The sequence below is a fragment of the Aeromonas media genome (assembly GCF_000819985.1).
GTDB lineage: Bacteria > Pseudomonadota > Gammaproteobacteria > Enterobacterales > Aeromonadaceae > Aeromonas > Aeromonas media.
This window is the reverse complement of record NZ_CDBZ01000162.1, coordinates 1-52,405: the sequence shown is the minus strand read 5'-3', so window position 1 is coordinate 52,405 and position 52,405 is coordinate 1. Positions and strand designations below refer to the sequence as shown.

38 protein-coding genes and 1 tRNA gene are annotated in these 52,405 nt (G+C 61.2%); 16 read left to right on the top strand and 23 right to left on the bottom strand.

From position 1 onward, the window contains the following. Positions 1 to 1,668 (top strand): type I secretion C-terminal target domain-containing protein (locus BN1127_RS14205; RefSeq protein WP_042649910.1); only part of this gene is annotated, 1,668 nt, incomplete at its 5' end. Positions 1,669 to 1,785: 117 nt separating this feature from the next. On the opposite strand, the gene glpC is transcribed toward BN1127_RS14205, so the two are convergent. The 4 genes from glpC to BN1127_RS14185 all read right to left on the bottom strand — a co-directional run bounded on the left by glpC (position 1,786) and on the right by BN1127_RS14185 (position 6,690). After that, a complete protein-coding gene (gene glpC, locus BN1127_RS14200) occupies positions 1,786 to 2,988 on the bottom strand; it encodes an anaerobic glycerol-3-phosphate dehydrogenase subunit GlpC (RefSeq protein WP_042649907.1) in 1,203 nt (400 codons plus the stop codon). Between the two features lie 103 nt (positions 2,989 to 3,091). Continuing rightward, entirely contained in the window at positions 3,092 to 4,369 is a 1,278-nt protein-coding gene (glpB, locus tag BN1127_RS14195) for a glycerol-3-phosphate dehydrogenase subunit GlpB (protein ID WP_042649906.1), read from the bottom strand. Beyond that, the gene (gene glpA / locus BN1127_RS14190; RefSeq protein WP_042649905.1) at positions 4,359 to 6,041 is read right to left on the bottom strand and encodes an anaerobic glycerol-3-phosphate dehydrogenase subunit A; all 1,683 of its coding nucleotides are present in this window, start codon (positions 6,039 to 6,041) and stop codon (positions 4,359 to 4,361) included. The genes glpB and glpA overlap by 11 nt, the downstream gene beginning before the upstream one ends. 193 nt (positions 6,042 to 6,234) lie before the next feature. Continuing rightward, positions 6,235 to 6,690, bottom strand: coding sequence for a YchJ family protein (locus BN1127_RS14185; RefSeq protein ID WP_082030109.1), 456 nt, complete (start codon positions 6,688 to 6,690; stop codon positions 6,235 to 6,237). Positions 6,691 to 6,819: 129 nt separating this feature from the next. On the opposite strand from BN1127_RS14185, the gene BN1127_RS14180 reads away from it, so the two are divergent. The 4 genes from BN1127_RS14180 (at position 6,820) to BN1127_RS14165 (ending at position 12,049) form a co-directional block, all read left to right on the top strand. Next, complete coding sequence (locus tag BN1127_RS14180; RefSeq protein ID WP_042649904.1) at positions 6,820 to 8,487, top strand: methyl-accepting chemotaxis protein; 1,668 nt, start codon at positions 6,820 to 6,822, stop codon at positions 8,485 to 8,487. Positions 8,488 to 8,591: 104 nt separating this feature from the next. After that, positions 8,592 to 9,803: an ROK family protein gene (locus tag BN1127_RS14175; protein ID WP_042649903.1), complete on the top strand. Its 1,212-nt coding sequence runs from the start codon at positions 8,592 to 8,594 to the stop codon at positions 9,801 to 9,803. Next, entirely contained in the window at positions 9,800 to 11,383 is a 1,584-nt protein-coding gene (locus tag BN1127_RS14170; protein ID WP_042649902.1) for an ATP-binding protein, read from the top strand. The genes BN1127_RS14175 and BN1127_RS14170 overlap by 4 nt, the downstream gene beginning before the upstream one ends. After that, positions 11,384 to 12,049: a response regulator gene (locus BN1127_RS14165; protein ID WP_042649901.1), complete on the top strand. Its 666-nt coding sequence runs from the start codon at positions 11,384 to 11,386 to the stop codon at positions 12,047 to 12,049. Between the two features lie 60 nt (positions 12,050 to 12,109). Here the strand turns inward: BN1127_RS14165 and BN1127_RS14160 are convergent, their stop codons facing one another. From BN1127_RS14160 to BN1127_RS14130, 6 genes are all read right to left on the bottom strand, one after another. Next, positions 12,110 to 13,642 carry a tripartite tricarboxylate transporter permease gene (locus BN1127_RS14160; protein WP_042649900.1) on the bottom strand — a complete coding sequence of 511 codons (1,533 nt, stop codon included), beginning with the start codon at positions 13,640 to 13,642 and terminating at the stop codon, positions 12,110 to 12,112. Between the two features lie 9 nt (positions 13,643 to 13,651). After that, positions 13,652 to 14,113 (bottom strand): tripartite tricarboxylate transporter TctB family protein, encoded by a 462-nt coding sequence (locus BN1127_RS14155; protein WP_042649899.1) that lies wholly within the window; start codon positions 14,111 to 14,113, stop codon positions 13,652 to 13,654. A 42-nt stretch (positions 14,114 to 14,155) separates the two neighbouring features. Beyond that, the gene (locus BN1127_RS14150; protein ID WP_042649898.1) at positions 14,156 to 15,121 is read right to left on the bottom strand and encodes a tripartite tricarboxylate transporter substrate binding protein; all 966 of its coding nucleotides are present in this window, start codon (positions 15,119 to 15,121) and stop codon (positions 14,156 to 14,158) included. Positions 15,122 to 15,339: 218 nt separating this feature from the next. Then, the gene (locus BN1127_RS14145) at positions 15,340 to 16,857 is read right to left on the bottom strand and encodes an MltF family protein (protein ID WP_042649897.1); all 1,518 of its coding nucleotides are present in this window, start codon (positions 16,855 to 16,857) and stop codon (positions 15,340 to 15,342) included. Between the two features lie 204 nt (positions 16,858 to 17,061). Further along, positions 17,062 to 18,747, bottom strand: a complete 1,686-nt coding sequence (locus tag BN1127_RS14140) for an aspartate:alanine antiporter (RefSeq protein WP_005327876.1) — start codon at positions 18,745 to 18,747, stop codon at positions 17,062 to 17,064. Positions 18,748 to 19,519: 772 nt separating this feature from the next. Then, positions 19,520 to 19,595, bottom strand: a tRNA-Asn gene (locus BN1127_RS14130). 132 nt (positions 19,596 to 19,727) lie between these two features. On the opposite strand from BN1127_RS14130, the gene uvrB reads away from it, so the two are divergent. The 4 genes from uvrB (at position 19,728) to BN1127_RS22990 (ending at position 23,227) form a co-directional block, all read left to right on the top strand. Continuing rightward, entirely contained in the window at positions 19,728 to 21,740 is a 2,013-nt protein-coding gene (uvrB, locus tag BN1127_RS14125; protein ID WP_042649896.1) for an excinuclease ABC subunit UvrB, read from the top strand. Beyond that, positions 21,737 to 21,994 (top strand): YkvA family protein, encoded by a 258-nt coding sequence (locus BN1127_RS14120; protein WP_041205657.1) that lies wholly within the window; start codon positions 21,737 to 21,739, stop codon positions 21,992 to 21,994. Before uvrB ends, BN1127_RS14120 begins: the two co-directional genes overlap by 4 nt. Before the next feature lie 80 nt (positions 21,995 to 22,074). Next, entirely contained in the window at positions 22,075 to 22,725 is a 651-nt protein-coding gene (locus BN1127_RS14115; protein WP_005327863.1) for a DedA family protein, read from the top strand. Positions 22,726 to 23,035: 310 nt separating this feature from the next. Next, positions 23,036 to 23,227: a hypothetical protein gene (locus tag BN1127_RS22990; RefSeq protein ID WP_269425369.1), complete on the top strand. Its 192-nt coding sequence runs from the start codon at positions 23,036 to 23,038 to the stop codon at positions 23,225 to 23,227. A 6-nt stretch (positions 23,228 to 23,233) separates the two neighbouring features. On the opposite strand, the gene dsbB is transcribed toward BN1127_RS22990, so the two are convergent. Both dsbB and nhaB read right to left on the bottom strand, forming a co-directional pair. Further along, entirely contained in the window at positions 23,234 to 23,755 is a 522-nt protein-coding gene (gene dsbB / locus BN1127_RS14110; RefSeq protein ID WP_042649895.1) for a disulfide bond formation protein DsbB, read from the bottom strand. 86 nt (positions 23,756 to 23,841) lie between these two features. Then, a complete protein-coding gene (gene nhaB / locus BN1127_RS14105) occupies positions 23,842 to 25,419 on the bottom strand; it encodes a Na(+)/H(+) antiporter NhaB (RefSeq protein ID WP_041205664.1) in 1,578 nt (525 codons plus the stop codon). Between the two features lie 333 nt (positions 25,420 to 25,752). On the opposite strand from nhaB, the gene fadR reads away from it, so the two are divergent. Further along, complete coding sequence (fadR, locus tag BN1127_RS14100; RefSeq protein ID WP_041205666.1) at positions 25,753 to 26,466, top strand: fatty acid metabolism transcriptional regulator FadR; 714 nt, start codon at positions 25,753 to 25,755, stop codon at positions 26,464 to 26,466. 60 nt (positions 26,467 to 26,526) lie between these two features. Here fadR and BN1127_RS14095 read toward each other — a convergent pair whose 3' ends face one another. The 4 genes from BN1127_RS14095 to BN1127_RS14075 form a co-directional block, all read right to left on the bottom strand. Next, positions 26,527 to 28,047 (bottom strand): SpoVR family protein, encoded by a 1,521-nt coding sequence (locus tag BN1127_RS14095; RefSeq protein ID WP_042649894.1) that lies wholly within the window; start codon positions 28,045 to 28,047, stop codon positions 26,527 to 26,529. 10 nt (positions 28,048 to 28,057) lie between these two features. Continuing rightward, a complete protein-coding gene (locus BN1127_RS14090) occupies positions 28,058 to 29,329 on the bottom strand; it encodes a YeaH/YhbH family protein (protein ID WP_042649893.1) in 1,272 nt (423 codons plus the stop codon). Between the two features lie 24 nt (positions 29,330 to 29,353). Further along, complete coding sequence (locus tag BN1127_RS14085; RefSeq protein WP_042649892.1) at positions 29,354 to 31,276, bottom strand: PrkA family serine protein kinase; 1,923 nt, start codon at positions 31,274 to 31,276, stop codon at positions 29,354 to 29,356. Positions 31,277 to 31,837: 561 nt separating this feature from the next. Further along, positions 31,838 to 33,760 carry a RecQ family ATP-dependent DNA helicase gene (locus tag BN1127_RS14075; RefSeq protein ID WP_042649890.1) on the bottom strand — a complete coding sequence of 641 codons (1,923 nt, stop codon included), beginning with the start codon at positions 33,758 to 33,760 and terminating at the stop codon, positions 31,838 to 31,840. 336 nt (positions 33,761 to 34,096) lie between these two features. Between BN1127_RS14075 and sstT the strand changes: the two genes are divergently transcribed. Then, on the top strand, positions 34,097 to 35,347 hold the full coding sequence (gene sstT / locus BN1127_RS14070) for a serine/threonine transporter SstT (RefSeq protein WP_041205671.1): 1,251 nt from the start codon (positions 34,097 to 34,099) through the stop codon (positions 35,345 to 35,347). Positions 35,348 to 36,109: 762 nt separating this feature from the next. On the opposite strand, the gene BN1127_RS14065 is transcribed toward sstT, so the two are convergent. The 3 genes from BN1127_RS14065 to pabB form a co-directional block, all read right to left on the bottom strand. Then, on the bottom strand, positions 36,110 to 37,408 hold the full coding sequence (locus BN1127_RS14065) for an HAAAP family serine/threonine permease (RefSeq protein ID WP_042649889.1): 1,299 nt from the start codon (positions 37,406 to 37,408) through the stop codon (positions 36,110 to 36,112). A gap of 191 nt (positions 37,409 to 37,599) precedes the next feature. Then, on the bottom strand, positions 37,600 to 38,190 hold the full coding sequence (locus BN1127_RS14060) for a CoA pyrophosphatase (protein WP_041206924.1): 591 nt from the start codon (positions 38,188 to 38,190) through the stop codon (positions 37,600 to 37,602). Between the two features lie 55 nt (positions 38,191 to 38,245). Next, entirely contained in the window at positions 38,246 to 39,622 is a 1,377-nt protein-coding gene (pabB, locus tag BN1127_RS14055) for an aminodeoxychorismate synthase component I (RefSeq protein ID WP_042649888.1), read from the bottom strand. A 209-nt stretch (positions 39,623 to 39,831) separates the two neighbouring features. Between pabB and BN1127_RS14050 the strand changes: the two genes are divergently transcribed. After that, positions 39,832 to 41,355 carry a fumarate hydratase gene (locus tag BN1127_RS14050; protein ID WP_042649887.1) on the top strand — a complete coding sequence of 508 codons (1,524 nt, stop codon included), beginning with the start codon at positions 39,832 to 39,834 and terminating at the stop codon, positions 41,353 to 41,355. A 160-nt stretch (positions 41,356 to 41,515) separates the two neighbouring features. Here BN1127_RS14050 and BN1127_RS14045 read toward each other — a convergent pair whose 3' ends face one another. Continuing rightward, positions 41,516 to 41,995 carry a cell division inhibitor gene (locus BN1127_RS14045; RefSeq protein WP_042649886.1) on the bottom strand — a complete coding sequence of 160 codons (480 nt, stop codon included), beginning with the start codon at positions 41,993 to 41,995 and terminating at the stop codon, positions 41,516 to 41,518. Positions 41,996 to 42,228: 233 nt separating this feature from the next. On the opposite strand from BN1127_RS14045, the gene BN1127_RS14040 reads away from it, so the two are divergent. Both BN1127_RS14040 and BN1127_RS14035 read left to right on the top strand, forming a co-directional pair. Beyond that, positions 42,229 to 42,426, top strand: coding sequence for a DUF4250 domain-containing protein (locus BN1127_RS14040; RefSeq protein WP_005323525.1), 198 nt, complete (start codon positions 42,229 to 42,231; stop codon positions 42,424 to 42,426). A gap of 396 nt (positions 42,427 to 42,822) precedes the next feature. Beyond that, positions 42,823 to 45,297 carry a glycogen/starch/alpha-glucan phosphorylase gene (locus BN1127_RS14035; protein WP_042649885.1) on the top strand — a complete coding sequence of 825 codons (2,475 nt, stop codon included), beginning with the start codon at positions 42,823 to 42,825 and terminating at the stop codon, positions 45,295 to 45,297. Between the two features lie 64 nt (positions 45,298 to 45,361). Here BN1127_RS14035 and BN1127_RS14030 read toward each other — a convergent pair whose 3' ends face one another. From BN1127_RS14030 to trxC, 3 genes are all read right to left on the bottom strand, one after another. Beyond that, the gene (locus BN1127_RS14030) at positions 45,362 to 45,916 is read right to left on the bottom strand and encodes a cytochrome b/b6 domain-containing protein (RefSeq protein WP_042649884.1); all 555 of its coding nucleotides are present in this window, start codon (positions 45,914 to 45,916) and stop codon (positions 45,362 to 45,364) included. A 301-nt stretch (positions 45,917 to 46,217) separates the two neighbouring features. Further along, complete coding sequence (locus BN1127_RS14025; protein ID WP_005323530.1) at positions 46,218 to 47,603, bottom strand: SLC13 family permease; 1,386 nt, start codon at positions 47,601 to 47,603, stop codon at positions 46,218 to 46,220. A 154-nt stretch (positions 47,604 to 47,757) separates the two neighbouring features. Next, positions 47,758 to 48,198, bottom strand: a complete 441-nt coding sequence (gene trxC, locus BN1127_RS14020; protein WP_042649883.1) for a thioredoxin TrxC — start codon at positions 48,196 to 48,198, stop codon at positions 47,758 to 47,760. A gap of 154 nt (positions 48,199 to 48,352) precedes the next feature. Between trxC and BN1127_RS14015 the strand changes: the two genes are divergently transcribed. Both BN1127_RS14015 and BN1127_RS14010 read left to right on the top strand, forming a co-directional pair. Continuing rightward, positions 48,353 to 51,151 carry a response regulator gene (locus BN1127_RS14015; RefSeq protein WP_042649882.1) on the top strand — a complete coding sequence of 933 codons (2,799 nt, stop codon included), beginning with the start codon at positions 48,353 to 48,355 and terminating at the stop codon, positions 51,149 to 51,151. 143 nt (positions 51,152 to 51,294) lie between these two features. Beyond that, a partial coding sequence (locus BN1127_RS14010) for an ABC transporter transmembrane domain-containing protein (RefSeq protein WP_042649908.1) occupies positions 51,295 to 52,405 on the top strand: 1,111 nt, incomplete at its 3' end.

Genomic DNA, 52,405 nt, shown 5'->3' with positions numbered 1-52,405 from the left:
AAAGTGTGCTCCCGCCCTGCCCTTGGCCCCGAGGTGGGTGGCAGCATCCAGGTGGATGTGAGCCCGGTGAACGATGCCCCCGTCAACGTCCTGCCAGGGGAGCCCCAGGTGGCCCAGGAGGATCAACCCTTCGCCATTCACGGTCTGCAGGTGAGCGATGTGGATGCAGGCAGCAGCACCATGGAGGTGACCCTGTCCGTACTGCACGGCACCCTGAACCTGCCGGTCGGCAGCGGGGTGACAGTGACCGGCAATGGCACCGGCTCCCTGGTGTTGAGCGGCTCCCAGGATGCCATCAATGCGCTGCTCTCTGGCGGGGTGACCTATCAGGGCGAGCAGGACTTCAACGGTCAGGATGCCCTGACCATGGTGACCAACGACAGAGGCAACACCGGCAGTGGCGGCGCCCTGAGTGACACCGATGTGCTGTCCATCGAGGTGCAACCGGTCAACGACGCCCCGATCAACCAGGTGCCGGACGCCATGGCGGTGAAGGAAGATGGTTCATTGTCCCTCTCCGGGATCAGTGTCAAGGACGTGGATGCGGGCAGTGCGCCCATGTCCATGGTGTTGCGGGTCGAACATGGCGTACTGACCCTGCTCGGGGCAGCGGGCGCCGTCTCGGTGCAGAGGGCGGGCAGCAACGAGATGACCCTGGTGGGGTCGCTCGATGATCTCAACAGCCTGCTCAACGGCAATCTGCACTACGAGCCGGCCAAGGACTTCTGGGGAGAGGACAACCTCACCATCACCACCTCGGATCGGGGCAATACCGGGGCGGGCGGTGCGCTCACCGATACCACCCAGGTTGGCATCACTGTCACCGCCGAGGCGGACGCTCCCCAGTTCGGTCTGGGCACCCACGACATCCACGTCCTGCAAGGGGCCTGGGTGCCGCTCAACCTGAGCGCCAGCGTGGTCAACCCGGCACCGGGCGAGCTGTTGGTGCGGATCCAGAATCTGGGCGGTGCTCAGGTGGTGGACGAACACGGCCAGAGCGTGGGTCATGCCGACAACAACGGCGACTGGCTGCTGCCCATGGAAGACTCGGTCCCACTCTATGTGAAAGATCTGGCGGCCGGGGATCACAGCCTGATCCTGACCGCCGAGTCGAGTGCGGGTGGGAGCACCCTGAGCTCGGCCGAGGAGACCCTCACCATCCACAGCCAGAGCGGCCACAATCTGCTGGGCTCGGATCAGAGTGACTGGCTGTTCGGCTCCACCGGCAGTGATCGGATCCTGGGTGGTCAGGGAGATGACGTGATCCGGGGCGGCCAGGGCAATGACATCCTGAGCGGCGGCGCGGGCAGCGATCTCTTCGTGTGGGGCCAGGGTGACGAGGGAACCGCGACGCAGCCTGCCATCGACACCGTTATCGACTTCCACCCGGAGGAGGGGGACAGGATAGATCTGGCGGACTTGCTCAAGGGGGTGACCGACAACAGCGTGGATGGCTTGCTCAATCACCTGTCGGCCTCTGTCACCAACGGCAGTGGGGGTCTGAGCGATATCAACCTGTCGGTCTCCCCGGCGGGGGATGGTCAGGTGACCCAGCAGATCACCCTGAAAGGCGTGGATCTGAGCGGCTGGAACCTGAGCGGCTCTTCTTCTCACGACATCCTGCAATCCATGCTGGATCAGCACAGCCTGATCATCCAGCATCCCTGAATTTGAGGGAGACAGCACCATAGAAAAGAGCCGGCAATTGCCGGCTCTTCCTTTATCTGGTTTTTACCTATCGACCCCTTTGCCGAGCGGGCCATCCGGCCTGGCATTGCAAGGGGATCAGGCCAGGGCCCGGGCCAGCAGATGGATCGGGTGTTCACAAGGGAATGGCGTACTCATCTCGATCTGCCACTTGCAGGTCTCGCAGTCGGTGATGACCAGATCGGGCTTGAGCCGGTTTATCTGATCAAACAGCCCCTCGCCGATGGCCTGGCTGGTCTGGTAGTTCTCCGACTTGAAGCCGTAGGTGCCGGCGATGCCGCAGCACTGGGAGTCCAGCACCGTCACCTTGACGCCGGGAATGGCGCGCAGCAGCTCGAGGGTATAGATGACGCCCCCCATCTTCTCCATGTGGCAGGGGGTGTGGTAGGCGATGTGCAGATTGAGCGGTTTCATCGCCGGCTTGTTGCCCTGGTAGAATTCGTTCCACAGGAAGCGGGTCACCAGCGAGATGCGATCGCGCACCTTGTGGTTGTCCTGCTCCAGCAGGTGGGGGTATTCATCGCGCAGGGTGAAGCCGCAGGTGGAGGAGGTGGCCAGCAGTGGCATCTCGTTGCCGAGCAGGGTGTTCTCCAGCTGCTGGATGTTGAAGGCGGCCTGCTGCTTGGCCTTGTCCATGAAGCCGTTGGCAATCAGCGGCACGCCGCAGCACTTCTCCCGCTCCAGCAGTTGCATGCCGATGTTCATGGCGTTGAGCACCTGCATCAGCTCCTTGCCGAGCTGCGGGTGGTTGTAGTTGACGTAACAGCCGTGGAAATAGGCTATCTGACGTTCGAAGCGGGCCTGACTGGCTTTCTGTTTCTTGTACCAGCCGCGGAAGGTGCCTTGCGAATACTTGGGCAGATCGCGGTGGGAGGAGACCCCCAACGCCTTGTCCAGCACCAGCTTCATCGGCTTGAGGCCGGTGGTGAAGTTGACCACAGGGGCCATCAGGGTGGACATGCTGCCCATCAGATCGGTGTGGGAGAGCACGAACTCGCGTACTCCCGGTTTGAAGCCGCCGTACTGGTGTTTGGCCTTGGCGATGATGTCGCCGATGCGCACCCCGCTCGGGCAGGCCACTTCACAGCGCTTGCAGTTGGTGCAGTGCTTGAGGGCGCTGTCAAAGAGCTCCGGGCTCTTGATGCGCAGCCGCTCGCCATCCGGGCCCGCCTGCTTGGGGCCGGGATAGGCGGGGTTGGCCTTGGCCACCGGGCAGTAGGCGGTGCAGACGGTGCATTTGATGCACTGATCGAAGGTTTGGTTGGCATGATCCAGTAGCATGATTTACTCCTCCCGTGCCGGATGAAAAGCGCAAGGGACGCGGCAATGGGATTGTCGAACGGGCAGTTGGCTGCCCGCAGTCAGGAAGTGAAGGGGAGACATCTCAGCCCTCCGCCAGAATATGGCCGGCGGCCTGCCAGCCGGTGGCAACCGCCACACCGGAGCCTGAACCTTCTCGCACGGGGTCATAGTGGGCCAGCACGCTGCCGGCGCCATAGAGGTTGGCGAGGGGGGTGCCGCCGCGCAGCACCCGCAGCTGGTCGTCGGTCTTGACCCCGAAGCCCATGAAGGGGTGGTGATCGAACAGGCGGCGACCGGCCCAGGCGTCGCGCTCGGGGAGGCTCAAGACGTCGGCGTCGAAGATGGGCTCGCGAATGCCCCCAAGGCGGGACTCCAGCCCGCGGCTGAAGAAGCTGCCGGAGGCGAGCACGAAGTGGTTCGCCTCGAACAGCTGATCGTCACCATTCTGGCTATGAACACCGATCACCCTATCGCCGTCGTAGCGGGCGCCCAGCACCCGCTCGCTGGTGAGGAAGGTGCCGCCGAGGGCCAGGAAACGGCGCTTTAGGGCCTCCTGCATCCGCATCCCGATGAGGGACGGCGGCATGGTGGCCACCTCCTTGATGGTGCAGCCGGTGCGCTGCTCAAGCTCCGCCAGACGGGGGCCGACCAGCCCCAGCGACAGGCAGGCGGGCAGTACGATATGGCGGCAGCCCGGCTTGCCGCACTCCTGCACCATGCGGCCTATCTCGCGGGCCAGGTCCGTCAGCAGGTCCTGCTTGTCGTGCTGCTGTTTGTCAAACAGGCGGGCGATGTCCGCAGAGCGAAACTCGTGGGGATTGCGGCTGAACGCAGCGAGCTGGGGCAGGCGAATTTCACCAGTCAGGATACGGCTGTGGGCGAAGCGCGAGTGGGTCGCCAGATTGGCTGCCGCCAGCGCCGGGTGAAAGTCACGAAAACCCTCGAGCGTCGCCAGCAGCAGGACGTCCGGTGCGGGCGCCTCCGTGACGCAGGCGCAGGTCTCGGGGGAGAGCCAGGTGGATTTCAGGGTGCCTATGGGGGTCAGGCGCTGGTGGTTGCGCTCCTGGCGAAACAGGGGCAAGCCCTGCAGGGCGCAGTGGCGCTGCAGATCCGCGAGGCTCGCCTCTATGCTGGCAAGACCCACCTTGCTGTAGGGATGATCGGGGTGCTCGGCCATAAAGGCCGGCAGGGCGGCGCGAGGGTCGCCTTCGCTCTCCAGCAGATCCACCGAGCCGGAGGAGAAGTGCAGGGCGCTCTGGCCCGAGGCCATCAGCAGCGTCTTCTGACCCGCCTCGGCCAGACGCAGCGCCGCCGAGAGGCCCGCCATGCCGCCACCTATCACGATACTGTCAAATTTCATGGCTGCACTCCTTGGTGGGGTTGGCTGCGGTGCTGGCATCGAGCGGGAAGGGCGGCTCGGCCACCAGGTGGGGGGCCGTCCACTCGCCAAGGCCGAACAGCCCTTCGTAGATCCAGTAGGTAAATTCCGCTTCGCGCAGGGCATCGCCCCAGAGCACCGGACGGGTGCCCTTGTAGCGCTCCTCCAGGAACTGGCGCAGCATGACGCAGGCCTGACGACCGTCGGCCTTGCCGTACTCCTGCATCAGACCGGCGGCGCGATAGGCGCACAGCTCCCCTTGACAGGGCCCCATCCCCAGACGGGTGCGGCGGCGCAGATCCACCAGGTTGTCCACGTCGAGCTCCCGCAGGGCGTATTCAATCTCCCCGGCGGTGACCATCTCGCACTCGCAGATGAGGGCGTTGGCCTTGGGGTTGTCGCGGAAAAAGGCGATGACCCGCTCGCCGTGGCGGTACTGGGCCGAGCCTTCGACCGGCACAGAGAGGCCGGGGGCGGAGACCTTTTCCGGATCCCGCGAGCCGGGCAGGCTTAGTTCGGCAGTGCGGCAGGGCCTGTTGTTGCCGAGTTTGTTGGCGACGAGATCCGTGGCCCACTCAGCCATCAGGCGGTAGGTCATCAGCTTGCCGCCGGTGATGGTGTTGAAGCCCTTGAGGCCATCACGCTCGGCATGATCCAGCAGCACTATGCCGCGACTGATGTTGCGGCCACTCTCGTCGCCGTCCACCGCCACCAGGGGGCGTACCCCGGCGTAGGCCCTCAGCAAACGGGTGCGGGCCATGATGGGGGCCAGTTTTATCCCCTCGCGCAGCAACACCTCCACCTCTTCGGGGTCGACGGTGAGCTGATCAATCTTGTGGTAGTCGATGCGACTCGAGGTGGTGCCGATGAGGGAGATGGTATCGCCCGGCACCAGAATGTCAGCATCCGCCGGCTTGCGGGCGCGGTTGAGCACCAGCTGGTTGATGCGGTAATCCATGATGAGCAATGAGCCCTTGGCCGGGAACATGCGGATGCCGAGGTCGGCGTATTCGCAGATCTGCTGGCCCCAGATGCCGGCGGCGTTGATCACCTCCTGGCACTCCACCTCGAACGCCTCGCCGGTGCGGGTGTTGATGGCCTTGACCCCGTGCACCCTATCCTGAGTGCGCAGCAGCCCCAGCACCTTGCTGTGGGTGAAGATGCGAGCGCCGTGTTCCTTGGCGTCCAAGACGTTTGCGGCGGCGAGGCGGAAGGGATCGACGGTGCCGTCCGGCACATGAATGGCACCTATCATCGCCGGGTTGACGTTGGGTTCGAGCCGCAGCGCCTCGCGGGGATCCAGCTGCCGGGTCTCGATCCCCGCCAGGGCGCAGGCCTCCATGAAGGTGCCTTGGAAGTTGATGTCATCTTCCGGCAGGGTGACGAAGAGGCCGCCGGTCGCTTCCACGCAGTGGCTGGCGATCCGCTTGAGGATGCGGTTCTCCTGAATGCACTCGCGGGCGGACTCCGGATCCGTCACCGCGTAGCGTGCCCCCGAATGGAGCAGGCCGTGGTTGCGCCCGGTGGTGCCTGCGGCTATGTCGTCCCGCTCCAGCAGGATGCAGTCGATGCCGCGCAGCGCGCAATCGCGCATGATGCCGGCCCCGGTGGCGCCACCCCCTATGATGACGACTTCTGTGGTTATTCTTTTCATTCTTGCCCGTCTCATCTCTTCCAGATGGTGCCAGTGTGGCCTGTCTCTGGGCGAAAATGTTTGATATGGGCCAAATTAATGTTCGCAAACGCTCACCTAAAGGGGCGTTAATGAGCAAATCGTGATTGTTGTCACACTCCAGCAACAGCAGAGGGGGCCACCGGGCCCCCTCTGTCGACACGAGCCACGGCGCTCAGCCGCAACACTTCTTGAACTTCTTGCCGCTGCCACAGGGACAGGGGTCGTTGCGACCGACCCGCAGCGGCGCCGGATCCTGCTCGCCATCGGTGTAGACCCAGCGCCCCTGGTGGCGCACGAAGCGGGAGCGCTCATGCAGGCAGTGGCGCTCATCCCCCTCCACAAACCAGGCCTTGAATTCCACCATGCCAGCTTCATCCGTAGGGCCACCCTGGGCGGCGATGATCTCGAGACCGTCCCAGTTGGTATCGGTCTGGGAGAGCGCCTCTGCGGTCAGAGGGCCCAGATAGTCCGGGTGCCAGCTGTGGACCAGGTACTCTCCCAAGCCCAGTACGAAGGCGCTGTAGCGGGAACGCATCAGCTGCTCGGTGGTAGTGGCGGCCTGGCCGGCGTGAAGCGCGCCGCAGCATTGGGCGAGGGAAAGAGAGGAACCGCAAGGACATTGGCTCATGGGTCAGTTCATCGGGTCGATAATAGAAGGTGGCGGGATTGTAGCGAAAGCGGCCCCCCCTCGGCCAGCATCCCATGCCGATGCAGCAGGAACGGAACATCAAGAATAAACAGCAGAAAGGATTACACAATGACACTAAAGCAGAAGATCCTGTTACTGGGGGCTATCCCCGTGCTGCTGATGGCCCTGGTGGTCAACCTCAGCAACTACCTGGTGGCCAGGAGCGATCTGGAGTCCGAGCTGGTGGTGGCGAGGGACAAGGCGGTCAAGGAGCGCAAGGCCCTGCTCAGCAGCTACCTGATGCTTGCCAAGACCGCCATCGAGAAAGAGTATGCTGCGCCGGACAGCCCGGAGGCGCGTGCCCGGGTGAAGGAGCTGCTGCGCCCCTTGCGTTATGGCAGTGACGGCTACTTCTTCGTCTACGACTTCCAGGGCAATACCCTGCTGCTGCCCACTCGCCCCGAGGTGGAGGGCAAGAATCGCTGGCAGGACAAGGATACCAAGGGCACTTTCCTCATTCAGGAGATCGTCAAGGCGGCCCGCGAGGGGGATGGCTACTCGGAGTACTGGACCAACAAGCCCTCCATCGGGCGTGATGCGCCCAAGCTCTCCTTCAACCTGGTGCTCGACAAGTATCAGTGGGTGGTGGGCACCGGCTTCTATATCGATGATATCGACACCGAGCTGGCGGCCCTGCGCAGCGAGCGCGAGGAGAACATGCACGGCTCCTTGCAGAGCAGCGTGCTGCTCATTCTGGTGATCCTGGGGGTGACCCTGGCAGTGACAGTGGTGCTCGGCAACCGGGTCACCCGGCCGCTGGCGGATGCGGTCGCGGCCCTCAATGACATCGCCGACGGGGAGGGGGATCTGACCCGACGCCTCAAGGTGCAGAGCGAGGACGAGGTGGGCCAGCTGGCCAGCGCCTTCAACCGCTTCGTGGAGCGGATCCAGTCGGTGGTGAGCCAGGTCGGGGAGACGAGCCATCAGCTGCTGGGGGCCGTGGATCGCCTGCACAGCTTAAGCGAGCACGCCGACCGGCAGATGCAGGGCCATGGCCGGGAGACGGATCAGGTGGTCACCGCCGTGACCGAGATGAGCTCCACCGCCCAGGAGGTGGCGGCCAGCGCCTCCAACGCGGCTACGGCCACCAGCGACGCGGCGCGGGAATCCGATGCCGCCCGTGAGGTGGTGGGCAGCGCCATCGGCAGCATCAACCGCCTGGTGGAGGAGGTGCACACCGCCTCCGGGGTCATCGAGCAGCTGGCTCAGGAGACCGGCAAGATAGGGTCCGTGGTGGAGGTGATCCGCGGCATCGCCGATCAGACCAACCTGCTGGCGCTCAATGCCGCCATCGAGGCGGCCCGGGCCGGTGAGCAGGGGCGCGGCTTTGCGGTGGTGGCGGACGAGGTCCGTTCTCTGGCCGGTCGCACCCAGCAGAGCACCAAGGAGATCAACGAGATGCTGCAACGGCTGCAGGGCGGCGTGCGTCAGGCGGTGGAGGTGATGCAGGCGAGCGAATCGCGCAGCCAGGAGACGGTACAGGAGGCGAGCCACATCGCCAGCTCCCTCGACAGCATGGTGACGGCGGTCAGCACCATCAACGACATGAACATCCAGATAGCGACCGCCGCCGAGGAGCAGCACGCGGTCTCCGAGGAGATCAACAAGAACCTGGTGGCCATACAGCAGATCGTCAGCGAGCTGACCGAGGCCGCCGGGGAGTCCAACACCACCACCCGGGCCCTGGCCGGCACGGGTGACAAATTGCGCCAACTCGTCTCCCGCTTCCGTTACTAGTCACATTTTTGCCGTCTGGACGTCATTTCCAGACGGCAAATTTGGGGATCGGCGCAGAATGTGGGAAAATCGCGCCATTCGTTCCTTTCGTTAGCCCCAACCCTATGAATGAGATCGTGAAAGGCAGTATCGATTTGATCCGTCAGCTCAACTACGGCCTGGTCTACGCCAGCCTGGAAGAGCACAAGGAACTGTCCCGTACCGATCTGTCCCGTTTGACCGGCCTCTCACCGGCCAGCATCACCAAGATCACCCGCGAACTGCTCGATGGCGGTCTGGTGGTCACCTGCGGCGAGAGCTCGGTGGGCCGTGGCCGTCGTCAGACCCTGCTGCGCATCAACGAGCGCCGCTTCCAGTTTCTCTCCATGCGTCTTGGTCGCGGCTACGTGGACATGGCCCTGTTCGATCTCGCCGGTCACTCCCTGGCGCGCCATCGCCACCTGTTCAGCGAGTCGGAACGCGAAGACCTGCTGGCCAGCCTGGTGCGGGCCATCGAGGGCTTCTTGCCGAAGAAGGCCCTGCGGCTGGCCTGCATCGCCCTCTGCCTGCCCGGGCAGGTGGAGCGCCACTCCGGCATGGTGAAACACTTCCCCTTCTACGATCTGCGCAACTGGCCGCTCGGGCCCACCCTGCAGCAGGCCTTCGCGGTGCCCGTGCTGGTGAGCGGCGACGTGCGCACCTGGATCCAGGCCGAGCGGGAGTGGGGCGCCGCCAGGAACTGCGCCGATGCGGTGCTGGTGTTCGTCCACAACGACATAGGGGTGGGCATGGTGGTCAACGGCCAGCTCATCGAGAGCGAGTCGGCCCTGCTCGGGGATCTCAGCCACCTGCAGCTCGAACCCTATGGCCAGCGCTGCTACTGCGGTGGCTTCGGCTGCGCCTGCACCCTGGTCACCAACCAGGCCCTGGAGGCCCAGTACCGGGACCTGCGCGAGCGGATGCAGGAGCATGATCTGCCGGCGAGCGTCAACATCCGCGAGCTGTGCGAGCTGGCGCTGGCGGGCAACAGCCTGTGCCAGGACATACTGCACCAGGCGGCGGGCCGGCTCTCCCGGGTGCTGGCCAACCTCATCTGCCTGCTCAACCCGGGCAAGCTGCTGCTGGGGGGGGAGATCACCCGGGCCGATCGGCTGCTGTTCCCCATGCTGCACCAGTCCCTGGCGAGCCAGCTGCCGGCGGAATACCTGGTGCGCCTGCAGATCGAGTCCACCCATTTTTACGAAGATCCCACCAAGCCCACCTCGGTGCAGGTGCACAAGGCCCTGCGGGATGGCAGCCTGCTGCTCGACCTGTTGCGAGGTGACAGGGAGGCATGAGGCTCGGGTTGCAAGGACGCATCCTGCTCATGCTCTGCCTGGTCAGCCTGTTGCAACTGGTGCTGCTGAGCGGGGCCAGCTACTACTACGTCGCCGAGCAGCGCTACCGGGAGGTGGGGGATCAGGCCCTGGACGTGGCGCGGCTGGTGGCCCGTGAGCCCGGCGTCATCGCAGGGGTGAAGCGGGCCGATAGCGCCCGCCTCAACGTGCTGGTGGAGCGGATGCGGGCCGAGGTCGGTGCCAGCTACATCGTCATCGGCGATGAGGAGGCGCGCCGCCTGGTGCACCCCAATGCGGACCGGATAGGCAAACCCATGATGGGGGACGATCCTGCCCGGGCCCTGCAGGGGGAGTTCTACATCTCCCGCGCGCAAGGCTCCCTCGGGGTCTCGGTGCGCGGCAAGGGGCCCATCCGGGATGAGATGGGCAGGGTTATAGGCGTGGTCTCGGTCGGTTATCTGGTGCGGGACATAGAGGCGGACCTGCAGGGGTTCCTGCGCTTTGGCCTCGCCATGACCCTGCTCATAGTGCTGCTCAACAGCGCCGCCGCGGCCTGGCTGGCCAAGCGCTACAAGCGGGCCCTGCTGGGGTTTGAGCCCGAGCAGATAGGGCGCCTCTATGCGGAGCTCGACTGCACCCTGCGCACAGTGCGCGAGGGGATACTCACCATAGACGAGCAAGGCAGGCTCACCTCCCTCAACCCCAACGGCATCCGGCTGCTGCGCCTCGATGAGCGGGCCGCGCAGGCCGCCATAGGCCAGCCCGTCACCCGCTTGCTGCCCGGCAGCCGCATGCTCTCCCTCATTCAGGATCCCCGGCCCCAGTATGACGAGGAGATAGTGCTCAACGGCCAGTCCCTCATCGTCAACCGGCTGCCCCTGGTGCAGGAAGGCCGGCTGATTGGCGCCGTCTCGAGCTTTCGGCGCAAGGACGAGCTGGCCGAGCTCAGTGCCCAGCTCTCCCAGGTGCAGGCCTACAGCGATCTGCTGCGGGTGCAGACCCACGAACACAACAACCAGCTTGGCACCATAGCCGGTCTCATCGAGCTGGGCGCCACCCGGGAGGCGCTCGCCTTCATCGGCCGGGAGGCGGCCACCGAGCAGACCCTGCTGAGCTTTTTGATGGGGGCCATCGCCAAGCCCAAGGTGGCGGGCCTGCTGCTTGGCAAGTACCACAGGGCCCACGAGCTGGGACTAGTGCTGGAAGTGGACCCGGATTCCCGCCTGCACGACATCCCCGCCCGGGTCAGCGGCTCCCAGCTGGTGACCCTGCTTGGCAACCTCATCGACAACGCCTTCGAGGCGACCCGCCGCCACGGCGCCCCCTACCAGCCGATCCGGGTCTCATTGAGCGATCTCGGCCAGGATCTCATCCTGGAGGTGGAGGACGGGGCCGGCGGCGTCGATCCCGCTTTGGCGGACAGCCTGTTCGAGCGCGGGGTGAGCAGCAAGGCCGAACCCGGCCACGGCATAGGGCTGGCCCTGGTGCGCAAGACCCTGGATGCCCTGCAGGGGACCATCACCATAGAAGCCACGGCGCAGGGAAGTTGCGTCGTCTGTTACATTCCCAAGGAGGTGTGAGTGATCAAGATCCTGATCGTCGAGGATGATCCGGCCATTGCCGAGATCCACCGTCGCTTCGTGCAGCGGCTGGCGGGCTTCGAGGTGCTGGGGGTGGCGCTCACCCTGTTCGATGCCAGAGAGCAGATAGCCATACTCAAGCCGGATCTGGTGCTGCTGGACGTGTGGCTGCCGGACGGGGAGGGCTTCTCCCTGTTGCGGGAGCTGCGCCAGAGCGGGGCCCACCTCGACGTCATCCTGCTCACCGCCGCCCGTGAGGCCGCAGCCCTGCAGGAGGCGATGCGCCTCGGGGTGGTGGATTTCATCCTCAAACCCGTGGTGTTCGAGCGACTGCGCGACACCCTCGACAAATACTGCCAGAGCCGCGCCGCCCTGGCGGCGCTGGCGGACATCGATCAGCAGGCGGTGGATGCGCTCTTTGGCACCCCGCTGCAACAGGTGGCGGCGGGCGGCCTGCCCAAGGGAATAGACGCCCTCACCCTGCAAAGGGTGCTGGCGGCCCTGAACCTGCAGGGGGCCAGCGCCGAGGAGATAGGCAGCCGAGTCGGGGTGAGTCGCACCACGGCGCGCCGCTACCTGGAGTTTCTGGTGGGCCAGCAGCTTGCGAGCCCCGAGCTCGAATACGGCACCGTCGGGCGGCCGGAGCGGCGATACCGCCAGCGATGAGTGGCCGGTTCCAACCCAAAAAAAGAGCGCCTGTTGGCGCTCTTCTTGTGATGGCTGGGATCAGGTCGGGTCGGATTGCAGGGTCGCCACCGGCGTGCGACGGGCCTGCCACCACTGCCAGAGCGGCAGCAACAACATCACCAGGGTGACCAGGGTGAAGCCCAGGGTGATGGGGCGCTCCCACAGGAAGCTCAGGGAGCCGTCGTTGATCACCAGGGCCCGGCGCAGGTTGTCCTCCAGCATGCCCCCCAGGATGAAGCCGAGCAGCATGGGGGCCATGGGGAAGTCCAGCAGGCGCAGCCCTATGGCCACCAGGGCCACCAGTACCATCACATAGATGTCCATGGTGTTGAAGGAGACCAGATAGACCCCGATCAGCGAGAACAGCAGCACCATGGGGATGAGCACGGGGCGCGGCACTTGCAGTATCTTGGCCAGGTAGGGAATGAGCGGCAGGTTGAGGATCAGCAGCACCACGTTGCCCAGATACATGGAGATGATCACCGACCAGAACACATCCGGGTGCTCCATGAAGAGGCGCGGGCCGGGCTGGATGCCATAGGCGATGAGGGCCCCCAGCATCAGGGCCGTGGTACCTGAGCCCGGGATCCCCAGGGTCAGCAACGGCACGAAGGCCCCGCTGGAGGCGGCGTTGTTGGCCGCTTCCGGCGCGGCTATGCCGGTCAGGCTGCCCTTGCCAAACTCGTCCCGTTTACCCTTGCGGGCGAAGTTGCGCTCGGCCCCATAGGCCATGAAGGAGGCGATGGTGGCACCGGCCCCCGGCAGTACGCCGATGAGGAAACCCAGCACAGAGGAGCGGGCGATGGGGGGCGCTATTTCCTTCACCTCGTCCCGGCTCAGCTTGAGGGAGCCGAGCTGTTGCATCTTGCTCGCCTCCTCCTTGCTGGTGTCCTTGCCCGGGCGCAGTACCGTCATCAGGATCTCCGCGAGGGCGAAGGTGGCCATGGCCAGCAGCAGGAAGGAGAAGCCATCGCGCAAGTCCGGCAGACCGAAGGTGAATCTGTCCACCCCGACGCTGCGATCGATGCCGACGGTGGAGATCATGATGCCAAACAGCGCCATGATCAGCGCCTTGAGCACCTGCCCCTTGCCGGCGAAGGCCGCCACTGCGGAGAGCCCGAGCACCATGAGAGCGAAGTAGTCCGCCGACTGGAAGGCGAGGGAGACTTTGGCGAGCAGCGGCGCCGCCACCATCAGGAAGATGGCCGACAGGGTGCCACCGACGAAGGAGGCGTAGGCGGCGATGGCCAGTGCCTTGCCTGCATACCCCTTGCAGGCCAGCGGATAGCCGTCGATGGCGGTGATCATGCTGGCGGAGCAGCCCGGGGTGTTGATCAGGATGGAGGCGGTGGAGCCGCCGAACATGGAGCCGTAATAGACCCCGGCCATCAGGATGATGCCGGAGGCCGGATCCAGCCCGTAGGTGATGGGGATCATCAGGGCGATGGCGGTGACCGGCCCCAGCCCTGGCAGCATGCCGATGAAGGTGCCGACGAAGCAGCCGACCACCACCATGAAGAGGTTGATGGGCATCATGGCGGTGCCGAGCCCTTGCAGGATTCCGTCTAACATGGGTTCTCCTTATCCCAGCAACTGGGTGAACAGCCGACCCGGCTCGAGGTAGACATTGAGCCCCTTGGTGAGCAGGGCCCAGAAAATGAGGGTGAAGGGGATGCTCACCTTGCAGGCAAAGGCGAGGCTCTGCTCGCCCATCAGCAGGATCCCCCCGATCAGGAACAAGATGGTGGCGACGAGGAAGCCGAGCCAGCCGAGGGCGAGGCCGTAGACCAGCATCAGCCCCAACAGGGCGAATACCAGCCGCCAGTTGCCGGACTCCTTGCCCAGTGGTTCTCCCCCCGCTGAGCAGATCAGCAACAGGGAGAGCAGGACCCCGGCTCCGGCCAGGGCATAGGGCAGGGTGCTGGCGGTAAAGGGTTCATATTCGTCCCCCGGGTAGCCGGGGATCTGGGTGGCGTGATAGCCGTAGGCGAGGGAGAGCAGCAAAAACAGCAGCCCCCCGAACCGTTCCTTGGTCAGTCGCATGATGACTCCGATGAGCGGGCCGAACCCGCCACAGGCTGAGGGTTACTTGATGAAGCCGAGCTCGCGCATCAGGCCGCCAATTTGTTGCTCCTGGCTGTTGAGAAAAGCCGTGAACTCGGGGCCGGATTGATACTGGTTGATCCAGCTGTTGCGTGCGCGCACCACTTCCCACTCCGGCTTGTCGTACATCTGCTTGAGCAGGGCGGCGAACTCGGCGGACTGCTCGGGGCTGACGTCGGGGGAGGCGAAGTAGCCGCGCCAGTTGGCAAAGACGGTGGGGTTGCCCTGCTCGGAGAAGGTGGGCACCTGGCTGGCGTCCGGCATCCGCTCCGGGGCGGTGACGCCGAGGATCCGCATCTGGCCGGACTTGACCGCCTCCATCGCCTCGCCAAAGCCGGTGGAGAGCACCTGGGTTTCCCCCGCCAGCACAGCCGCCATGGCGCTGCCGCCGGCGTCATAGGCCACGTAGCGCAGCTTGCCGGCATCGGCCCCCGCATTCTTGAAGGTCATGGCCGCCACCAGGTGATCCAGGCTGCCGCGGGCTGAGCCGCCGGCAATCTTCACCTTGGCGGGATTGGCTTCATAGGCGGCCAGCAACTGGGCCCAGTTCTGATAGGGGGAGTCCAGGGGCACCGCCAGCGCCTGATAGTCGGCGATGATGGCGGCGACCGGGGTGAGATCCCGGAAGGATTGCGGCAGCTCCTTGGAGAGGGACTTGACGATGATGGGGGTGGAGTTGACCAGCAGCGTCTTGTCGGACTGGGCCGAGGTCTCGATCAGATGGGCGATCGCCTTGGCGCCGCCGCCGGCCGAGATGTTCTGGTAGGAGGCTGTGGTGATGAGGCCGGACTTGGTCAGGGCCTCGCCGGTGCCACGGGCCGTGTTGTCCCAGCCGCCGCCGGCGCCGCCCGGGATCAGGAAGTGGACTTCGTCTATCTTGGCCTGGACGCCGAGGCTGGCGCCCAGCAGGCAGCAGAGCAGGGTGCGCTTGAAGGTTCCTTGCAACATGGTGTTCTCCTTGTGATTGTTGCGAGGAGGTTAATTAATCGTATCTGATTGGAAAACAATCTGGCCGTAATGGCTATTAAGGCTGTTGTGCCCATTCTGTTCATTGTGGTCATGGGGAGAGAGGGAACCCCCCGCCAAGATTGGTGCTGAACTAGACGCGGGGCTCGCCTCTGGTGAAGAGAGGGGCCCCGCCCGTGGTTGGTTCTGGCCTGAGTCGCTTATGATTTCTTTGCCGCCGAGACCTTCTCTTGCTGCTGGAGGGCCTCGCTGGCCTTCTGTCTCAGTTGCATCTGTTCCATCACCAGCTTGTAGGCGATGTAGTACTTGTAGATATTGCCCACATAGGTGACTGTCTCGGGGCCAATTTTCTCCGCCGCCACGTATTCGACATTGTGGAACCAGACGTTGGGATCCATGCCCCGTTTCTTGGTCTCGGCTCTCAGCCTGGCGACCCGGGCGGGGCCGGCGTTGTAGGACGCGAAGGAGAAGAGGGCCTTGTCGAGGGCGGTCATGGGCTCGTCGGCATAATAGTGATCGATCATCCAGCGCATGTATTTGGCGCCCCCGTGGATGTTGGGCTCGAGTTGGCGAATGTCGCCCACCTTCAGTCCCTTGCCGGTGGCGGGCATGATCTGCATGATGCCGATGGCGCCGACATGACTGCGCGCCTTCTGGTTCAGGGCCGACTCCTGATAACCCTGAGCCGCCATCAACAGCCAGTCCACGTCATAGCGGTCGCCATACTCGCGAAACAGCTCCACTACCTGCAGGAACTTCTTGCGTTCGGCGGCGGCGGCAGCGCTCTTGACGAACTTGTTCTGCTTGAGATAGCGGGCCAGGATCTCTTCCCCCGTTGCCTTGCCCCGTATCGCCTTGATCTGCTGATTGAGCATGGCGAGCAGCTTGGGACTCTCCTTGCGCACTGCCCAGGCGATGACGCCCCCTTCCCGGAACACCGGGGTCTCATGGATGGTTATCTTGGGGAAGATCTTCTGCCAGAAGCGGGCCTTGTGTTCATCCATGACGATGAAGGGCAGCAGACCCGCATTGACCATCTCTACCAGATCTTCATCTTCCAGCACCTCGGAGGCAGGCTGGATGTCGATGAGGGGCTCTCCCGCCTCCTTGCGAGCCTGGTTATAGGCCATCAGGCTCTCGAAATAGCTGGAAGAGGGTCGTACGAAGATGGTTTTGCCCCCCAGATCGGCGGCGCTCTCCACCTTGGGAGAGTGGGGGCCGGAGATCAGCAGTTCGCGTACGTTTTCAAGCAAAGGATCGGTGAACTCCACCCCCTGTTGCTTGCGCTTGTCCGTGATGGTGAGGTTGGCAGCGGCGATATCGCCCTTGCCTTCGATGAGGGAGGCCAGCAGGGCTTCACGGGCCACGGGAATGAAGACGATATGAACCTTGAGGTGGCGCTTGATGGCCTTGTCCTTGCGCAACGGCTCGTTGAGGCGTTTCTCCACCTGGATGAAGGCATCATAGGTGACGCCCCGCTGCACCCCCTTGTGGATGAAGTAACCGGTCTTGTTGTAGGTGGTCAGCACCCGAATGGTGCGCCTCTCCAGCATGGCGTCGAAATCCCCCAGCATGGGTTTGGCGAGCTCCGCGCTGTCAAAAGCCAGGGCGCTGCGCTCCTCTTCTTCCTCGACGGCGGCCTTTTTCTCTGGCTCGGCGCTCCAGACCGGTGCCAGAGAACAAAGCACCCAGACCATGACAATCCATAAGCGTTTCATGATGTTCACCTCACTCGTTTTACTGAGTGTAAGTGGGGCGCAAGGGACGCTTTAGCTCTTTGAGTTTCAACGGGGCCAGCCGATAGCACGATTGTTACTATCCAGAGGCACGTGTCATTTGAGGGTGAAAGGACGGTCAGCCCTGTAATGGAAGAGGGAGCCCTCGGGCTCCCTCTGTGCGGATTGCATCGGTATTATGAGTGGCTAGAACCAGAAGCCGATGATGAAGGAGCCTGCCAGAGTCAGCATCACGTTGGCCACCGCATAGGTGCCGGCGTAGCCGAGCGCCGGAATCGAGCTGTTGGCGGCCTCGTTGACCACATCCATCGCCGGGGCGCAGGTACGGGCACCCGTGATGGCCCCGAGCAGCAGGGCCGGGTTCATCTTCAGTACCCAGACCCCGAACAGATAGCCCACCAGCACCGGCAAGGTGGTCACCAGCATACCGGAGAAGAGCACCACCATCCCCACCTCGCTCAGGTGGTCGAGGATGCCGCCACCGGCTTTGAGGCCCGTGCTCACCATGAAGACGGCGAGGCCGAGATCCTTGGCCAGGCGCAGCGCGCCCGGCGGCACATAGCCGACGGTGGGGTGGTTGGCCCTCAGGTAACCCATCAGTATCCCTGCCAGCAAGAGGCCGACGGCGTTGCCGAGGCCGAACTCTATCTGGCCGAACACCAGGGAGACGGAGCCGATGAGCAGACCCAGCACGAAGAAGGTGGTGAAGGCCACCAAATCTGTGGTCTGACTGTGGATGCTGATGAAGCCGATCTTGTTGGCCAGCAGCTTGACTCTCTGCTTCTCGCCGCTGATCTGCAGCACGTCGCCTTTTTGCAGCATGATGTTGCGATCGAACGGCATCTCGATCTGGGAGCGCACCACTCGGTTGAGGAAGCAGCCCTTCTCGGTCAGGTTGAGCTCCACCAGATGGCGGCCCACCACTGCGTCGTTCTTCACCACTATCTCTTCGGTGACGATCTGCAGATCCAGCAGGTTGCGGTCAAACACCTCCTTGCCGTTGCGGTAGTTGACGTCGAGCTTCTCGTGGCTCTCCGGATAGCCGACCAGGGCGATCTCGTCCCCCTCCTGGATGACGGCGTCGCCGTCCGGGCTCGCCAGAATGCCGTTGCGGCGGATCCGCTCCACGTAACAACCGGTGTGGGGGTAGATGCCGGTTTCGCGCAGGGTGCGACCGCCGATCCAGGCGGCGAGTTCCGGGCCGACGCGATAGGCGCGAATGATGGGCAGATAGGTCTTGCGGCTCTCGCTGTCGGAGAGCCCCCGCTCGCGGGCTATCTTTTGCGCCTCTGTATTGAGATCGAGCCGCGCCATTGAGGGGAGATAGCGCACCACCAGCATCAACCCCACCAGGCCCACCAGGTAGGTCAGGGCGTAGCCTATCCCCATGTTGTCGAGCACGGGTTGCATGTCGGTGCCGTGGGGCAGGTTGAGCAGGCCGCTGCGCAGGGCATCCTGGGCCCCCACCAGTGCCGGGGTCGAGGTCAGCGATCCCGCCAGTATCCCCGCCGCCATGCCGGGTCCCAGGTTGAAGAACTTGGCCAGTCCCACTGTCAGCAGCAAGGCGGTCAGCAGGATCACCAGGGTCAGGGTGATGTAGTGGATGCCGTCGCGCAGGAAGACGCTGAAGAAGTGAGGGCCCGCCTCGATCCCCACACAGAAAATGAACAGCATGAAGCCGACGTTCTCGGTGGAGGTGGAGAACTGGAACCCCATCTGGCCAAACAGCAGGGCGGTGAACAGCACCCCTATGGTGTTGCCAATCTGGAAGTTGCCGATGCGCACCTTGCCCAGCAGCAGGCCGAAGGCCAGCACCACGAACAGCAGCAGGGAGTCGCTTTGATGTAGCAGTGTCACGAAATCTATGGTCATGCCCGGAAAAACCGAGGAAAAAAGTGGGGCCGATATTGTGCCGGATCCCTCACCAAGAAAGAAGCGCGAAAGCGGATTAACAGCCAGTTAAGTGCTGGTCTCTCCGGGGCGGGGAGCGATGCGCGGGCGACTTGGGGAAAATACCTCTATTTTGCGCTGCTGTTCCCGCTGTCAATGAGTGATTTCTGCTGTCGGCGGGGGAGGGCGTGACAGCCCTGTGGACAATTTATTACCTGCTGTGCAGGAGGCAATTGAGCATGATTTTCAGCATTTTTGACTGGGGTGGTTAGAGGGATGCAAAAGAACCCTTTTTTCTGTTCGGTTGAGGCTGACCCATGGCACGTGGCATGGCGAAAAAAAAGCGGGAGAAAGAGGATGTCTCGCCCCCGCCCGACCCATTTAGGGGGGAGGGCAAAAACAGGAGAAAATGGGGGGTGAGGAGTTTTACCTTGCCAAAGCGGAGACAATCGCTGCCAACCTAGGCCTGCATTGGGTTTGGCACACTTACCCACAGAAACTGTGGATAACCCTGTTCATGAAACTTGGTGATCAGCCTGCAAGCCGCGCCAATACTGGGGTGCAAGCGCTGTTCAAAAAATACCGGCAAAAAAATGTTTCTATAAAAATCAAATAGTTATACGCAGCAGAACAAAACGCTGCTGGTCAGGAACCGGGGATCAAAGGGGGAGTGCGCCGCGAGGGACGGCTTGTGCATTAAAATTGGCAGAGGAAAGCACTAAAGTGGATAACTTGCACCGAGATGGTGAGGAATTGGCTCCCCCGACTGGACTTGAACCAGTGACATACGGATTAACAGTCCGCCGTTCTACCGACTGAACTACGGGGGAACATCAGGCAAGGAGGAGCATCATACAGAGGTCGCATTTCGGGGTCAATAGCCGTCAGGGCAGGAGAGCGGATACCCAGGCCTGCCAACTCGGGGTACACTGCTCTCTTGCCGTTTTTTGTCGGGAGTCGTCATGAATAAGCCTTTCAAGCTGGCCAGCCAGTTTCAACCCGCGGGGGATCAGCCTGCGGCCATCGCCCGCCTGCTCGATGGCATCGAGTCCGGCCTCGCTCACCAGACGCTGCTCGGGGTGACCGGGTCGGGCAAGACCTTCACCATGGCCAACGTCATCGCCACCCTGAATCGCCCGACCATGATACTGGCTCCCAACAAGACCCTGGCCGCCCAGCTCTATGGGGAGATGAAGGAGTTCTTCCCCGAGAACTCGGTGGAGTACTTCGTCTCCTATTACGACTACTACCAGCCGGAAGCCTATGTGCCGACCACCGACACCTTCATCGAGAAGGATGCCTCCATCAACGATCACATCGAGCAGATGCGGTTGTCAGCCACCAAGGCGCTGCTGGAGCGGCGCGACGTGGTGATCGTCGCCTCGGTATCTGCCATCTATGGTCTGGGGGACCCCCAGGCCTACCTCAGCATGATGCTGCATCTCAAGGTCGGGGATGTGATCAACCAGCGGGACATACTGCGCCGCCTCGCCGAGCTGCAATACACCCGCAACGACATGGCCTTCCAGCGCGGCACCTTCCGGGTGCGGGGGGAGGTGATCGACATCTATCCGGCGGAGTCGGACAAGCTGGCACTGCGGGTGGAGCTGTTTGACGAGGAGGTGGAGCGGCTCTCCCAGTTCGATCCCCTGACCGGTGCCATCGAGCAGACCGTGGTGCGCTACACCATCTACCCCAAGACCCACTACGCCACGCCGCGCGAGACCATTCTGGGTGCCATCGATCACATCAAGGAAGAGCTCAAGGGACGCCGCGAGCAGTTGCTCTCCCTCAACAAGCTGGTGGAGGAACAGCGCATCAGCCAGCGCACCCAGTTCGACATCGAGATGATGCAGGAGCTGGGGTACTGCTCCGGTATCGAGAACTACAGCCGCTATCTGTCGGGGCGTGCCCCCGGTGAGCCGCCGCCCACCCTGTTTGACTACCTGCCGGGGGATGGCCTGCTCGTCATCGACGAGTCCCACGTGACGGTGCCGCAGATAGGCGCCATGTTCAAAGGGGACAGATCCCGCAAGGAGACCCTGGTGGAGTACGGCTTCCGGCTCCCCTCGGCGCTGGACAACAGACCATTGAAGTTTGACGAGTTCGAGGCCCTGATGCCCCAGACGGTGTTCGTCTCGGCGACCCCCGGCCCTTACGAGCTGGAGAAGTCCGGCGGCGACGTGGTGCAGCAGGTGGTGCGTCCCACCGGCCTGCTGGATCCCGAAATCGAGGTGCGGCCCGTTACCACCCAGGTGGACGATCTGCTCTCCGAGATCCGGCTGCGGGTGGCGGTGGAGGAGCGGGTGCTGGTCACCACCCTCACCAAGCGGATGGCGGAAGACTTGACCGAATACCTGGCGGACCACGACGTGCGGGTGCGTTACCTGCATTCGGACATCGACACAGTGGAGCGGGTGGAGATCATCCGTGATCTGCGCCTCGGCAAATTCGACGTGCTGGTGGGCATCAACCTGCTGCGAGAAGGGCTCGACATGCCGGAGGTCTCCCTGGTGGCCATTCTGGATGCGGACAAGGAGGGCTTCCTGCGCTCCACCCGTTCCCTCATCCAGACCATTGGCCGCGCCGCCCGCAACCTCAACGGCAAGGTGATCCTCTACGGCGATACCATCACCAACTCCATGAAGGTGGCCATCGAGGAGACCGAGCGGCGCCGTGCCCTGCAGCATGCCCACAACCTTGAACACGGCATCACGCCTATGGGCCTCAACAAGTCGGTGGGGGACATGATGGACATGGGGGGCAGCCGCACCGCTGGCAAACCCGGCAGAGGCAGTCGCAAGGCGGCCGAGCCGCAAGGGGAGTACCATGCCCGCTCCGCCAGCGAGATCGCCAAAGAGATCAAGCGGATGGAAGAGCAGATGTTCCAGCATGCCCGGGATCTGGAGTTCGAGCAGGCCGCGGCCATGCGGGATCAGATCCAGCGGTTGCGCGGCGAGTTGATCGAGTCATGAGTGGCAAGCGTTGGTTGATCTGGCGGCGCCTGCGCCGCCTCTATGCCGGTTTTCGCCATCCGGACACCCCCTGGTGGGCCAAGGGGCTGGTGATCCTCATCCTCCTCTATGGCATCAGCCCGGTGGATCTCATTCCGGATCTGGTGCCCTTCGTGGGCTGGCTCGACGACGTCAGCCTGCTGCTGTTGCTGCTCTGGGGGTGGGAGTCCTGCCTGCCTGCAACGGTCAGGCAGGGGCTGGATACCCTGGAATGAAGGGCGAAGCGATACCGCAGATTGTCGGTTGCAAGGCATTGGCGTAGACTCCACGCCGTTCACTTCATGGGTATGAGAAAATGGATCTGATCCTGTTTGCAATCGACTTTATTCTGCACGTTGACGTGCACCTGAAAGAGCTGTTCGAGCACTATGGTGTCTGGGTTTACGCCATCCTGTTCCTCATCATCTTCTGTGAGACCGGCCTGGTGGTGACCCCCTTCCTGCCCGGCGACTCCCTGCTGTTTGCCGCTGGCGCTCTCACCGTGGGCAGCGTGCTGGACGTACATACCCTGGCGGGGGTGCTGATCATTGCCGCCGTGCTCGGCAACGTGGTGAACTACACCATAGGCCACTTCTTCGGGGATCAACTGTTCCGCAATCCCGATTCGAAGATTTTCCGTCGCGACTATCTGGTCAAGACCCACGCCTTCTATGCCAAGCATGGCGGCAAGACCATCATCATCACCCGTTTCCTGCCCATAGTGCGCACCTTTGCCCCTTTCGTGGCCGGCATGGGGGCCATGACCTACCCGCGCTTCCTGGCGTTCAACCTGATTGGCGGCTTGCTCTGGGTGTTGTCGTTCGTCTATGCGGGCCACTTCTTCGGCAACCTGCCGGTGGTGCGTCACAACTTCACTCTGCTCATCTTCGGCATCATTGCCATCTCTCTGCTGCCCATGGTCGTTGGCATGGTGAAGGCCAGGATGAGCACTGCCAAGGCAGGATGAAGGTGTGTTAAAGAAGGTCGCGTGCTGCAGAGTCTGCTTTCACAAGAAAGGGGAGCCATGATGGCTCCCCTTTTCGTTATCCGAGTTTGTCTCTGTCTGAACCCGGCATCGCTGGTTTGGCTGCGACAACGGTACTTAAACCGCGACTACTACAAACATCAGCAGGCGGCGACGCTGGTCACCAACCCGATGAAGAGAGCATGGAGGCGCGGGAGCAGGGGTTGGGCAAGGACTGGGCGCAGCTGATCGGGCATCAGATGAAAAAGGAGCCGATGGCTCCCTTTTTGATGCGTCTTATATGGCATCGTCAGTGTCAGTTGCAGCAGCGGCCCTTGACCAGGTTGCCGATGGCGACCACGACGAACACCAGCAGGTAGGCGGCGAAGATGGCAACCAGCCAGATGTCAGGGGCATGGAGAAATGGGAGCGGCTTGGGTGGCTGACACCGCTGATGGAAAAGGGAGCCGATGGCTCCCTTTTGTATGCGATCTATATCGAATGACCAGCTTCAGTTGCAGCAGCGGCCCTTGATCAGGTTGCTGATGGCGACCACGACGAACACCAGCAGGTAGGCGGCGAAGATGGCGATCAACCACTGTGGCATGGAGAAACTCAGGAACTGCCAGCTGATCTCGCTGCAATCGCCGTCCGGGAAAAAGAGCCAGGGCACCCACTGATCGAGGGGCGCCCAGCTTGGGAAGTCGACAAAGCCTTCGCACACATTGAAGGGGGAGGGGTTCACCTGGTAATCCACATGCTTGAGCGCCAGTTTCAGGCCCCAGAAGGCACTGTAGCCCCACAGCAGCATGGCGCTCCAACGGAGATACCACTTCTCTGGCGCCACCATGCCGAGCAGGCCGGCAGCGAACACCCCGAGGATGGCGATCCGCTCATAGATGCACATCACACAAGGGTGCAGACCCAGCACATGCTGGAAGAAGAGGGCGCACAGCTCGAAGGCGAGGGCGGAAACGGCCAGCAGCCCCCAGGCCAGACGATGACTGGCAATTCGGCGAAGAAACTCGATCATCTGATTGATCTCACAGAGAAAAATAATGGCTGAATTAGAGCAGAGCCCCGCCTGAAAAGAAAGGGGCCAGAGGACCCCTCGCTTCATCAGTGCGCCGCAGGCGCCAGGGTCTGCATGGCGGCGCTGCCCTGTGTCAGCCAGCCGGCCTGGTAGAACCATTCGGTGGCAGGGGCGAGCAGTTGCTCCACCGCAAAGAAACCCACCAGACCCAGTACCAGGGTGTAGGGCAGAGCCATCCACACCATGCGGCCATAGGAGAGGCGCAGCAGTGGGGCCAGTGCCGAGGTCAGCATGAACAGGAAGGCGGCCTGACCATTGGGAGTGGCCACTGACGGCAGGTTGGTCCCCGTGTTGATGGCTACCGCCAACAGATCGAAATGTTCACGGCTGATGGCGCCATTGAGCAGGGCGGTTTTCACCTCGTTGATGTAGACGGTACCGACGAAGACGTTGTCGCTCACCATGGAGAGCAAGCCGTTGGCCAGATAAAAGAGCGCGAGCTGATCCTCGGGTTTGGCAGCCAGCACCCACTGGATCACCGGCTTGAACAGCTGTTGATCGATGATCACCGCTACCACGCTGAAGAACACGGTGAGCAGGGCGGTGAAGGGCAGCGCCTCATGGAAAGCCTTGCCGAGCGCATGCTCTTCGGTGACGCCGGTGAAGGACGTCGCGAGGACTATGACGGTCAGGCCGATCAGGCCCACCGCCGCCAGATGCAGAGCCAGACCAGTGATCAGCCAGATGGCGATAGCCGCCTGGACCAGCAGCTTGGCCTTCTCTTGCGGGCTGCGCTCGGCATCTTCATCGCGCTCATAGGCTTCCATGATATGGCGCACGGGCTCTGGCAACTTGGTGCCATAACCGAACCAGCGGAATTTCTCCACCAGGATGCAGGTGAGCAGACCGCAGAAGAAGACAGGGATGGTGACTGGGGCCATGCGAATGGCAAATTCACCGAAATGCCAGCCCGCCTGCTCACCGATGATGAGGTTCTGGGGTTCGCCGACCAGGGTGCAGACGCCCCCCAGGGCCGTGCCGATGGCGGCGTGCATCATCAGGCTGCGCAAAAAGGCGCGGAACTCGTTCAGGTGCTGGCGAGACAGCTCATCGATCCCTTCGTCATCCTGATGCAGATTTCCGGACTCATCGCTCGAGGCCACCTTGTGGTAGATGGCGTAGAAACCGGTGGCGACGCTGATCACCACGGCGATCACGGTCAGGGCGTCGAGGAAGGCCGACAGGAAGGCCGAGACCAGGCAGAAGGCGAGGGAGAGCAACGTCTTGGAATGGATGCGGACCAGCATCTTGGTGAAAACGTAGAGCAGCAGCTGTTTCATGAAATAGATGCCAGCCACCATGAACACCAGCAACAACAGCACTTCGATGTTGGCAACCAGCTCATGCTTGATCTGGTTCGCCGAGGTCATGCCGATGAGCACGGCCTCTATGGCCAGCAGGCCACCGGGTTGCAGCGGGTAACACTTGAGCGCCATGGCCAGGGTGAAGATGAACTCGACGACCAGCAACCAGCCAGCCAGGAAGGGATCCACATGGAAGACGATCGGATTGATCAGCAGGAATATGACGATGGCAATCTTGTACCACCGTGGAGCATTGCCCAAAAAATTCTTTGCAAAAGCGCGCCCTAGGCTGATTGGCATAATGATGGTTCTCTGTTTTGTTGTTGGTATCTGCGTCTATGCAGTCGAGCCCGACTCGACCCGAACATCCGGATATTCACCTTTATCAAATTGATTGCACATGATTTTAATCAAGGGAGCGCTAACTATAAATAACGCCACGATGCTTGCCCAGTGGCGAGGCGCCGATATCACCATCATTTGGTCTTGGTTGGCTCCAGTCATGTTATCGCATACATATTATTAACAAAAAGATCCGGTTAATGTGAGCAGAGGACTGACCTTCTGCTTGCCAGCATGACCGGCTTTGCTATTATTCGTGAGCCTTTTTACGTACTACAACAGAGTCACTACATGGTCATAAAAGCGCAAAGCCCTGCCGGGTTTGCCGAGGAATACATCATCGAGTCCATCTGGAACAATCGCTTTCCTCCAGGGTCCATTCTGCCGGCGGAGCGCGAACTGTCCGAGCTGATTGGCGTGACTCGCACTACCTTGCGCGAAGTGCTGCAGCGCCTTGCCCGCGATGGCTGGCTCACCATCCAGCATGGCAAACCGACCAAGGTCAACAACTTCTGGGAAACCTCGGGCCTCAACATCCTGGAGACCCTGGCACGGCTCGATCAGGACAAGGTGCCGGATCTGGTGGCCCAACTGCTGTCGGCTCGCACCAACATCTGCACCATCTTCATCCGTGGCGCCATTCGCAACAACCCGGAGCAAGCCGCCGAGATCCTGCGCGGGGCCGATGAGGTCGACAATTCGGCTGAAGCCTATGCCGAGTTCGATTACCGCCTGCATCACCAGCTCTCGTTTGCTTCAGGTAATCCTATCTATGCCTTGATCCTCAACGGGTTCAAGGGGTTGTACAGCAGGGTCGGACGTTATTACTTCTCCGACAAGCAGGCGCGCGAGACGGCGGATGCCTATTACAAGACGCTGCTGGGCTTGGCCGAGACCAAGAATCACGAGGCCGTGTTCATGACGGTGCGTCAGTACGGTATCGAATCGGGCAAGTTGTGGACCCGTCTGCGCCAGGACATGCCGAGCAATCTGTGCGATAACTGATGAAGGTCACCAGAAAAAACGCGCCGAATGGCGCGTTTTTTTATGCTTCTTGTCTGCCTATCAGGTCAGACTCTTGCGATCCGGGCAGCGCCCTATGATGTCTGCGGTGAGCTCGCCGTTATCCTGCTCCAGCACCACATCGAATCCCCACAGCTGGTGCAGATGCTTGAGCACCTCGTGCCGCGACTCGCCAAGGGGGATGCGGTTGTGGGGCACGTAGCGCAGGGTGAGGGAGCGATCCCCCTTTACCGCCACGTTGTAGACCTGAATGTTGGGCTCCAGATTGCTCAGGTTGTATTGGGCAGACAGGGTGTTGCGTACCAGACGGTAACCCTCCTCGTTGTGGATGGCGGAGACCTTGAGGTAGTTCTTCAGATCGTCGTCATCGATGGCAAACAGCTTCATGTCGCGCATCACCTTGGGACTGAGGAACTGGCTGATGAAGCTCTCGTCCTTGAAGTTCTGCATGGCGAAGTGCAAGGTATCGACCCAGTTGGTGCCGGCGTAATCGGGGAACCAGTATCTGTCCTCCTCGGTCGGGTGTTCGCAGATGCGGCGCAGGTCGGTGAACATGGCAAAGCCGAGGGCATAGGGGTTGATCCCCGAGTAGTAGCGGCTGTTGTAGGGGGGTTGGTACACCACGTTGGTGTGGCTGTGCAGCACCTCTATCATGAAGCGATCGCTGATCTTCCCCTCATCATAGAGGTGGTTAAGGATGGTGTAGTGCCAGAAGGTGGCCCACCCCTCGTTCATCACCTGGGTCTGCTTCTGCGGGTAGAAGTACTGGCTGATCTTGCGCACGATGCGCACCACTTCTCGCTGCCAGGGTTCCAGCAGGGGGGCGTTCTTCTCGATGAAGTAGAGGATGTTTTCCTGAGGTTCGGCTGGATAGCGTCTGTCCTCGATACCGGTTGCCTTGTGCTGCTTGGGCAGGGTGCGCCACAGTTCGTTGACCTGGGTTTGCAGGTAATCTTCCCGTGCCTTCTGGCGACGTTTCTCCTCTGCCAGGGAGATCTTCTGGGGCCGCTTGTAGCGATCTACCCCGAAGTTCATCAGGGCATGGCAGGAGTCAAGCAGGCGCTCGACGGCATCGATACCGTGTTTTTCCTCGCATTCGGTGATGTAGTTCTTGGCAAACAGCAGGTAGTCGATGATGGAGGAGGCATCGGTCCAGGCCTTGAACAGGTAGTTGTTCTTGAAAAAAGAGTTGTGGCCGTAGCAGGCGTGAGCCATCACCAGGGCCTGCATCGGCATGGTGTTCTCTTCCATCAGGTAGGCGATGCAGGGATCTGAGTTGATGACAATTTCATAAGCCAACCCCATCTGGCCGCGCTTGTAGTTGCGCTCGGTATGGATGAAGCGTTTGCCGAATGACCAGTGCTGGTAGCCGATGGGCATACCGACGCTGGAGTAGGCATCCATCATCTGCTCGGCGGTGATCACCTCGATCTGGTTGGGATAGGTATCCAGCCGATAAAACTTGGCAACCCGGGCAATCTCCTGGTGATAGATCTCCAGCAGATCGAAGTTCCAGTCAGGCCCATCGTCCAGCGGCGCTATTTTTCTCGCGGTTTCTACCATATGTGATCCCTCAAGCCGCTTGCTTCTTGAACAACTCCCGGAACACCGGATAGATGTCCTCAACCTTGCGAATATGTTCCATCGCGAAGTGGGGGTATTGGTCGGCCACCGACTCATACTCGTGCCACAGAGTCTGGTGAGCGCGGGTGGTGATCTCGATGTAGGAGTAGTAGCGCACCCGCGGCATGATGTCGCGCATCAGGATCTCCCGGCATTGCGGTGAGTCATCCGCCCAGTTGTCACCATCTGATGCCTGCGCCGCATAGATATTCCACTGGTTGGCCGGATAACGCTCGTTGATGATGTCGTTCATCATCTTGAGCGCGCTGGAGACGATGGTGCCACCGGTCTCCTGGGAGTAGAAGAACTCGTGTTCATCCACCTCCTTGGCCTGGGTGTGGTGGCGAATGTAGACTACCTCGACGTTCTTGTAGGTCCGGCTCAGGAACAGATAGAGCAGGATATAGAAACGCTTGGCCATCTCCTTGGTGGCCTGATCCATGGAGCCGGAGACATCCATCAGGCAGAACATCACCGCCTGACTGGAGGGCACGGGCCGTTTGACGAAGTTGTTGAACTTGAGATCGAAGGTGTCGATGAAGGGCACTGCCTCGATCCGCTGTTTCAGCTCCCTGATCTCTTTTTTGAGCTGTGCCATCTCGGCAAAATGTTCGTTGGGATCGACAGCCAGCAGGGCCAGCCGCTCCTCCAGCTCGTGCATCTGGCGCTTCTTGCCCGCCTGCAGCGCCATGCGCCGCGCCAGCGAGTTTTGCAGCGAGCGCACCACATTGATGTTGGCGGGCACCCCGTTGGAGGTGTAGCCAGCTCGGTAGGTCTTCATCTCCATCAGCTGATTGAGCTGGGTCTTCTGCAACCGTGGCAGCTCCAGATCCTCAAACAGCAGGTCAAGATACTCATCCTTGGAGATCTGAAACACGAAGTCGTCAGCACCCTCTCCCTGATCCGAGGCCTGGCCTTCGCCTCCACCCTGACCGCTGCCCCCTCCCTTGGGGCGGTCAATCTTGTCACCGGAAACGAACTGATCGTTGCCCGGGTGCACCATCTCCCGTTTACCGCCTTGGCCTTGATGGAAATGGGGTTCACCGATGTCCTTGGTCGGGATGCTGATGCTCTCGCCCTTGTCCACGTCCTGAATGCTGCGCTTGGAGACAGCAACCGAGACCGCTTGTTTGATCTGCTTCTTGTAGCGGCGGATGAAGCGCTGCCGATTGACAGCGCTTTTGTTTTTGCCGTTGAGCCTGCGGTCGATAAAATGCGCCATAACTCCCCCTTGAACACGGCAGGGTCAGGATGACTTGCGTACCCTGAGATACCATTCGGAGAGCAGACGCACCTGTTTACGGGTGTAGCCTTTCTCCATCATCCGTTCGACAAAGTTATCGTGCTTCTTCTGCTCCTCGGCCGAGGTTTTGCTGTTGAAGGAGATAACCGGCAGCAGCTCTTCCGTGTTGGAGAACATCTTCTTCTCGATCACGGTGCGCAGCTTCTCGTAACTGGTCCAGTTGGGGTTACGGCCTGCATTGTTGGCCCGTGCACGCAGCACGAAGTTGACGATCTCGTTGCGAAAATCCTTCGGGTTGCTGATCCCGGCGGGTTTCTCAATTTTCTCCAGCTCACTGTTGAGCGACGACCGATCAAAGAGCTGGCCGGTCTCGGGATCACGGTACTCCTGATCCTGGATCCAGAAGTCGGCGTAGGTGACGTAGCGATCGAAGATGTTCTGCCCGTACTCTGAATATGACTCGAGATAGGCGGTCTGGATCTCCTTGCCGATGAACTCCACGTAGCGCGGGGTCAGATAGCCCTTGATGAACTCAAGGTAGCGATCGTGCAGCTCCTGCGGGAACTGCTCGCGCTCGATCTGCTGCTCCAGCACATAGAAGAGGTGGACAGGGTTGGCCGCCACTTCCGCATGGTCGAAGTTGAAGACACGGGAGAGGATCTTGAACGCAAAGCGGGTGGAGAGGCCGTTCATGCCCTCGTCGACACCGGCGTAGTCGCGGTACTCCTGATAGCTCTTCGCCTTGGGATCTGTATCTTTGAGGCTCTCGCCGTCATAGACCCGCATCTTGGAGTAGAGGCTGGAGTTTTCCGGTTCCTTGAGCCGCGACAGCACCGAGAACTGGCCCAGCAGCTCCAGGGTGCCCGGGGCGCACTTGGCCTCGGTCAGCTCGCTGTTGAACAGCAGTTTCTCGTAGATCTTCACCTCTTCCGAGACGCGCAGGCAATAAGGCACCTTGACGATGTATACCCGGTCGAGGAAGGCTTCGTTGTTCTTGTTGTTGCGGAACTGCTGCCACTCGGATTCGTTGGAGTGGGCAAGCAGGATGCCGTCGAAGGGGAGGGCGGAGAGCCCCTCGGTGCCGTTGTAGTTTCCTTCCTGGGTCGCGGTCAGCAAGGGGTGCAGTACCTTGATGGGGGCCTTGAACATCTCTACGAATTCCATCATCCCCTGGTTCGCCTTGCACAGCGCCCCTGAGTAAGAGTAGGCATCGGCATCATCCTGGGCATAGTGCTCCAGCATGCGGATGTCGACCTTGCCCACCAGGGAGGAGATGTCCTGGTTGTTGTCATCGCCAGGTTCTGTCTTGGCGATGGCAATCTGATCCAGGATGGAGGGGTTGACCTTCTCCACTTTGAATTTGGTGATGTCGCCGCCAAACTCATGCAGCCGCTTGGCCGCCCAAGGGGACATGATGGGCCTCAGGTAGCGGCGTGGGATACCGTACTCTTTTTCCAGGATCTCGCCGTCCTCCTCGATGTCGAACAGGCAGAAGGGGTGGTCGTTGACCGGCGATCCTTTGATGCGATAGATGGGCACTTTTTGCATCAGGGACTTGAGTTTCTCGGCCAGCGAAGATTTGCCGCCGCCAACGGGGCCGAGTAGATAGAGGATCTGCTTCTTCTCTTCCAGTCCCTGGGCGGAGTGCTTGAGGTAGGAGACGATCTGCTCGATGGCCTCTTCCATGCCATAGAAGTCTTTGAAAGCGGGATAGCGTGCGACGACGCGGTTGGAAAAGAGGCGGCTGAGGCGCGGATTGACGGAGGTATCGATCATTTCCGGTTCGCCGATGGCAACCAGCAGTCGTTCAGCTGCGGAGGCGTAGCAGGATTTGTCCTGTTTGCACATATCCAGAAACTCCTGGATGCTGTACTCCTCCTCTCTGGCCTTCTCATACCGCTGTTGATAGTGCTCGAAGATGCCCATAACTTAGCCCTCGTTATAGTCGCTTACCCTGAAAAAGAGTGGATCACTACTTTTGTTCTGTTTACCTCTTAAGCCTAGTCAACAGCCCCCAGTAATCCATCGCATCGTTGGTTTAAGTTTGTACGGGAGCTTCCCGATCCTCATGCGGGAAGAGGCAGCCAATGACATCTCTATGTTACTGACTGTTAAATTATTTTTGCCACGACAGTGATGCAAATGTCAAAGACATAAAAAATAAATGTTTGTGTGGCAGGAGCAGGAAATGATGGTTTCCCGGTTTGTGGAATCGAAGTGCAGGCAGGGCAAGGGTGGCAGAGGAGAAGGGCTGAATTTTCATTACGCTTACGTTAACGTAATGATTGTTGTTTGGTGTTTAAGCTCTAATTTTTACATTGACGCTACATTCTGGCTGCTCTAGATTGGCCCTGTGTCGAGCAGTCATCGCTTTAGCAAGAGAGTGGGTGATTGTGCAGATACTAAGCTCTGTTTAAGCACGTTTCCGTTGGCTTGACCCTCGCATCCGCGAGGGTCTTATTTTTTCAGTGTCCGGCAAGCGGGCGATCAAGCGTCGGCAGGATAGATCGCCGACACCGCCGCCAGCACCTCGGCGAAGGGATGCGCCGCCAGCTGGCCAAAACCGGCCAGGTTTCTCGCCTTGATCCGGGTGGTCAGGGGGGTGGCGATGCCACACAGGAAGCGGGTCAGGATCCTGGGATGGCGCTGGTGACACAGGGCAATCAGAGGATCGCACCAGGCGCGCAAGCCGTGCTCGTTGAGCAAGCCCGGAGATGGCAGCGGCGGCAGCACGGCTATCTCCCCCCGGCAGACGGAGCAGTGACCACAGCGCTCGGGCGCCTCTTCATCGGCAAAATAGCGGGCCAGCTCATGGCTCAGGCAACGGGTCGAGGTAAAGAACCCCAGCAGGGCCTGCAAGCGTGCCAGCTCGCTCTGCTCTTTCTTTTCAAACAGTCCATGCAGCTCTTCGGCCAGTGCCGCCGGGTCGATATGCTGGCGCACGACTCGATACACCTCCGTCATCTGTTTGCTCTCCAGCTCGATCCAGCCCTGCTGCTGCAGATAGTCCAGTGCCGCCGCGGCGCGCTGGCGTTCCCCCTGATAACCCTGCCACAGTGCATCGAAGTCCATGGTGCACCAGCTGCGCGCCTGGGGCGCACAGGCAAACAGCTGCTCCAGGAACTGACGGCGATCGGGGTTGAAGCGGGCCAGGATCTCCCTTTTTTCCAGCACGAACTTGAAACGGTACTCGGCAAAGTAGCTGTAGGCCGGGGCAATGATCCCCGCCATCTCCAGATAGACCAACAGGGTCTTGAGGGGCAGTTGGCGAATGTTGGTCTCGTTGGAGAGGCGCAGCAGGCCAAATTCCCACTCGGCACCGCTCTGTTGCAGGATCTGGAGCAAGCTCAGGATGGCCTCCCTGTCAGGGGTGTCCCCATAGACGAAGTTTTCCAGCACAGGCAACTGGGCGCGGCTCGCCAGCACCATGCAGCGGGAGGGGAGTCCGTCACGTCCGGCGCGGCCTATCTCCTGGCTGTAGTTCTCGATGGATTTGGGCAGATCGTAGTGAATGACCCGGCGGATATCGGCCTTGTCGATGCCCATGCCAAAGGCGATGGTGGCGACGATGCAGTCGAGTCGGCCAGCCATGAAGTCGTGCTGGATCTGGCTGCGCAGGGCGGGCTCCAGCCCCGCATGATAGGCACAGGCGCGGATGCCGATGGCCTGCAACTGATCGGCGCACTGCTGCGCACTCTGTTGCAGGGTGACGTAGACGATGGTGGGGGCTGCGGGATCGCGGCGCAATTCGTCACGCAGCCAACCATCGCGGGCACTGCCGGCCAGCGGAATGACGGCGAGATCCAGATTGGGGCGATAGAAACCCGTCACCACCAGATCCTCGGCCTCGATGGCGAATTTGGCCTGCATATCTGCCATGACCGCCGGGGTGGCGGTGGCGGTGAGCAGCAGTACTTGGGGAATGGCGAGATCGCGGCGATGGTCCGGCAGCTTCAGGTAGTCGGGCCGAAAGTTGTGGCCCCATTCCGAGATGCAGTGCGCCTCGTCCACCACCAGCAGGGAGAGCGGCACCTGGGCGATGAAGCGGCGAAAGCGCTCGTTCTTGAGGCGCTCCACCGAGATCATCAGGATCTTGAGCTGGCCGTCACTGGCCTGCTGCATCACCCGCCGACTCTCCTCGGGGGTCTGACTGGAGTCCAGGGTGGCGGCGGCGATCCCCTTGCGTTGCAAGAAGGCGAGCTGATCGTGCATCAGCGCCAGCAGGGGGGAGATGACCAGGGTCAGATGGGGCAGTGCCAGCGCGGGCAACTGGTAGCAGAGGGACTTGCCTGCGCCGGTCGGGAAGATGGCTGCCGCACTCTTGCCGGCCAGCAGGCGGCTGATCACCGCTTCCTGGCCGGGTCGCAGCTGATCGAAGCCGAAGTGTCGGGTCAATAAAGAGGTGATCATGGCAACAGGCTCCAGTGCAAAGTGAGCGGCATGATACCACTCTCGCCCCACATCGGCCGATGATAGGACTGGTTTGGTGACAATTTGACCGTGGTTGATATTGTGTTATCACATTGTTGTAGATTTTTTGTGAGGTAACCCTGATATTTTTCAGTGATTATGTGGAAAAAAAAGATGGCAGATGGGATATTCCTTGTCCGCAACCCCAAGCGTACTGGACAAACCCAGAAGAAGGTTTGCCAACGGCACCACCGTCCACAGGCCGGTGCCAATGCGTGCGGCAGGTTGCCAACAGGACTAATGATTCACGCACCATGAGTGCACAGGGACTATTTGATGACACAACAACACCCCCTCATAAAACTGGTCAACAGCACCAGTCTGGTTAGCCAGATCCTGGTCGGTCTGGTATTCGGTATCCTCCTTGCCATGTTCATGCCTGAATGGGCCAAGGCGGCGGGTCTGCTTGGCAGCCTGTTCGTCGGTGCCCTGAAGGCGGTCGCTCCGCTGCTGGTCTTCGTGCTGGTGATGTCGGCGATCATCGGTCACAAGCAGGGTCAGAAGACCAACATGAAGCCGATCTTGCTGCTCTATGTGCTGGGGACCTTCCTGGCCGCCGTGGTGGCCGTGATGGCGAGCTTCCTGTTCCCCTCCAACCTGCACCTGGTTGCCAGCACTGCCGAGATCACCCCGCCGGGCGGCATTACCGAGGTACTGCAGACCCTGCTGTTCAACGTGGTGACCAACCCGGTGAAGGCGCTGCTGGATGCCAACTACATCGGTATCCTGGCCTGGGCCATCGGCCTCGGCATCGCTATGCGTCACGCCAATGAGAGCACCAAGGCGCTGATTTCCGATGTGTCCCACGGGGTCTCTGCCATCGTCAAGGCCGTGATCCGCTGCGCCCCGCTCGGCATCCTGGGTCTGGTTGCCTCCACCCTGGCCGAGACAGGTTTCGATGCGCTGTTTGGCTATGCCCAACTGCTGGTGGTGCTGATCGGCTGCATGCTGTTCATCGCCTTCGTGGTCAACCCGCTCATCGTGTTCTGGAAGATCAAGCGCAATCCCTATCCGCTGGTGCTGACCTGCCTGAAAGAGAGTGGCGTGACCGCCTTCTTCACCCGCAGCTCCGCCGCCAACATCCCGGTCAACATGGCGCTGGCCGAGAAACTGCGTCTGCCGGAAGACACCTATGCGGTCTCCATTCCGCTGGGCGCCACCATCAACATGGCCGGCGCCGCCATCACCATCACTGTGCTCTCTATGGCGGCGGTGCACACCCTGGGGATGGAAGTGGATATGGCCACCGCCATTCTGCTCTCCGTGGTCGCCACCGTCAGTGCCTGTGGCGCCTCCGGCGTGGCTGGTGGCTCCCTGCTGCTGATCCCGCTGGCGTGCAGCCTGTTTGGCATCAGCAACGACATTGCCATGCAGGTCGTTGCCGTGGGCTTCATCATTGGGGTGCTGCAGGACTCCGCCGAAACGGCGCTCAACAGCTCCACCGACGTGCTGTTCACCGCGGCCGCTTGCATGGCCGAGGATGAGAGCCTGCTGGAAGCGGCCCCGCTGCCCAGCCGCGAAGCCTGATCCTCTTAGCTTTTCCCTAAATGCTGGCGCCCTCTTCGGAGGGCGCTTTTTATTGCCTGCGATTTCATGCCAGCAACACTGGCTCCTTCCTGCTTCCCATCTGCCCGTTGCCGCCGTGGTGTCTCTCGTTCATGGGAGTATCGGCGCCTGCCTGCTAGGGCGGTCGCGGCTACCCCTCTGGAGTAAGAAGGGCACCAGGCGCGGCGAGGTCCATAGGCTCAGGCGTTGATGGGCAGCATGCCGCCGTGCCGCCATCGCGGTAAGGCCTCAAGGCTCGTCAGCGGGCATATGGGCGCCGATCTGGAGCATCAGAGATTCTGCTCGGCGCCGTTGCATCTGAGAGCGGGGCTGGCGAGCGACGGTACCCCGTGTATTGGATGCAAACCCAGACCCCTGCGGGGAGGCCCGAGGTGCCCGATGTAGGCGCGGTATAGCGCCCATCCTCTTGCACGGGAACCCGGCAAAGGGCTGGGGAAGGTCAGAAGGGAACATGGGTGGGGGCTCACTCGGCAGCATGGGGCAGCCAGGCTGCCATCCCTTTTGCCCACGGGCGGGATGTGAGGAAAGGGGCAGATTGCACGGGCGGCAACGCAGCAGGTGGCCGGTTGGGAAAGGTGGCTGATAGGGAAGATGGCCTTATCCAGGCCCTTGCCGAACCCGGTGCCCCGCAATGAAAACAGCCCGGCAAGCTGAGCCTGCCGGGCTGTGGGTCTCTGGCAGGGTCAACCGGCGATCCGGTTGACCCTGGCTATCGCAGGCGGGTTAGCCGACCAGTTGATAGAGGATGGCAGAGATGGCGATGAGGCCCATGGTTGCCACGAACACGTTGCTGATCTGGCCCTGGTATTTCGCCATGGCCGGGACGCGCTTGATGGCGTACATCGGCATCAGGAACAGGATGGTGGCGATGATGGGACCACCCAGGGATTCGATCATGCCGAGGATGGAGGGGTTGATCACGGCCACGCCCCACAGGGTCAGGATGAAGAAGGCGATGATGAACAGTTCGATCTTCTTGTGGTTCGGTTCCTTGCCGGAGGAGCGCATCTGCTGCATTACCATGCCCTTCAGGCCTTCACGGGCACCCAGATAGTGGCCGAAGAAGGAGGAGACGATGGCCACGAAGGCAACCAGCGGACCGAAGTAGGAGATGATGGGGCTCGCATGCTGGTTGGCCAGGTAGGAGAGCACGGCAATGTTCTGGGACTTGGCTTCTGCCAGTTGGGCCGGTGTCAGGCTCATCACGCAGGAGAAGACGAAGAACATCACGAAGCCGAGCAGGATGAGCGCGGTGCGCTTCAAGATGGCATCGGACTTGGCGACGGCGTTGTCACCGTGATCACGGCGCTGGGCCAGGGCGAAGCTGGAGATGGCCGGGCTGTGGTTGAAGGAGAACACCAGCACCGGGATGGTCAGCCACAGGGTGGTGGCGAAATCTTTGGCAGAAGGTACCTGGGCCAGGGCGGCGCCGGTCCAGTCCGGGATGAGGTACAGGGAGATGCCCGCCAGGATGGCGATGAGGGGGTACACCAAGAACTCGGTGACCTTCAGCATCAGCTTCTCACCAGCCAGCATGACCGACATCATGGCCATGATCAGCACGATGGAGAGGATCCAGCGCGGCGGCGCCGTCATCTGCAGCTGGTTGACCAGGAAGCTCTCGACGGTATTGGTGATGCCCACGCCGTAGATCAGCACTATGGGGTAGATGGCAAAGAAGTAGAGCAGGGTGATTAATTTGCCAGCGCCCACGCCGAAATGCTCTTCCACCACTTCGGTGATGTCCGCATTTGGCTTCTTGGAGGAAAGCACGAAGCGCGCCAGGCCGCGGTGGGCCAGGTAGGTCATGGGGCCGACCAGCAGCGCCATCACCACCAGTGGCCAGAAGCCACCCATGCCAGCGTTGATGGGCAGGAACAGGATGCCGGCGCCGACGGCGGTGCCGAACAGGCTGATAACCCAGGTGGTGTCTTGTTTGCTCCAACCGCGTGATTGGACCGAGCTGATTCCTTGCTCCTGTGCGGCTGCAACGTCCTGTGCGCCAGTGACAGTATTGGACATGTGTCTCACCCCGAATGTGTGGTTTTAATTAGTCGGCGCAAGAATACTTTTTTTTTAATCAAAAATGTTGATCAGATTCACCTTTATGAGGCCGAAACCCGCACTTTCTTATGGAAATGTGATCAAAAGAATAAAAAATCAAAATTTATTTATCATATGCAGTGTTAGTTGAATGTTAATTGGATAATTTCTCACCCTGAAAGGTTATCAATATGTTGTCCTGACAGGTGCTGGGCCAGCTGGCGGATCATGCTGGCGGTGGCCCCCCAGATGAAGGAGTGTTGCCAGGGGATCCAATAGATGGTGTGGCGCTTGCCCGCCCTTGGGAGGGTCAGGGCGATGTGGTGGGCCGGATCCAGCACATGGCTGAGGGGCACTTCGAAGGCCTGCGCCACCTCATCGGGGCTGAGAGCAAGCCGATAGTCGGGGTCTATCATGGCCAGCACAGGCAGGACGTCATACAGGGAGATGGTGTTGAGCGGGGTGAGGCTGCCGATGACCCGGATCTGGGAGGCGGGGATCCCGAGCTCTTCATGGGTCTCTCGCAGGGCGGTGTGGATCAGGCTCTCATCTTCCGGATCCTGGCGCCCGCCGGGGAAACTTATCTGCCCCGGATGGTGGCGCAGGGTGGTGCTGCGACGGGTCAGCAACAGGTGCAGCCCCTGGGGACGCTCCACCAGGGGGATCAGCACAGCCGCCGGCTTGAGCCCCGCCAGCATCAGACGGTGGGCGGGAGCGGGGCGCTGCAACAGGAAGCGGGTCAGCAGCTCGGCGCGGTTCATCTCGATATCCATCTCGGTCCTGGTCTCCTTGGGGCGGGCGAGGGCAGTCACAGGCTCATTGGCGCAAGGCATCCAGCAGCGGCAGGATGCGGGCCACCTTGTCGTAGGTCTCCTGATATTCGGCGTCCGGGTCTGAGTCGGCGATGATGCCCCCCCCTGCCCAGCAATGGAGCCGGCCGGCTTCGGCTATCAGGGTGCGAATGCAGATGCTGGTGTCCATCCGGCCGTGCTGGCTCAGATAGCCGATGCTGCCGCAATAGGCGTTTCGGCGCACCGGCTCCAGCTCCTCGATGATCTCCATCGCCCGGATCTTGGGGGCCCCCGTGATGGAGCCGCCAGGGAAACAGGCCCGTAGCAGATCCACCCCCTGCCAGCGCGCATCCAGCTCGCCGTGAATGGTGGAGACCAGGTGATGCACGGCGGGGAAGGACTCCACCGCAAACAGGCTCGGCACGCTGACGGAGCCCGGGCGGCTGACCCGGCCTATGTCGTTACGCAGCAGATCCACGATCATCAGGTTCTCCGATCTGTCCTTGTCGGCACTGGCGAGCGACTCGGCCACCTGTTTGTCGATCGCGGGGTCCGGATGGCGAGGTCGGGTGCCCTTGATGGGCTTGGTCTCGATGTGGCGGCCATCGAGCAGCAGGAAGCGCTCGGGGGAGAGGCTCAAAATGGCGCTACGGGGCAGCCGGACAAAGGCGGAGAAGGGGGCCTTGTTGGCGGCACTGAGGGCGAGATAGGCGGACCACTCGTCCCCTCCATAGGGGGCGCTGAAGCGCTGGGTCAGGTTGATTTGATAGCAATCCCCTGCCGCCAGATAGGCCTGGATGCAGGCGAACTTTTCGCCGTACTCGGCCCGGCTCATGTTGCTCTGCCACTCGCCCTGCAAGGCGAAGGGGGCGCAGGGCTGAGGGGCTTGCGCCGCCAGCCACTGCAGGCGTCTGGCGAGCCCGGTTTCATCTCCCCAGTGCACCAGCTGCCAGCGACCGGTTGCGACGTTTCGCAGCAGTGTCCAGTCGTAGATCCCCACCGCCATGTCGGGTACCTGGATGTCCGCACTGGCCTGGACGGGCAGACGCTCGAAGCGCCGGCCCAGATCGTAGCCAAAGAGCCCCAGGGCGCCCCCGATGAAGGGCAGGTCATGCTCATCCTGCACCAGTTCGCCCAGCAGGGCTCGTTGGGTCTCGGCGAGCAGGGCGAGGGGATCGCCGTCATGATGGCTCTGGTGGCCAGCCCGGGTGAGGCAGGTGCTGGCACCCCGGGTCTCCAGGGTGGCGAGCGGATCGGCGCTGATGATGTCAAAGCGGTTGTCGGCGCCCGTTGGGCCTGCCGATTCCAGCAGGATGGCCCAGGCCTGGTGTTGCAAGCGGGCAAACAGGGCGTGAAGCGATGCTTGCGGATCGAAATGGTGGATATGCAGTCTTGGTTTCATTTTTTGTTACACAGGCAACAGTTTGCACCCAGCTCCCTAGCCGGTTCGGGTGCTCAAGCGTATCATGGCCGCCGGCATTTTTAAGAAAAACACCGTTATAAAAACACGCCGTAGTCGCCGGCTCTGTGCGCATTCGCCGCCTGCCGAAGGCCCGGCTCATATGGAAGCCCTTGCTCGCGCAAGCGACGACAAGGACCAGTGAGGATGATATGAGCATCATTAGAAAACAGGACTTTATCGATTCCATTGCTGACGCCCTGCAGTACATCTCTTTCTACCACCCCCTCGATTTTGTCCAAGCCGCCAAGGCTGCCTATGACCGCGAGATCAACCCGGCCGCCAAGGATGCCTTGGCCCAGATCCTGATCAACTCCCGCATGTCTGCCGAAGGGCATCGCCCCCTGTGCCAGGACACCGGCATCGTCACCTGCTTCGTCAAGATCGGCATGCAGGTGCAGTGGGACAGCGACATGACGGTGCAGGAGATGGTGGACGAGGGTACCCGCCGCGCCTACACCAATCCGGACAACCCGCTGCGCGCCTCCGTGCTCGCCGATCCGGCCGGCAGTCGCAAGAACACCAAGGACAACGCCCCTGCCGTGGTGCACATCGACATGATTCCGGGGGACAAGGTGGAAGTGAGCATAGCGGCCAAAGGCGGCGGCTCCGAGAACAAGTCCAAGATGGTGATGCTAAACCCCTCCGACGACGTGGTCGAATGGGTGCTCAAAACCGTGCCGACCATGGGCGCTGGCTGGTGCCCTCCTGGCATGCTGGGGATCGGCATCGGCGGTACCGCCGAGAAGGCGGCCGTGCTCGCCAAGGAAGCCCTGATGGAGCACATCGACATTCAGGAGCTGATCGCCCGGGGTCCAGAGACCACAGAAGAGAAGCTGAGGGTAGAGCTCTATGACAAGGTCAACCGGCTGGGGATTGGTGCCCAGGGGCTGGGGGGCCTCACCACAGTGCTGGACGTGAAGGTCAAGTCCGCCCCGACTCATGCCGCCTCCAAGCCGGTGGTGATGATCCCCAACTGCGCCGCCACCCGTCACGTTCACTTCGAGCTCGATGGCTCTGGCCCCGCCGAGTTGACTCCGCCGAGGCTGAGTGACTGGCCGGAAATCACCCGTGAAGCGGGCGGCAACGTGCGCCGGGTCAATGTCGACGGCATCACCAAGGCCGAACTCGCCAGCTGGAAGAGCGGCGATACAGTGCTGCTCTCCGGCAAGATCCTCACCGGCCGTGACGCCGCCCACAAGCGCATTGCCGACATGCTGAAAAATGGCGAAGGCTTGCCGGAAGGGGTCGACTTCACCAACCGTTTCATCTACTACGTCGGCCCGGTCGATGCGGTACGTGACGAAGTGGTCGGCCCGGCCGGCCCAACTACCTCCACCCGGATGGACAAATTCACCGACATGATGCTGGGCGAAACCGGCCTCATCGGCATGATAGGCAAGTCCGAGCGCGGTCCGAAAACCGTCGAGAGCATCAAACAGCACCAGGCCGTTTATCTGATGGCCGTTGGCGGCGCCGCCTATCTGGTGGCCAAGGCCATCAAGAAGGCGCGCGTGGTAGCCTTCGCCGATCTGGGGATGGAAGCCATCTATGAGTTCGAGGTGGAAGACATGCCGGTAACAGTGGCGGTCGACTCCCAGGGCAACAACATCCATGAAACCGGCCCGGCCTACTGGTCTGCCAAAATCGCCGAGCTGGATACCAAGCTCGCCTGATCCGGTGCAAGCCCTCGCGGGGCGCCGGGCAGATGGCAGCTCATCACAGCCCATATGACAGAAGGCGACCTCAGGGTCGCCTTTCTCGTCTTGGTTGCCGCCCTGCCAGACTGACGCGCGGGGCGGGGAGCTCTGCCAGCCCGGGTCGGCACGATATGACTCAATGGTTCAGGTAGACGTCCTGCCCACCGTAACAGAGAGGCCCCCCCTGGGCAGGGGTGGGCTCGAAGAAGCGAGTCAGGACACCGGCACGCTGCCCCAGGGTGCTGAGGTGGCTGCGATCCAGGGCAACCCGTTCGGGCAACCAGGTCAAGACGGCTGCACAATGACCGTTGGCCAGGCTCTGCTCCAGCAGACGTTGCCAGTTCTTGATCTTGGGGCCGTGAACCACCAGTACCCGAGCGGGATTGATCCCCTGTGCTTGCAGTTGCTTGGCCACGGGCAGCCCTGGCGGAGCTATGAGCAAAATCCAGCCGCTGTCGCTTTGGCTCAATCTTCCCAACGCATCCAGCAACGGGGCTTCATGGAGATCCATGGCCAGTCGATGCTCATGCTCCGCCTTGCTCTGATGGCGGGTGGGCCAGGTGGTGATCACACCGGCAGAGGAGGAGAGTGGACGGTGACTCAGGGGCTGGCTCATATGTGTGTCCTGTATGAATAACCATGCTGTATGCGTATACAGTAGTTCTATCTCATGCCAGTGACAAGGCGTTTGTGATTAAAAATGTGAGCCGACTAACAGGGATTTTTATTAACTTATTGAATTTAAATGCTATTTATATCGATGACGGGGCGGGTGTTTTTTAACCTGTAGACAAAGCGCGGGCCGGCGCTCATGGTTATACAGTATGTATGGCAAGAGGAGGGACCAAGATGGATGTGAGCACCTTGCAACGGCTGGACGCCAATATTCTGCTCGGGATCATCAACGAGAAGCTGCGGCTGGAGTGCGATGGTCTGGAAGAGTTGCTGGCTTACTACGACATGACAGAGGATCAGCTGGCCACCCGTCTGCAGCAGATTGGTTATCACTACGACCCCATGAGTAACCAGTTCAAGGCCCATGGTTAATTCAGCTCGGGAAGCTGCCCCAATTGGGGCAGCTTCCTTTTATTGCCGCGCTGAGACACCAAACATTGAAAGCGATTTCATCGCCGGCCTAGTTGGCGCTTATTTTCACGTATTTTCAGCCGCTGGCAATCATTGAAAACCTATTCATGAATCCATCTTTTTTAATTTCACTCAATGTTTTGATTTTTAAGGTTATTTTTATTTTGTTCAGGCGAGATATAGGAAAGGGTTTTCATGGTGAAACTGTCATTTTTATGCGTTAAAGTGTGACTCACGTTAACTTTTAAACCCCCGGCTTTAGCTAGTATGCCCACGCCGGAACATATTCTGAGATAACAACAGCGCCGGTCCCTCAAGGGGATAACATTTTTTATTTGTAACGAAGGAAAATGGTTTATGGCTACCAAGAAGAAGACAGACCAAGATCTCCAACTGGATAAAGAACAGCTCAAGGCGAGTATCGTGCGTCACCTGCGTTCTACCTTGGGTACAAGCGAACAGAAAGCCTCTCCCGAAGCATGGTGGAAAGCGACCGCTGCCGCCGTCAACGAACAGGTGTACGAGCGCCTGACCCGCACTCAGCAGACTCACTTCAAGAAAGATACTCGTGCGATTCACTATCTCTCTGCTGAATTCCTGATGGGGCGTTTGACCTCCAACAACCTGCACAACCTCTCTCTGTACAAGATCTGCGAAGAGGCCCTGGGTGAACTCGGTCTGGAATTGACCGATCTGTGCGAACAAGAGCCGGACATGGCCCTTGGCAACGGCGGCCTGGGTCGTCTGGCCGCCTGCTTCATCGACTCCCTGGCCACCCTGAATTACCCGGCGGTGGGCTACGGCATCCACTACGAGCACGGCCTGTTCCGTCAGGAGATCCAGGATGGTCGCCAGATCGAGCGCCCGGACTCCTGGCGTGAATATGGCAACCCCTGGGAGATCTGCCGCCCCGAATCGGTGCAGGAGATCCCGCTCTACGGCTATGTGGAGACCGTGTTCGGTGACAAGGGCGGCCTGAAGAAGGTGTGGCACGCCGGTCGCAAGATCAAAGGGGTGCCTTGGGACATCCCTGTGGTGGGCTTTGGTGGTCACACCGTCAATATCCTGCGCCTGTGGGAATCCCGCGCCTCCGAGTTCTTCGACTGGGACGTGTTCAACGCCGGTGGTTACATTGACTCCCAGGCCGAGAAGGCTCAGGCCGAGACCATCTCCAAGGTGCTCTACCCGAATGATGAGACAGATGCAGGCAAAGAGCTGCGCCTGATCCAGCAGTACTTCTTCTGTGCCTGCTCCATCAAGGACATCATGCGCCGCTACAAGCGGGTCCATGGTTCGGACTTCCGCAACTTTGCCGCGCAAATTGCCATCCAGCTCAACGATACCCACCCGACAGTGGCCATCCCCGAGTTGATGCGGGTGCTGGTGGACGAGGAAGACTTGAACTGGGATGCCGCCTGGGCCATCTGCTACCAGGTCTTCTCCTACACCAACCACACCCTGCTGCCGGAAGCACTGGAGAAGTGGTCCGTCAGCCTGTTCGAGAAGGTGCTGCCCCGTCATCTCGAGATCATCTACGAGATCAACGCCCGCTTCCTGAACGAGCTGGTGGAGCCCAAATGGCCGGGCAACGACGCCATCAAGGCCAAGCTCTCCATCATCGAAGAAGGGGACGTGCGCAAGGTGCGCATGGGCAACCTGTGCGTCATCGGCTCCTGCAAGGTGAACGGCGTGGCCGAGATCCACTCCAAGCTGGTGAAAGAGGATCTCTTCCCCGAGTATGCCGAGCTGTGGCCCGAGAAGATGTGCAACGTCACCAACGGCGTGACCCCCCGTCGCTGGCTGCTGGCCTGCAACCCCGAGCTCGCCGCTCTCTACAGCGAGGTGGTGGGCAAGGAGTGGCCGCTGCAGCTGGACAAGCTGCGTAGCGTGACCAAGTTTGCTGACGACAAGGCGTTCCAGCAGCAGTTCATGACCATCAAGCGTCACAACAAGGAGAAGCTGGTCAAGGTCATCAAGGCGGAAACCGGCATCGATGTCTCGGCCGAGGCGATCTTCGACGTCCAGATCAAGCGTCTGCACGAGTACAAGCGCCAGCAGCTGAACCTCATCCACATCATGGCGCTCTACCGTCGTCTGCTGGCGAACCCCGACTATGACATGCACCCGCGGGTGTTCATCTTCGGCTCCAAGGCGGCGCCCGGTTACAAGCTGGCCAAGGACATCATCTACGCCATCAACAAGCTGGCGGAGCGGGTCAACAACGACGCCCGCATCCAGGGCAAGCTGAAAGTGGTGTTCATGCCGAACTACCGGGTGAGTCTGGCCGAGAAGTTGATCCCGGCGGCGGATGTCTCCGAGCAGATCTCCACCGCAGGCTACGAAGCCTCAGGTACCGGCAACATGAAGATGGCACTGAACGGCGCCATCACCATAGGCACCCTGGACGGCGCCAACATCGAGATCGCCGAAGAGGCGGGGGCCGAGAACTGCGCCATCTTCGGCCTGAACGTGGACGAGGTGAAGTCCCTGAAGGCGCGCGGTTACAACCCGTACGACTTCTACTACGCCAACTCCGAGCTCAAGGCGGTGCTGGACTGGTTCGACACCGACTACTTCACGCCGGGTCGTCCGGGCGAACTCGCCTCCATCAAGCGCTCCTTGCTAGAAGGAGGGGATCCCTACCTGACCCTGGCCGATTTCGCCTCCTACTCGGAAGCGCACAAGTTGATCGATACCTGGTATCGGGATCCGGCGCTGTGGGCGAAGAAGGTCATCATCAACTCGGCCACCATGGGCAAGTTCAACTCCGACCGCTCCATCCAGGACTACGTGGACCGGATCTGGAAATTGAAGAGCTGCAACGTCGGCTGAGCACACCCAATATGAAAAAACCCCGCATCGCGGGGTTTTTTTATGTCATCTGGTCGAGGAGGCCTCAACGCTTGTCGACGATCTCGGTGCCGGCTGGCACGCGCTTCCTGCCGGTGATCATGGCCCTGATGAGATCGCTCCGGGTCAGGCGATCGAGGACGATGACCGCCAACACATGGATGAAGATGGCTATCTGCAGCGCCTTGGCAAAGAACTCGTGGAGCTCTTCCATGAGGTCTTCATCAAACAGCTGCTCGTACCCCGTCATGATCCCGGTGACCGCTGTCCCCACCAGGCAGGTCAACATCATCAGTATCATCAAGGCGCCCAGCGGATTGTGGCCGGCATGATAGGGGTGTTTGCCCTGCCAGCTGGCCTGCAGGTAGCGGCCCAGGCGGGCCGGAGTCGGAAACCACTGGGCAAACCTGGCGTAGTCGGAGCCGACCAATCCCCACAGGATGCGCAGCACCAGCAATCCGGCCAAGGCGTACCCGACATAGCGGTGATTGCGTCTGCCTTCCTCCAGGATGAACAGGTTGAGCACGCACAGCAGGACGGTGGCCCAGTGAAACACCCTGATCAGGGGATCCCAGACCCTGATGGCCTTGCTGCTTCCCATCGCTTTCTCCATGATGTTTTCCTCTCGTAGTGATCCATCCCGGCTTTCCATGCGCCGATTGCCGGAGTGCCATTGTCCGCATCATGGAGGTACTTTCTTAAGGCCGTGTTAATGACCTGAGGTGCGCCACAGGGGCAGGGCCAGTTGCAAGGAGAGAGCGAGAGGCTGGGGGAATCACCAGAGGGAGGAATAAACAGAGCCCCGACGGTGCGGGGCTCTGGTGTGTCAACAGACTTGGGGTGTTCGACGGCTCAGGGGCTTGCTCCGTCAGCATCCTCAGGCCCATCTGCCTGGCCGGGGATCAGTGCAGGATATCGCCGAAGAAATAGGCCAGCAGGGTCAAGATGAGGGTAAACACCAGGTTCAGCACCAGACCTGCCCGCATCATCTCCCGCTGCTGGATGTGACCGCTGGCGAAGACGATGGCGTTTGGCGGCGTGGCCACCGGCAGCATGAAGGCGCAGGAGGCCCCGACGGCGATAAGCACGGAGACCACTATGGGGGAGACCCCCAGCGCCTCGGCCACACCGGCGAACAGCGGCACCAGCAGGGCGGCGGTGGCGGTGTTGGAGACCAGCTCGGTCAGGAACACCACGAAGGCGGCCAGGCAGAGCAGAATGATGAAGATGGGCATGGTGGAGAGCGCACTGGAGAGGTGCTCCGCCAGGAAGGCGTTGGCCCCGGTTTGCTTGAGGACGGCGCTTAAGGTAAGACCACCCCCGAACAGCAGCAGCACGCCCCAGTCGGTGTTCTGGTTGATGTCATCCCAGCTGGCGACCCGGCTGACGGCGATGGCCAGGATGGCGCCCATGGCGATCAGGGTATCGAACTGGGGAATGCCCCCCAGGGCCGCAGCTATGGGCTGGGAGCCAATCCACAGCAGCACTGTGGTCAGGAAGATGAGCAAGGTGGTCTTGCGCTGGCCGGTCCACTCTATGGTGACCTGCTCGGTGCTGACCTGGTGCGACAGGTTGGGGCGCGTTACCCAGTAGAGCAGGCCTATGCCTACTGGCATGAAGATGAGCACCACCGGGATGCCGAACTTCAGCCAGTCGGTGAAGCCCAGTCCCATCTGGGCGGCGGCGATGGCATTGGGGGGGCTGCCCACCAGAGTGCCGATCCCGCCGATGCTGGCGCTGTAGGCGACGCCAAGCAGGACGAAGACCAAAGTGCGACGCTCCTTGTGAACGTCGAGGCCCTTGAGCATGCCGAGGGCCAGCGGCATCATCATGGCGGCGGTGGCGGTGTTGCTGATCCACATGGAGAGCGCAGCCGTGATGGTGAACAGCACTATGGCTGCCCAGCCAAGGTGACCCTTGGCAAGCTGCATCACCTTGGCGGCGATCTGGGTATCGAGTCCCTGCTTGGAGAGGGCCGCCGCCAGGGCAAAGCCGCCGAAGAAGAGGAACAGGACAGGGTTGGCGAAGTCGGTCAGCGACTTGCTCATGTCAAACACCCCGAGCAGGGTGGCGAGCACCGGGATGGACAAGGCCGTGATGGTGATGTTCACCGCTTCGGTCAGCCAGAGAATGGCGATGAAGATCAGGATGCCGAGGCCTTTGTTGACCATGGGATCAAACGGAAGCCAGGCGAGCATGGCACAGAGCAGCAGGAGATCCAGGATGACGATCCCGGCCTTGATGTCCAGCCAGCGTGTAGGGGCGGAAGGGACTGCAGAGGTATTCATGTTGTTCTCTCGGTTAATTTATGGTTGTTGTTGTGTTGCCGAGATTACATTTATCCCCCTGTTTGAAACAGGGGGATGTGGTCAAAGCATGTGGCGACTCACAGAGTCAAGTGAAAATGGATCTGACATTAAACAGAAATTAAACATTCTGTTTTCATTTGGGCGCTGCCGCGGTGGAGAGCAGCCACTCCTTGAACAGGCTCTTGGGCAGGGAGCCGCTGCGCTGAGCCAGGATCTGTCCCCCTCTGAAGATCATCAGGGTCGGTATGCTGCGAATGGCGTAGCGGCTGGCGATGGCGGCTTCCTGTTCGGTGTCGAGTTTCACGAAGCGGATGCGGGGTTCGAGCTCAAGCGCTATCTCCTGAAAGACAGGGGCGAACTGCAGACAGGGACCGCACCAGCTGGCCCAGAAGTCGACCACCACCGGAATGTCAGACTGGATCAAGGCATCAAAGTTGGTCTGTCGGCCCGCCACCGGGGAGTGGGAAAACAGGAGTTGGTGGCAGCGACCACACTTCGCGTTTGAGTCTGTTTTTTCGGCGGGCAGGCGATTGCGGGTGAAGCAATGGCTACAATAGGTAGTGACAAGTGACATAATTGGTTCCTTTATTCATGGCCCGGCAACATCTTTATTGCATTCACAGAGCAGACTAACGGTAACATAGCGCTCAGTTGTTTTTCACACTCGGCTGTCTGGTCGTGACCCTGAGTCACCGGATGGCTGACCATGACATGAGAATCGTGACGGGATGAAGAGTGTTGCACGGGTCAATCGTGTTGTCTTTGGCCTTATCATCGTATCGCTGCTGGCGTTTTCTGCCTATTGCTGGCAGTTGCTGAGCCAGCAACAACGCGCCTCCGATCTGAGCGTGGCCGCAGAGCTGGTCCTCAACCGGGTCAATACCGACACCGTGTATCTGCTGGGGCGAGAGAAGGCCAGCGATGGCAGCGTACAGCAGCGCCTCAGCCTGCTGTCAAACAGCCTGGATCGCTTCGTGAGCCAGGTGCGCGAAGACCCGGGCTCGGTGGATGATCCCGCTTCCCAGGCGCTGCAACGGGACATCGATGGCTATCTGCTGGATCTCGCCAGGTTCTACACCATGGAGATGACCATCGAATACCTGGCGCCTCGTTTCCAGAGCCAGCTCAAGGCACTGCTGGCAACGCTGCCGGCCGGGGCCGAGCAATCCCGCGATCTTACCGAGCTTGCTCGGTTGAGCCACTACCTCAGGCGCAGCTGGGACACGAGCGAACAGCGTCAACTGCAGCAACTGCAGCAGCGGCTGATGGAGACCTCCCCCGGGCAGCCCAAGGTCATGGCCCTTACCCGACTCAGCCAGGAGCTCAATCAGCAGGTGATGGAGTACCATCGCCTGCGTAACCAGATCGTCGAGATGAAGGGGCTGTCCTCGCTGCCGGCGTGGAAACAGAGCAAGCTGGATCAGGCCTCGTCCCTCAAGAGCCGTTTCTATCTGATGGTGCTGGGGGGGGCGCTGCTCTGCTTCTCGCTGGTGGCCGCGACTCTGTGGCGCCGCAACCAGAAGCTGAGCGAGCTGTCCCGCCACGCCGCCTTGCTGGCCCAGGCCAAGAGCGATTTTCTGGCCAACATGAGCCACGAGATCCGCACCCCCATGAATGCCATCATCGGCTTCAGTGCCCTGGCGCTGCAGACCAAGCTCGATCAGCAGCAGCGGGACTATCTCAATAAGATAAAGTCCTCGTCTGACACCTTGTTGTTGCTCATCAACGACATCCTGGATTTGACCAAGGTGGAGTCCGGCAAGCTGACGCTCGAGGAGATCGACTTCGATCTCAGCGAGCAGCTCGACTCCCTGGCCGCCATGTTTGCGGACCTGGCGGAGCGCAAGCAGATCGAGGTCATCATCAACAAGTCGCCTGCGGTGCCCGATTTTCTGCGCGGCGATCCGCTGCGACTCGGTCAGGTGCTGGTCAATCTGGTCAACAACGCCATCAAGTTCACCGAACGGGGGGAGGTGGAGGTGGCCATCACTCTAGTCAATCAATACCCGATGCGGGTCTGTTTCAGCGTGCGGGACACCGGCATCGGCATAGCGCCGGAGAAACAGGCGCAGCTGTTCCAGCCCTTCACCCAGCTGGAGGCGGGCAACACCCGCAAATATGGCGGCTCGGGGCTTGGGCTCAACATCTCCCAGCGGCTGGTGGGGCTGATGGGGGGGGAGATCAAGGTGCAGAGCAAGCCCGGGGTGGGTTCCACCTTCCTGTTCGAGATCCCCCTGTCCCAGGCTGTCTATGGGGTCTCCGGGCGCCGGGTCTTCTTCGATCACCAGCCCCTCATCCTGATGATGGATGACAACGAACTGGTGCTGGAGCTCGCCAAGGACATACTGGGCCGGGCTGGTGCCTCGGTGATCGCGGTCAACAGCCTCTCCCGTGCCCGCCAGGTGCTGCGAGAGGAGGGCCACCACATCCGGCTTGCCATCCTCGACTGGCGCATGGGGCAGGAGGATGGCCTGGATCTTGCCCTCGAGATGTATCAACACAGCCAGTGGCGGCGCCTGCCCATCCTGATGACCAGCGCCTGGTCCAGGGAGGGGCTGCACGGACGCATGGAGAGCATGGGGCTGACCCACTTCCTGCCCAAGCCCATGACAGAGAATGCCCTGCTGGCCAAGGTGGACGAGCTGCTCAACGGCAGCTCCCACGACAGCAAGGTTCGTCAGGCCGAGGCACAGGGCGATCAGCAGCACTTTCGGGAGCTGCTGCACGGGACCCGGGTGCTGCTGGCCGAAGACAACCGTGTCAACCAGCAACTCATCATGGAGTACCTGCGCCGGGTCGAGGCGGTGGTCACCGTGGTGGACAACGGGCGCGAGGCGGTGGAGCAGGTGGCGGAGCAGCCCTTTGACGTGATCCTGATGGATTTGCAGATGCCGGTGCTCGACGGCCTGGATGCGACCCGCCAGATCCGCAAGATGGTGGACAAACACGATGTGCCCATCATAGCACTCACCGCCAGCGCCATGCCGGGGGACCGGGAGCGCTGCCTCGGGGTCGGCATGAACGGCTATGTCACCAAGCCGGTGAGCAAGCTGGATCTCTACAACAACCTGCTGCAGTGGGTGAAGAGCGCCAGCGGCGAGCGGCGGGCGCCGCCCGAGGTCAAGCCGCCGGATCTGATGGGGGTGCTGGATCTGGAGGATGCCCTGCACCGGCTGGAGCAGGACAGGGAGGCGCTGCAGATCCTGTTCAAGCTGTTCCTCTCGGAGCACAAGGACGATCTGTGGGACATTCGCTCCGCCCTGCGCCGCCAGCAGCCCGAAGTGGCCTGCCGCCTGTTGCACACCTTGAAGGGGGTGTCGGCCAACATCTCCGCCTCCCGCCTGCAACTGCTGGCTGGCGAGCTGGAGTGGCGGCTGCGGCTGCAAGAGGAGCTGAGCGAGGGCGAACTGACCCAGTTGCAGCAGGTCTTCATCCAGACCCGGGAGGAGGTCTCCCACTTCCTGCTGACCGGCGAGCAGCAGGAGTCGGTCGCCTTCCCGTTCTCGCCCCCCGACAAGCGGCTGTGAACCGGTGAGATAGCAATCGTTCTCAAGTCGTCCGCTTCAGGCTATGATGACCCACTCCCATCGCCCCCACCTCGGGGGCGATTGTATTGAGCTTCTCTCTATGACCACGCGGCGCCGGCTGTGCCGCGAGCAAGGACTTTACTGTGAGCGTATTTTTGCGGCTTGGCTGGTTTTTCAAGGATCAGTGGCGGCGTTATCTGATGGCCATCTCCCTGCTGATGATGGTGGCCCTGTTGACCGTGATCCCCCCCAAGGTGGTGGGCTGGGTAGTGGATGGTATCGCCAGGGGGGAGCTCGATGACGGTACCCTGATGGGCTATCTGGCGGGGCTCCTTGGCCTCGGCCTGCTCATCTATCTGCTGCGTTATGTGTGGCGGGTCATGCTGTTCGGGGCCTCCTACCGGCTCGCCTATGTGCTGCGCAACCGCCTCTTTACCCACTTCACCCGCATGAGCCCGGATTTCTATCAGCGCCACCGCACCGGCGATCTGATGGCCCATGCCACCAACGACATCCAGGCGGTGGAGATGACGGCCGGAGAGGGGGTACTGACCCTGGTGGACTCCTTCATCGTCGGGATCCTGGTGCTCTCCATCATGTGCAGCCAGTACTCCTGGCAGCTGACCCTGCTCTCCCTGTTGCCGCTGCCGGTGATGGCCTTCTTCATGAACCGCTTTGGTACCCAGATCTACAAGGAGTTCAAGGCGGCGCAGGGGGCCTTCTCCCGGCTCAACAACAAGACCCAGGAGGCCCTCTCCGGGGTGCGGGTGCTCAAGTCCTATGCGGTGGAGTCCCTCGAGGATCAAGGCTTCGCCGAGCTGACCCGTCAGGCGGGAGAGCGCAACATGGCGGTGGCTCGCATCGATGCCAAGTTCGATCCCGTCATCTACCTGTGCATCGGCTGCTCCTACTTCCTCGCGGTGGCCGGCGGCAGCGCCCTGGTACTGCAAGACAAGCTGACCCTGGGGGAGCTCACCAGCTTCACCATGTATCTGGGTCAGCTCATCTGGCCCATGTTCGCCATCGCCTGGCTGTTCAACATCATAGAGCGGGGCAGTGCCGCCTACTCACGCATCGAGAGCATGTTGGGGGAGCGCAGCGACATCGAAGAGCCCACCCGGCCTGCGGCCTTTGTCTCGGCTCTGCCCCTTGAGGCCAGGGGCCTGGGCTATCAGCTGGAGCAACGCAGCCTGCTTGCGGGCATCGACTTTGCCCTGCAACAAGGAGGCATGCTGGGGGTGGTGGGGCGCACTG

What these genes read in the sequence shown, in the direction of transcription:
- BN1127_RS14170 (WP_042649902.1), top strand. Translation starts at nt 9,800, where the DNA reads ATGAGGCTCGGGTTGCAAGGACGCATCCTGCTCATGCTCTGCCTGGTC.
- BN1127_RS14025 (WP_005323530.1), bottom strand. Translation starts at nt 47,603, where the DNA reads ATGAATACCTCTGCAGTCCCTTCCGCCCCTACACGCTGGCTGGACATC.
- fadR (WP_041205666.1), top strand. Translation starts at nt 25,753, where the DNA reads ATGGTCATAAAAGCGCAAAGCCCTGCCGGGTTTGCCGAGGAATACATC.
- BN1127_RS14115 (WP_005327863.1), top strand. Translation starts at nt 22,075, where the DNA reads ATGGATCTGATCCTGTTTGCAATCGACTTTATTCTGCACGTTGACGTG.
- uvrB (WP_042649896.1), top strand. Translation starts at nt 19,728, where the DNA reads ATGAATAAGCCTTTCAAGCTGGCCAGCCAGTTTCAACCCGCGGGGGAT.
- BN1127_RS14185 (WP_082030109.1), bottom strand. Translation starts at nt 6,690, where the DNA reads ATGAGCCAATGTCCTTGCGGTTCCTCTCTTTCCCTCGCCCAATGCTGC.
- BN1127_RS14050 (WP_042649887.1), top strand. Translation starts at nt 39,832, where the DNA reads ATGAGCATCATTAGAAAACAGGACTTTATCGATTCCATTGCTGACGCC.
- BN1127_RS14040 (WP_005323525.1), top strand. Translation starts at nt 42,229, where the DNA reads ATGGATGTGAGCACCTTGCAACGGCTGGACGCCAATATTCTGCTCGGG.
- BN1127_RS14120 (WP_041205657.1), top strand. Translation starts at nt 21,737, where the DNA reads ATGAGTGGCAAGCGTTGGTTGATCTGGCGGCGCCTGCGCCGCCTCTAT.
- BN1127_RS14060 (WP_041206924.1), bottom strand. Translation starts at nt 38,190, where the DNA reads ATGAACCGCGCCGAGCTGCTGACCCGCTTCCTGTTGCAGCGCCCCGCT.
- BN1127_RS14090 (WP_042649893.1), bottom strand. Translation starts at nt 29,329, where the DNA reads ATGGCGCATTTTATCGACCGCAGGCTCAACGGCAAAAACAAAAGCGCT.
- BN1127_RS14145 (WP_042649897.1), bottom strand. Translation starts at nt 16,857, where the DNA reads ATGAAACGCTTATGGATTGTCATGGTCTGGGTGCTTTGTTCTCTGGCA.
- BN1127_RS14155 (WP_042649899.1), bottom strand. Translation starts at nt 14,113, where the DNA reads ATGCGACTGACCAAGGAACGGTTCGGGGGGCTGCTGTTTTTGCTGCTC.
- glpC (WP_042649907.1), bottom strand. Translation starts at nt 2,988, where the DNA reads ATGCTACTGGATCATGCCAACCAAACCTTCGATCAGTGCATCAAATGC.
- BN1127_RS14030 (WP_042649884.1), bottom strand. Translation starts at nt 45,916, where the DNA reads ATGGGAAGCAGCAAGGCCATCAGGGTCTGGGATCCCCTGATCAGGGTG.
- BN1127_RS14045 (WP_042649886.1), bottom strand. Translation starts at nt 41,995, where the DNA reads ATGAGCCAGCCCCTGAGTCACCGTCCACTCTCCTCCTCTGCCGGTGTG.
- BN1127_RS14140 (WP_005327876.1), bottom strand. Translation starts at nt 18,747, where the DNA reads ATGACCATAGATTTCGTGACACTGCTACATCAAAGCGACTCCCTGCTG.
- glpA (WP_042649905.1), bottom strand. Translation starts at nt 6,041, where the DNA reads ATGAAAAGAATAACCACAGAAGTCGTCATCATAGGGGGTGGCGCCACC.
- dsbB (WP_042649895.1), bottom strand. Translation starts at nt 23,755, where the DNA reads ATGATCGAGTTTCTTCGCCGAATTGCCAGTCATCGTCTGGCCTGGGGG.
- BN1127_RS14035 (WP_042649885.1), top strand. Translation starts at nt 42,823, where the DNA reads ATGGCTACCAAGAAGAAGACAGACCAAGATCTCCAACTGGATAAAGAA.
- BN1127_RS14065 (WP_042649889.1), bottom strand. Translation starts at nt 37,408, where the DNA reads ATGTCCAATACTGTCACTGGCGCACAGGACGTTGCAGCCGCACAGGAG.
- BN1127_RS14180 (WP_042649904.1), top strand. Translation starts at nt 6,820, where the DNA reads ATGACACTAAAGCAGAAGATCCTGTTACTGGGGGCTATCCCCGTGCTG.
- nhaB (WP_041205664.1), bottom strand. Translation starts at nt 25,419, where the DNA reads ATGCCAATCAGCCTAGGGCGCGCTTTTGCAAAGAATTTTTTGGGCAAT.
- BN1127_RS14175 (WP_042649903.1), top strand. Translation starts at nt 8,592, where the DNA reads ATGAATGAGATCGTGAAAGGCAGTATCGATTTGATCCGTCAGCTCAAC.
- BN1127_RS14075 (WP_042649890.1), bottom strand. Translation starts at nt 33,760, where the DNA reads ATGATCACCTCTTTATTGACCCGACACTTCGGCTTCGATCAGCTGCGA.
- sstT (WP_041205671.1), top strand. Translation starts at nt 34,097, where the DNA reads ATGACACAACAACACCCCCTCATAAAACTGGTCAACAGCACCAGTCTG.
- trxC (WP_042649883.1), bottom strand. Translation starts at nt 48,198, where the DNA reads ATGTCACTTGTCACTACCTATTGTAGCCATTGCTTCACCCGCAATCGC.
- pabB (WP_042649888.1), bottom strand. Translation starts at nt 39,622, where the DNA reads ATGAAACCAAGACTGCATATCCACCATTTCGATCCGCAAGCATCGCTT.
- BN1127_RS14085 (WP_042649892.1), bottom strand. Translation starts at nt 31,276, where the DNA reads ATGGGCATCTTCGAGCACTATCAACAGCGGTATGAGAAGGCCAGAGAG.
- BN1127_RS14150 (WP_042649898.1), bottom strand. Translation starts at nt 15,121, where the DNA reads ATGTTGCAAGGAACCTTCAAGCGCACCCTGCTCTGCTGCCTGCTGGGC.
- BN1127_RS14015 (WP_042649882.1), top strand. Translation starts at nt 48,353, where the DNA reads ATGAAGAGTGTTGCACGGGTCAATCGTGTTGTCTTTGGCCTTATCATC.
- BN1127_RS14160 (WP_042649900.1), bottom strand. Translation starts at nt 13,642, where the DNA reads ATGTTAGACGGAATCCTGCAAGGGCTCGGCACCGCCATGATGCCCATC.
- glpB (WP_042649906.1), bottom strand. Translation starts at nt 4,369, where the DNA reads ATGAAATTTGACAGTATCGTGATAGGTGGCGGCATGGCGGGCCTCTCG.
- BN1127_RS14095 (WP_042649894.1), bottom strand. Translation starts at nt 28,047, where the DNA reads ATGGTAGAAACCGCGAGAAAAATAGCGCCGCTGGACGATGGGCCTGAC.